59 protein-coding genes (2 of these 59 cut by a window edge) are annotated in these 55579 nt (G+C 63.2%); 24 read left to right on the top strand and 35 right to left on the bottom strand.

Annotated features, from left to right (window positions below):
* The 7 genes from NKK50_RS23305 to gcvA form a co-directional block, all read right to left on the bottom strand.
* Nucleotides 1–91: the 5' end (the start) of an ABC transporter ATP-binding protein gene (locus NKK50_RS23305; protein ID WP_023683563.1), read on the bottom strand. 635 nt of this gene lie to the left of the window's left edge; only the first 91 of its 726 coding nucleotides appear in the window; its start codon is at nucleotides 89–91; the stop codon falls past the left edge of the window.
* On the bottom strand, nucleotides 88–1050 hold the full coding sequence (locus NKK50_RS23300; protein WP_023683564.1) for a branched-chain amino acid ABC transporter permease: 963 nt from the start codon (nucleotides 1048–1050) through the stop codon (nucleotides 88–90). Before NKK50_RS23300 ends, NKK50_RS23305 begins: the two co-directional genes overlap by 4 nt.
* Nucleotides 1047–1928, bottom strand: a complete 882-nt coding sequence (locus NKK50_RS23295; protein WP_023683565.1) for a branched-chain amino acid ABC transporter permease — start codon at nucleotides 1926–1928, stop codon at nucleotides 1047–1049. The genes NKK50_RS23300 and NKK50_RS23295 overlap by 4 nt, the downstream gene beginning before the upstream one ends.
* A gap of 159 nt (nucleotides 1929–2087) precedes the next feature.
* Complete coding sequence (locus tag NKK50_RS23290) at nucleotides 2088–3392, bottom strand: ABC transporter substrate-binding protein (RefSeq protein WP_023683566.1); 1305 nt, start codon at nucleotides 3390–3392, stop codon at nucleotides 2088–2090.
* Between the two features lie 152 nt (nucleotides 3393–3544).
* Nucleotides 3545–4987 carry a hypothetical protein gene (locus tag NKK50_RS23285; RefSeq protein WP_023700438.1) on the bottom strand — a complete coding sequence of 481 codons (1443 nt, stop codon included), beginning with the start codon at nucleotides 4985–4987 and terminating at the stop codon, nucleotides 3545–3547.
* Between the two features lie 191 nt (nucleotides 4988–5178).
* Entirely contained in the window at nucleotides 5179–6483 is a 1305-nt protein-coding gene (pncB, locus tag NKK50_RS23280) for a nicotinate phosphoribosyltransferase (protein WP_023683568.1), read from the bottom strand.
* Nucleotides 6484–6652: 169 nt separating this feature from the next.
* Nucleotides 6653–7621 carry a transcriptional regulator GcvA gene (gene gcvA, locus NKK50_RS23275; protein WP_023671280.1) on the bottom strand — a complete coding sequence of 323 codons (969 nt, stop codon included), beginning with the start codon at nucleotides 7619–7621 and terminating at the stop codon, nucleotides 6653–6655.
* 212 nt (nucleotides 7622–7833) lie between these two features.
* On the opposite strand from gcvA, the gene speB reads away from it, so the two are divergent.
* The 8 genes from speB to NKK50_RS23235 all read left to right on the top strand — a co-directional run bounded on the left by speB (nucleotide 7834) and on the right by NKK50_RS23235 (nucleotide 14999).
* Nucleotides 7834–8895, top strand: a complete 1062-nt coding sequence (speB, locus tag NKK50_RS23270) for an agmatinase (RefSeq protein WP_023671279.1) — start codon at nucleotides 7834–7836, stop codon at nucleotides 8893–8895.
* An 83-nt stretch (nucleotides 8896–8978) separates the two neighbouring features.
* Nucleotides 8979–9773, top strand: a complete 795-nt coding sequence (locus tag NKK50_RS23265; protein WP_352543908.1) for a transporter substrate-binding domain-containing protein — start codon at nucleotides 8979–8981, stop codon at nucleotides 9771–9773.
* 6 nt (nucleotides 9774–9779) lie between these two features.
* Complete coding sequence (locus NKK50_RS23260) at nucleotides 9780–10436, top strand: amino acid ABC transporter permease (protein ID WP_023683571.1); 657 nt, start codon at nucleotides 9780–9782, stop codon at nucleotides 10434–10436.
* A complete protein-coding gene (locus NKK50_RS23255; RefSeq protein WP_023671276.1) occupies nucleotides 10433–11080 on the top strand; it encodes an amino acid ABC transporter permease in 648 nt (215 codons plus the stop codon). Before NKK50_RS23260 ends, NKK50_RS23255 begins: the two co-directional genes overlap by 4 nt.
* A gap of 64 nt (nucleotides 11081–11144) precedes the next feature.
* Entirely contained in the window at nucleotides 11145–12233 is a 1089-nt protein-coding gene (locus NKK50_RS23250) for an ABC transporter substrate-binding protein (protein ID WP_023671275.1), read from the top strand.
* Nucleotides 12234–12310: 77 nt separating this feature from the next.
* Nucleotides 12311–13348: an ABC transporter ATP-binding protein gene (locus NKK50_RS23245; RefSeq protein ID WP_023671274.1), complete on the top strand. Its 1038-nt coding sequence runs from the start codon at nucleotides 12311–12313 to the stop codon at nucleotides 13346–13348.
* Nucleotides 13345–14199, top strand: a complete 855-nt coding sequence (locus tag NKK50_RS23240) for an ABC transporter permease (RefSeq protein ID WP_023703699.1) — start codon at nucleotides 13345–13347, stop codon at nucleotides 14197–14199. The genes NKK50_RS23245 and NKK50_RS23240 overlap by 4 nt, the downstream gene beginning before the upstream one ends.
* Nucleotides 14196–14999, top strand: a complete 804-nt coding sequence (locus NKK50_RS23235) for an ABC transporter permease (protein WP_023671272.1) — start codon at nucleotides 14196–14198, stop codon at nucleotides 14997–14999. The genes NKK50_RS23240 and NKK50_RS23235 overlap by 4 nt, the downstream gene beginning before the upstream one ends.
* A 171-nt stretch (nucleotides 15000–15170) precedes the next feature.
* Here NKK50_RS23235 and NKK50_RS23230 read toward each other — a convergent pair whose 3' ends face one another.
* Nucleotides 15171–16169: a LacI family DNA-binding transcriptional regulator gene (locus tag NKK50_RS23230; RefSeq protein ID WP_023739701.1), complete on the bottom strand. Its 999-nt coding sequence runs from the start codon at nucleotides 16167–16169 to the stop codon at nucleotides 15171–15173.
* A gap of 195 nt (nucleotides 16170–16364) precedes the next feature.
* Between NKK50_RS23230 and NKK50_RS23225 the strand changes: the two genes are divergently transcribed.
* Genes NKK50_RS23225 through NKK50_RS23205 form a run of 5 tightly spaced genes read left to right on the top strand, consistent with a single transcriptional unit; the run spans nucleotide 16365 to nucleotide 21073 of the window.
* Entirely contained in the window at nucleotides 16365–17405 is a 1041-nt protein-coding gene (locus NKK50_RS23225) for an ABC transporter substrate-binding protein (protein ID WP_352543907.1), read from the top strand.
* 27 nt (nucleotides 17406–17432) lie between these two features.
* Entirely contained in the window at nucleotides 17433–18470 is a 1038-nt protein-coding gene (locus tag NKK50_RS23220) for an ABC transporter ATP-binding protein (RefSeq protein ID WP_023815997.1), read from the top strand.
* Entirely contained in the window at nucleotides 18467–19354 is an 888-nt protein-coding gene (locus NKK50_RS23215) for an ABC transporter permease (protein WP_023703702.1), read from the top strand. Before NKK50_RS23220 ends, NKK50_RS23215 begins: the two co-directional genes overlap by 4 nt.
* The gene (locus tag NKK50_RS23210) at nucleotides 19347–20138 is read left to right on the top strand and encodes an ABC transporter permease (protein ID WP_023700446.1); all 792 of its coding nucleotides are present in this window, start codon (nucleotides 19347–19349) and stop codon (nucleotides 20136–20138) included. The genes NKK50_RS23215 and NKK50_RS23210 overlap by 8 nt, the downstream gene beginning before the upstream one ends.
* A 14-nt stretch (nucleotides 20139–20152) precedes the next feature.
* A complete protein-coding gene (locus tag NKK50_RS23205; RefSeq protein WP_352463626.1) occupies nucleotides 20153–21073 on the top strand; it encodes a phosphorylase family protein in 921 nt (306 codons plus the stop codon).
* A gap of 174 nt (nucleotides 21074–21247) precedes the next feature.
* Here NKK50_RS23205 and NKK50_RS23200 read toward each other — a convergent pair whose 3' ends face one another.
* The 6 genes from NKK50_RS23200 to NKK50_RS23175 all read right to left on the bottom strand — a co-directional run bounded on the left by NKK50_RS23200 (nucleotide 21248) and on the right by NKK50_RS23175 (nucleotide 27647).
* Nucleotides 21248–22651 carry an MATE family efflux transporter gene (locus NKK50_RS23200; protein ID WP_352543906.1) on the bottom strand — a complete coding sequence of 468 codons (1404 nt, stop codon included), beginning with the start codon at nucleotides 22649–22651 and terminating at the stop codon, nucleotides 21248–21250.
* Between the two features lie 188 nt (nucleotides 22652–22839).
* On the bottom strand, nucleotides 22840–23601 hold the full coding sequence (locus NKK50_RS23195; RefSeq protein WP_352543905.1) for an SDR family NAD(P)-dependent oxidoreductase: 762 nt from the start codon (nucleotides 23599–23601) through the stop codon (nucleotides 22840–22842).
* Nucleotides 23602–23629: 28 nt separating this feature from the next.
* Nucleotides 23630–24442 (bottom strand): ABC transporter permease, encoded by an 813-nt coding sequence (locus NKK50_RS23190; protein WP_023671267.1) that lies wholly within the window; start codon nucleotides 24440–24442, stop codon nucleotides 23630–23632.
* Nucleotides 24442–25305: an ABC transporter permease gene (locus tag NKK50_RS23185; RefSeq protein WP_023693099.1), complete on the bottom strand. Its 864-nt coding sequence runs from the start codon at nucleotides 25303–25305 to the stop codon at nucleotides 24442–24444. The genes NKK50_RS23190 and NKK50_RS23185 overlap by 1 nt, the downstream gene beginning before the upstream one ends.
* A 61-nt stretch (nucleotides 25306–25366) precedes the next feature.
* On the bottom strand, nucleotides 25367–26530 hold the full coding sequence (locus NKK50_RS23180; RefSeq protein WP_023711362.1) for an ABC transporter substrate-binding protein: 1164 nt from the start codon (nucleotides 26528–26530) through the stop codon (nucleotides 25367–25369).
* On the bottom strand, nucleotides 26511–27647 hold the full coding sequence (locus NKK50_RS23175) for an ABC transporter ATP-binding protein (RefSeq protein WP_023745860.1): 1137 nt from the start codon (nucleotides 27645–27647) through the stop codon (nucleotides 26511–26513). Before NKK50_RS23175 ends, NKK50_RS23180 begins: the two co-directional genes overlap by 20 nt.
* Nucleotides 27648–27760: 113 nt before the next feature.
* Here NKK50_RS23175 and NKK50_RS23170 point away from each other — a divergent pair, with 113 nt between their 5' ends.
* The 7 genes from NKK50_RS23170 to NKK50_RS23140 all read left to right on the top strand — a co-directional run bounded on the left by NKK50_RS23170 (nucleotide 27761) and on the right by NKK50_RS23140 (nucleotide 35029).
* A complete protein-coding gene (locus NKK50_RS23170; RefSeq protein ID WP_023745861.1) occupies nucleotides 27761–28570 on the top strand; it encodes a helix-turn-helix transcriptional regulator in 810 nt (269 codons plus the stop codon).
* A gap of 94 nt (nucleotides 28571–28664) precedes the next feature.
* A complete protein-coding gene (locus NKK50_RS23165) occupies nucleotides 28665–29582 on the top strand; it encodes an AraC family transcriptional regulator (protein WP_023752497.1) in 918 nt (305 codons plus the stop codon).
* 229 nt (nucleotides 29583–29811) lie between these two features.
* Entirely contained in the window at nucleotides 29812–31083 is a 1272-nt protein-coding gene (locus tag NKK50_RS23160) for an ABC transporter substrate-binding protein (protein ID WP_023693095.1), read from the top strand.
* 96 nt (nucleotides 31084–31179) lie between these two features.
* Nucleotides 31180–32046: a carbohydrate ABC transporter permease gene (locus NKK50_RS23155; RefSeq protein WP_023683583.1), complete on the top strand. Its 867-nt coding sequence runs from the start codon at nucleotides 31180–31182 to the stop codon at nucleotides 32044–32046.
* 11 nt (nucleotides 32047–32057) lie between these two features.
* A complete protein-coding gene (locus NKK50_RS23150; protein ID WP_352543904.1) occupies nucleotides 32058–32870 on the top strand; it encodes a carbohydrate ABC transporter permease in 813 nt (270 codons plus the stop codon).
* 15 nt (nucleotides 32871–32885) lie between these two features.
* Nucleotides 32886–33932 (top strand): NAD(P)-dependent alcohol dehydrogenase, encoded by a 1047-nt coding sequence (locus NKK50_RS23145; protein ID WP_023700456.1) that lies wholly within the window; start codon nucleotides 32886–32888, stop codon nucleotides 33930–33932.
* A 2-nt stretch (nucleotides 33933–33934) separates the two neighbouring features.
* The gene (locus NKK50_RS23140; RefSeq protein ID WP_023700457.1) at nucleotides 33935–35029 is read left to right on the top strand and encodes an ABC transporter ATP-binding protein; all 1095 of its coding nucleotides are present in this window, start codon (nucleotides 33935–33937) and stop codon (nucleotides 35027–35029) included.
* A gap of 54 nt (nucleotides 35030–35083) precedes the next feature.
* On the opposite strand, the gene NKK50_RS23135 is transcribed toward NKK50_RS23140, so the two are convergent.
* From NKK50_RS23135 to NKK50_RS23090, 10 genes are all read right to left on the bottom strand, one after another.
* Nucleotides 35084–36670 carry an FGGY-family carbohydrate kinase gene (locus tag NKK50_RS23135; protein WP_023750399.1) on the bottom strand — a complete coding sequence of 529 codons (1587 nt, stop codon included), beginning with the start codon at nucleotides 36668–36670 and terminating at the stop codon, nucleotides 35084–35086.
* Nucleotides 36671–36804: 134 nt separating this feature from the next.
* A complete protein-coding gene (locus NKK50_RS23130; protein WP_023683588.1) occupies nucleotides 36805–37464 on the bottom strand; it encodes an HAD family hydrolase in 660 nt (219 codons plus the stop codon).
* A gap of 11 nt (nucleotides 37465–37475) precedes the next feature.
* On the bottom strand, nucleotides 37476–38954 hold the full coding sequence (locus NKK50_RS23125) for a mannitol dehydrogenase family protein (RefSeq protein ID WP_352543903.1): 1479 nt from the start codon (nucleotides 38952–38954) through the stop codon (nucleotides 37476–37478).
* Nucleotides 38955–39000: 46 nt separating this feature from the next.
* Nucleotides 39001–39771, bottom strand: coding sequence for an L-iditol 2-dehydrogenase (locus NKK50_RS23120; protein WP_352519361.1), 771 nt, complete (start codon nucleotides 39769–39771; stop codon nucleotides 39001–39003).
* Complete coding sequence (locus NKK50_RS23115; protein WP_352543902.1) at nucleotides 39768–40772, bottom strand: ABC transporter ATP-binding protein; 1005 nt, start codon at nucleotides 40770–40772, stop codon at nucleotides 39768–39770. Before NKK50_RS23115 ends, NKK50_RS23120 begins: the two co-directional genes overlap by 4 nt.
* A 50-nt stretch (nucleotides 40773–40822) precedes the next feature.
* Nucleotides 40823–41647, bottom strand: a complete 825-nt coding sequence (locus NKK50_RS23110) for a carbohydrate ABC transporter permease (protein ID WP_023671250.1) — start codon at nucleotides 41645–41647, stop codon at nucleotides 40823–40825.
* An 11-nt stretch (nucleotides 41648–41658) separates the two neighbouring features.
* Complete coding sequence (locus NKK50_RS23105; RefSeq protein ID WP_023671249.1) at nucleotides 41659–42531, bottom strand: carbohydrate ABC transporter permease; 873 nt, start codon at nucleotides 42529–42531, stop codon at nucleotides 41659–41661.
* 119 nt (nucleotides 42532–42650) lie between these two features.
* The gene (locus NKK50_RS23100; protein WP_023746514.1) at nucleotides 42651–43961 is read right to left on the bottom strand and encodes an ABC transporter substrate-binding protein; all 1311 of its coding nucleotides are present in this window, start codon (nucleotides 43959–43961) and stop codon (nucleotides 42651–42653) included.
* Between the two features lie 242 nt (nucleotides 43962–44203).
* Nucleotides 44204–44545, bottom strand: coding sequence for a hypothetical protein (locus NKK50_RS23095; RefSeq protein WP_352543901.1), 342 nt, complete (start codon nucleotides 44543–44545; stop codon nucleotides 44204–44206).
* Between the two features lie 112 nt (nucleotides 44546–44657).
* Nucleotides 44658–45566: a LysR substrate-binding domain-containing protein gene (locus NKK50_RS23090; RefSeq protein WP_023671245.1), complete on the bottom strand. Its 909-nt coding sequence runs from the start codon at nucleotides 45564–45566 to the stop codon at nucleotides 44658–44660.
* A 110-nt stretch (nucleotides 45567–45676) separates the two neighbouring features.
* Here NKK50_RS23090 and NKK50_RS23085 point away from each other — a divergent pair, with 110 nt between their 5' ends.
* Nucleotides 45677–45862, top strand: coding sequence for a hypothetical protein (locus tag NKK50_RS23085; RefSeq protein ID WP_023745868.1), 186 nt, complete (start codon nucleotides 45677–45679; stop codon nucleotides 45860–45862).
* A gap of 37 nt (nucleotides 45863–45899) precedes the next feature.
* On the opposite strand, the gene NKK50_RS23080 is transcribed toward NKK50_RS23085, so the two are convergent.
* Nucleotides 45900–46859: a sugar-binding transcriptional regulator gene (locus NKK50_RS23080; RefSeq protein WP_023689163.1), complete on the bottom strand. Its 960-nt coding sequence runs from the start codon at nucleotides 46857–46859 to the stop codon at nucleotides 45900–45902.
* Between the two features lie 220 nt (nucleotides 46860–47079).
* Here NKK50_RS23080 and NKK50_RS23075 point away from each other — a divergent pair, with 220 nt between their 5' ends.
* A complete protein-coding gene (locus NKK50_RS23075; protein ID WP_023745869.1) occupies nucleotides 47080–47712 on the top strand; it encodes an HAD family hydrolase in 633 nt (210 codons plus the stop codon).
* Nucleotides 47713–47793: 81 nt separating this feature from the next.
* On the opposite strand, the gene NKK50_RS23070 is transcribed toward NKK50_RS23075, so the two are convergent.
* The 8 genes from NKK50_RS23070 to ureC form a co-directional block, all read right to left on the bottom strand.
* Nucleotides 47794–48561 (bottom strand): class II aldolase and adducin N-terminal domain-containing protein, encoded by a 768-nt coding sequence (locus NKK50_RS23070; protein WP_023689162.1) that lies wholly within the window; start codon nucleotides 48559–48561, stop codon nucleotides 47794–47796.
* 66 nt (nucleotides 48562–48627) lie between these two features.
* A complete protein-coding gene (ureG, locus tag NKK50_RS23065) occupies nucleotides 48628–49260 on the bottom strand; it encodes an urease accessory protein UreG (protein ID WP_023689161.1) in 633 nt (210 codons plus the stop codon).
* Nucleotides 49257–49715 (bottom strand): DUF3995 domain-containing protein, encoded by a 459-nt coding sequence (locus NKK50_RS23060; RefSeq protein ID WP_023689160.1) that lies wholly within the window; start codon nucleotides 49713–49715, stop codon nucleotides 49257–49259. The genes ureG and NKK50_RS23060 overlap by 4 nt, the downstream gene beginning before the upstream one ends.
* Entirely contained in the window at nucleotides 49712–50383 is a 672-nt protein-coding gene (locus NKK50_RS23055) for an urease accessory protein UreF (protein ID WP_023742265.1), read from the bottom strand. The genes NKK50_RS23060 and NKK50_RS23055 overlap by 4 nt, the downstream gene beginning before the upstream one ends.
* Entirely contained in the window at nucleotides 50376–50978 is a 603-nt protein-coding gene (gene ureE, locus NKK50_RS23050; protein ID WP_352543900.1) for an urease accessory protein UreE, read from the bottom strand. Before ureE ends, NKK50_RS23055 begins: the two co-directional genes overlap by 8 nt.
* Nucleotides 50975–51580 carry a glutathione S-transferase family protein gene (locus NKK50_RS23045; protein WP_023683600.1) on the bottom strand — a complete coding sequence of 202 codons (606 nt, stop codon included), beginning with the start codon at nucleotides 51578–51580 and terminating at the stop codon, nucleotides 50975–50977. The genes ureE and NKK50_RS23045 overlap by 4 nt, the downstream gene beginning before the upstream one ends.
* A gap of 42 nt (nucleotides 51581–51622) precedes the next feature.
* A complete protein-coding gene (locus NKK50_RS23040) occupies nucleotides 51623–52216 on the bottom strand; it encodes a hypothetical protein (RefSeq protein WP_023683601.1) in 594 nt (197 codons plus the stop codon).
* Nucleotides 52217–52307: 91 nt separating this feature from the next.
* On the bottom strand, nucleotides 52308–54020 hold the full coding sequence (ureC, locus tag NKK50_RS23035) for an urease subunit alpha (RefSeq protein WP_031193890.1): 1713 nt from the start codon (nucleotides 54018–54020) through the stop codon (nucleotides 52308–52310).
* Between the two features lie 180 nt (nucleotides 54021–54200).
* Between ureC and NKK50_RS23030 the strand changes: the two genes are divergently transcribed.
* Complete coding sequence (locus NKK50_RS23030) at nucleotides 54201–54563, top strand: hypothetical protein (RefSeq protein WP_023671233.1); 363 nt, start codon at nucleotides 54201–54203, stop codon at nucleotides 54561–54563.
* Between the two features lie 123 nt (nucleotides 54564–54686).
* Entirely contained in the window at nucleotides 54687–55184 is a 498-nt protein-coding gene (locus tag NKK50_RS23025) for a hypothetical protein (protein ID WP_023671232.1), read from the top strand.
* A 26-nt stretch (nucleotides 55185–55210) separates the two neighbouring features.
* Here NKK50_RS23025 and NKK50_RS23020 read toward each other — a convergent pair whose 3' ends face one another.
* A complete protein-coding gene (locus NKK50_RS23020; protein WP_023671231.1) occupies nucleotides 55211–55516 on the bottom strand; it encodes an urease subunit beta in 306 nt (101 codons plus the stop codon).
* Between the two features lie 8 nt (nucleotides 55517–55524).
* Nucleotides 55525–55579, bottom strand: partial view of a HupE/UreJ family protein gene (locus tag NKK50_RS23015; protein ID WP_023671230.1) — the 3' portion only. It continues 539 nt past the right edge of the window; only the last 55 of its 594 coding nucleotides appear in the window; the start codon falls outside the window, past its right edge; it ends in the stop codon at nucleotides 55525–55527.

The raw sequence follows: 55579 nt of genomic DNA, 5'->3' as shown, positions 1-55579 counted from the left end.
CGCCCGGCATCAGCTGAAAATCGACACCGTCGACGGCGCGCAGGCCGCCGAAACTGCGCGCCAGGCCTTTGGTGGTCAGCAACGGCATCATGGCAGCCACCCGAGCCAGCGCTGGCGGATGGTGCCCAGAATGCCTTTGGGGAAAAACAGCACCAGCAGGATGAGCGCAATACCGACGATCAGGAGATAGGCGGAGGTGTAGCCGCTGGCGGTGTCGATGACATAGTACATGAACACCGTGCCGAGCAGCGCGCCCAGCGTCGTGGCGGCGCCGCCGAGCAGCACCCAGAGCAGCGGCAGGATGGAATACTGCACCGAGGCAAAGCTCGAGCCGACATAGCCGAACAGCAGCGCATAGGCCGCACCCGAGGCGGCGCAGATGGTGCCGGAGACGACGACGGCGATCAGCTTGTTGGAGAAGGTGTCGTAGCCCAGCATTTTCGTGCGCTCCTCGTTCTCGCGCACCGCGACCAGCACGCGGCCATAGCGGGAGCGGACGATGGCGAGGGTGATCAGCAGCACGACCGAGAACAGCGCCAGCGCGCTCATGTAGCGCACGGTCGGGTTGGTGAGGTCGAGCGATGTCGAGCCGAAGGCCAGAACCCGCGCCGGCTGCGGCACCACCAGACCCTGGTCGCCGCCGGTCCAGGCGGCGAAATAGAGGATGGTGAGGTAAAACACCTGCGCGAACATCATGGTGACGATCATGAAGGCGACGCCGGTGGTGCGCAGCGCCAGCAGGCCGATCACAAGTGCCAGCAGCGCGCCGCAGGCGATACCGGCGAGGAAAGCCAAAGGCACGCTCCAGCCGAGATGGATGACGGCGAGACCAGCGCCATAGAGCCCGGCGGCGAAGAACATGGCGTGGCCGAGGCTGAGCAGGCCGACATAGCCGAACAGCATGTTGTAGCCCATGGCGAACACCGCCAGCACCATGATGCGGGCGAGCAGGCCGTGATGATAATCCGGCAGGACGAAGCTCAGGGCGAACAGCAGCGCGATGGCGCCGATATGCAATGCATACGCTTTTGCCGGCGAAGCTTCGCTCATCGCGGCGCCTGCCCGAACAGGCCTTGCGGCCTGAACACCAGCACCATGGCCACCAGCAGCGTGGCTATGATCTTGGCCAAAGTCGGCGAGAAGAACACCGAGATGATGCCATCGGACAGGCCGATCAGCACGGCGGCAACGACGGTGCCGCGCAGCGAGCCGAGGCCGCCGATGATGACGACGATGAAGGACAACAGCAGCGGGTCCTGCCCCATCAGGTAGTGCGCCTGACTGATCGGCACGATCAGCACGGCGGCGATGGCCGCCAGCATGGCGCCGAGCGCGAAGACGCCGGCATAGACGCGGGCGACCGGAATGCCGAAGGCCTGCGCCGTCTCGCTGTCATATTGGGTGGCGCGCATGATGAGGCCGATCTTGGTGCGCGTCAGCACCAGCCAGGTGGCGATGAGCAGAAGGGCCGAAGCGGCAATGATCGACAGCTTGTAGCCGGAATAGCCGAACCAGGGCAAAAGGATGCGGTAGCTGAAGGGCGGCTCCACCGGGCGGGCTTCCGGGCCATAGAAGCTCAACGCCAGCTGCTGGATGATGTAGAGCATGCCGATCGTGGCGACGATGGTGGCTTCCGGATTGTAATTGAGCCGCCGCAGCACAAGCCGCTCGGCTACCAGCGCAATGGCGCCGACAATCAGCGGCGCAATCACCAGCGCCGCCAGGAAGCCGAGCGTGGGATGGCCGGGTATCGCCGTCGAGATCGCCCAGGCCAGCACCGCGCCCAGCATGAAGAACTCGCCATGGGCGACGTTGACGACGCGCATGACGCCGAACACCAGCGACAGCCCAAGCGCCGTCAGCGCCAGCACGGCTGAGGTGACAAGGCCTTCGAGGGCGGCGAGGAGGAGATGGGGTCCGAAATGCATTCAGGGCGCCCTTACCCTCCCCTTGTGGGGAGGGTGACCGCGCAGCGGTCGGGTGGGGGTTGGGCACGGGCCGTCGCGACCCCCACCCCGTCTCGCAAGCTTCGCAAAAGTGCGAAGCTTGCGTGCCGACCCTCCCCACAAGGGGGAGGGTAAGGCGCCTCACAGCGCCTGCGTCGTATAATCCCCTTCGGCCTCGTAAAGCCCGTCCTCGATCTTGGTCTTGTGGACGACATTCAGCTTGCCACCTTCGACCTTGGAGATGTTCTGGATGCCAAAACACTGGTGGATCTTGCCGTTGAAGGTCTTCGGCCCCTGCGGATGCTCCGGCCCTTCGGCGAATTCGGTCAGCGCCTCGGTCGCCTCGACCAGCTTGGCGCGGTCTTCCAGGCCCTTGTAGCCGGCGTCTTCCATCGCCTTCTTGACGACATAGAGCGTCTCCCAGCAGCCGAACATGTGGGCGGCGGTGGAGACGTCCTTGGGGTCGCCGACGGCAGCGCCATTTTCGTCGATGCCAACGGCGGCGCGGTAGGCTTTCTGCGCGGCCGAGTCATTGGCCTGGGCATAGCGCGGCGAGCCTTCCCAGAAATGGCTGCCGTCCAGGAATTCGAGGCCGGGGCTGTTGATGTCGGTGGCTTCGAGCGAATCGATGAAGCCGAACAGCTGCGGCCGGTTGGAGCCGTAGAACTCGCCGAGTTCCTTGACGAAGGTGAGCACGGCCGGGCCGACCATCACGTGGTAGATGACTTCGGTCTCGGCCGGTATCTGCGGGAAGTATTTCGTGAAAGACGACTCTGTCGGCGGGATGGCGATCTGGGCGATGACCTCGGCGCCTTGCGCCTTCAGCGCCGGCGGCAGGTAGTCGCGATGGTCGTAGCCGAAGGCGAAATCCGGGAAGATCTGCGTCACCTTCTTGCCGGCATTGGCCGCGATCCATGGCGCCATCGACTGGATCTGGCTCTTCACATCGGTGATGCCGGGCTGGAAGACGTAGCGGTTGAGCTTGGTCGAAGCGACATGGTGGCCTTCGCTGACGACGAAATAAGGGATCTTGTTTTCGCCGGCGGCCGGCGCCGAGCCGATCACGACATGCGAGAACAGCGTGCCGAAGACGATGTCGGTCTTGTGCTGGGTGGCGAACTTGCCGACCACTTCGGCGCCACGGCCGGGATCGGTGCCGTCATCCTCGATCACCAGTTCGACCGGCCGGCCGTTGATGCCGCCGGCATCGTTGATCGCCTTGACCGCGGCGGCACTGGTCTTTTCGTACCAGCGGCCATAGGCGGCGCCGATGCCGGTGCGGTGCGACTGGAAGCCGATCTTGATTGGCGCCGAACTCTGCGCCTGGCTGTAGCGGACGAAGCCGGGCGCGAGCGTCAGCCCGGCGCCGGCGGCGAGACCTTTCAGCGCGGTGCGGCGGCTAAGGGTGGATTTGGAGAGATCGAAAAACCCATTCTTGTCAGTCACGGCAGTTCCCCTGTTTTTGAGTTTTGACTGTCTGTAACGAGGCAAGGCCACTCCCTTGCAGGAGGGGCAGAAATTGCATGTGTACAAACTAAATCACCAAAGCACAGAGCTTGCAAGCGGGCTTTCCGCAAAGGCATGTTGATCAGCTTGTCTCATCCGGCCGTCGGCGTGGCAAGCAACCACAGGCCGAAGATCGTGTAGGCAATCATCAGCATGGTGAGCGGCAACTGGCTGAGGGCGGCGCGCGATGGCACCTGGTGCAGTCGCCAGGCCAGTCCATGGGCAACGAGCACCGCCAGCATATGGCCGGCGATGATGATGCCGGCCTGCAGGTTCCACAGCCACCAGGCGGAGTGGGCCCCGGCGACGATGCCGGCCTCGATCTGCATGTCGGCGGCGCCGAACAGGTTCCATCCCAGCGCGAACGGGTCGGACAGAGCGGCGATCGCATACTGGCCGTCGACCAGCAGCGCCGTCAGATAGTGCGCGACATGATAGGCGAGCGCGATCGGCACGATCGACCACACCAGCAGCCTGGCGGCCTCGCGGAGGGAATGTCGGCTGCCGGCGAGGCGCTGGCCGAGGATGACGGCCAGCAGGAATGCCGCCGCCAGCAGAACGAAGGTCAGCACGAGGCCGAAGCTGCTAATGCCGATGAGCGCGGTGCGGCCGGGATATTCCAGCGGGTTGATGCCGGACAGGCCGAGCCAGAAGAAGGTTTTCGACAGGCCGTCGAAGGACACCGATGACAGGCTGAGCAGCAGGAAAGCGATGCCGCTTGCCGGCAGGGGTGCCGCGCCGAGCAGTTTTGAGCCCGGCCAGCAGAGAGCGAGCCGCCCGTGTTCATTGCGCTCGACGATGGCGAAGCGCGCCACCATGGCGAAGAACACCGTCAGGAATTCGCCGCGCCGGCTCCAATCGCGGTAGCCGAAGGCGAGCATGGCGATGAAGGTAAGCAACCAGTAGAGGCCGGCGGCATAGGCCAGCCGCGCCGGGTCGTCGGGCGCCGGGTCGATCAGCTCGAACCAGGCAAAGGCGAAGAACAGGATAACGGCTGGCCAGCAGCCGAGCCATGAAGGCAAACGCAATTTCTGTCCCTCACCGCCACGAAGCTTGAACAGGCGGCTTACGATCCGCCACGGGCCATACCATGGATTCGGCCACGACCAGACATCGCCGAACAGGCCTTGCGCGATGGCAAGGCCGACCCAGAGCAGCGTCCAGATGGTCAGGGGCAGCGGATTGGAGAGCGGATCGCGGCTGCCGAACAGGCCGGCGGCGATGAGCGTTGCGAAACCGGCAAAGGAGATGAGGCTGATGATTGTGCGAGGGGTGTCGGCGAATGGGAAGAGCGGCAGGCGGCGGCGCCAGAAGCGGTCGAGGGTTGCGGGTGGCAGCAGGGCGAGGACGAGGAAGCTTACCGCGACGGCAAGCGCGCCGCCGGCGATGTAGTAGCCGGTCGGGAGGAGGAGGACGTGGCCGCGGTCGGAGGCGTGGGCGAAGGCAGGGGTGGGGAGGAGTGTGAGGGTGGGGGAGCAGGCGACATATGTCAGCCTGACGCGATCCTTCACACCCCCCTCTGGCCTGCCGGCCATCTCCCCCGCAAGGGGGGAGATTGGATGTCGCCGGGGCTTTCGCCAACTTTCAAGGGTAAAGAAAGAGGCGCGGTACTCGATGCTGCCAATCTCCCCCCTTGCGGGGGAGATGTCCGGCAGGACAGAGGGGGGTGGGCGGCAACTCACGCTATCGCGATTTCCATTTCGTCCAGCAAGGCACCCGCCGACCCTCAAACCTTGACCAGCTGCTCCACGCGGTCCTTCGCCCCAAAAATCCGGAGATAGCGCTCGATCTCCTTCTTGTCGCCCGTCGCTTTCGCCGGATTGTCCGACAGCTTCACCGCCGGCCGGCCATTGGCCTCCGTCACCTTGCAGACCAGCGATATCGCATCCAGGCTGTTGGTTTCGGTCGGCGCGCAGCCTTCGAAATCGTTGGTGAGGTTGGTGCCCCAGCCGAAGGACATGCGCACCTTGCCCTTGAAGTGCCTGTAGGTCTCCTCGATGGTTTCGACCTCGAGACCGTCGGAGAAGATCAGCAGCTTCTGCCTGGGGTCCTTGCCCTTCTCGCGCCACCAGTCGATGATTTTTTCGCCGCCTTCGATCGGCGGCGCGCTGTCGGGGCGGAAGCCGGTCCAGTCGGCGACCCAGTCCGGGGCGTCGCGCAGGAAGGATGCGGTGCCGAAAGCGTCGGGCAGCACGATCAGCAGGTTGCCGCCGTAATAGCGCTGCCAGTCCTGCAGCACCTTGTAGGGCGATTCCTTCAATTCCTTTTCCGACTTGGCAAGGGCGGCAAAAACCATCGGCAATTCATGCGCGTTGGTGCCGAGCGCTTCGAGGTCGTTGTCCATGGCCAGCAGCACGTTCGAGGTGCCGGTGAAGGCTTCGCCAATGCCTTCCTTGAGCGCCTCGACGCACCAGCGCTGCCACAGGAAGGAATGGCGGCGGCGGGTGCCGAAATCGGAGATGCGGATGCCGGGCAGCGCCTTCAAGCGTTCGGTCTTGGCCCACATCTTCCCCTTGGCGCGTGCATAGAGCACGTCAAGCGCGAAGGGACCGAAGGCGCGCATGGCGGCGCGGGAACGAAGCTCATTGATGATCGCCAGCGCCGGGATTTCCCACAGGGTGGTGTACATCCAGGGACCGCTGAAGGAGAGCTCGTACTGACCGTCGCGCTTGGACAGCTCGTAGTCGGGCAGCCGAAAACCTTCCAGCCAGGCGAGGAATTCCGGCTCGAAGATCTGCTTGCGGCCATAGAAATTGTTACCGCCAAGCCAGATCATCTCCTTCTTGGAGAAGCGCAGCGTGCGGGCATGGTCGAGCTGGTCGCGCAATTCGCCTTCGTCGATGTCGTCGGCCAGGCGCACCGAGGTGGTGCGGTTGATCAGCGAAAAGGTGGCGTCGACCTTGGGGTACATGCCCCAGATCATCTGCAGCATCAGAAGCTTGTAGAAATCGGTGTCGAGCAGGCTGCGGACGATCGGGTCCAGCTTCCAGGTGTGGTTGTAAACGCGCCGCGCTATATCGGTTCTTGCCATGTCCTGCCGTCGCCTTCGCTGCTCACGTCTGTCTTACGCAATTCCGGACGGAAAACCGCCGCACTCGTTTCCTGGAATTGCCTGGCAAGAGCTTAGTAGCATTGAATTTTTGAAAGCGCTTCCCGCTTTCCGGGCTGGCCCGACAAAAAGCAGTCGCTCCGGTCCAGCCTCAACTCTTGGCGCCCACCACCCGCAGCGCCGGACGCTTCCGGCGGCTGCCGATGCGGCCGGCCACCGGCGCGTCGGCCCGGCTGTCGGCCTGTTCCTTTTCGGCAAACAGCCAGTCGACGAACAATTGCACGATCGGCGCCGAACGCATCTCGTTGCGGCAGACGACGTAGAAATCGTCGACTGCCGGCACCGACAGGCTGAACGGCGCCACCAGCAGGCCCCTGGCGAGCAGCATGCTGGCGGTGACGGAATCGCCGAGCGCCACGCCATGTCCGTGCACCGCGGCTTCGATCGCCGTACGGGCGTCGCCGAGATGGTGGCGGCGGCCACGTTCGAGGTCGAGCCCATCGGCGGCGGCCAGCCAGGTGTGCCATTCGCGGCCATCATCGCCATGCAGGATGACATGGCCAGCAAGATCCCGGCAGATGCGGAGCGGCCGGTTGTTGATCAGCGTCGGACTGACCACCGGGAACAGTTCGAGGCCCGACCATTTGCGCATCCAGCAATCGGTCCAGCTGCCGTCGCCATAGAGCACGCAGACATCGACCTGTGGGGCGCGGATGTCCTTGGGGTCGTTGGACGGGATCAGCGTCAACCTGATATCAGGATATTGCGCCATGAAGCTGCCGAGCCGCGGCGTCATCCACAGAAGCAGCAGCGCCGGCACGCAGGAGACCGACAGCGTACCGGCGCTCGCTGGCCTGGTCATGCGCTGGGTGGCGGCGGCGATGCCGTCGAAGGCGGTCGAGACCGCCGGCAGCAATTCGGCGCCGTGCGGGGTGAGCTTTACCCGCTGTCCGGTGCGTTCGAACAGTTTTACGCCGAGTGATTGCTCGAGCGCCTTGATCTGGTGGCTGATTGCGCCGTGGGTGACGTTGAGCTCACTCGCCGCCTTGGTCAGCGAGGCATGCCGCGCCGTCGCCTCGAAGGCGCGCAAGGGATTCAAGGGGGGCAGACGCTTGGCCATGAGCAACCGGATACTCTGTGAGATTTTCTCACAATCAGCACCGTAACAATATCAATTGATTTTTCAATGCGGCTGCCGGACACTTTGGCAGGTCAACAGCATCAATGACGTGAAATCTACAGGCAGCCAGCGGGACAGCGACCCGGCCGGATGATGGTCAGTTCGCAGATGTCGCCACGGCCGCATGCATCAGCCCGCAGGAGGAGACCGACATGGGTTATGACAGAGGCAAGCTGGAAGCCTTGCGCCGCAAGTATGGCGAGAGCCATGGCGGCGAGATGTTCGACCCGAAGTTCCGCAAGGTCGCGGACAAGATCTTCTCCAAGAGCGGCACAAGGCTGGCGCCCTATGCCGGCATCCCCACCTTCCTCGCCGCGCCCTACCGTGAAATCGCTGCCGACAATCCGGATTTCGGCGATTTGCAGGTGGCGATCATCGGCGTGCCGATGGATCTCGGCGTCACCAACCGGCCCGGCTCGCGCTTCGGGCCAAGGGCGCTGCGCGCCATCGAGCGCATCGGCCCTTACAATCATGTGCTGGAATGCGCGCCGACGCATGAGCTGCGCGTCGCCGACATCGGCGATACGCCGTTCCGCAGCCGCTACCGGCTGGAGGTCAGCCACGAAGACATCGAGCGCCGCACCAACCAGATCGTCGATGCCGGCGTGCTGCCGCTTTCGGTCGGCGGCGACCACTCGATCAGCCATCCGATCCTGAAGGCGGTCGGCAAGAAGGCGCCGGTCGGCATGATCCATATCGACGCCCATTGCGACACAAGCGGGCTGTTCGACATGACCAAGTTCCATCATGGCGGACCGTTCCGCAACGCGGTGCTGGACGGCGTGCTCGACCCGACCCGCACTATCCAGATCGGCATCCGCGGCTCGGCGGAGTATCTGTGGGAGTTCACCTATGAATCCGGCATGACGGTCGTGCATGCCGAAGAGGTGACGGGTCTCGGCATCCCGGCCATCATCGAGAAGGCGCGCAGAATAGTCGGCGACGGCCCGACCTACATTTCCTTCGACGTCGACAGTGTCGATCCGGCCTTCGCGCCGGGTACCGGCACGCCGGAAATAGGCGGCCTGACGACGCGCGAGGTGCTCGAACTGCTGCGCGGCTTGAAAGGCCTCAACATCATCGGCGGCGACGTCGTCGAGGTGGCGCCGCAATATGACGCGACCACCAACACCGCCCATGTCGGCGCCCAGGTCCTGTTCGAGATCCTGAGCCTGATGGTGTTCAGCCCGGCGATCACCGGCAAGGGGGCCTGACGGATTTCACATGCAAAGGCGGCCGCCGCGCTGGAGCCGGCGGCCGTTTCCAAAACAAACAAGCTTCCAGAAGGGGAATACCAATGACAATCCAAATGAAATCAACCATCGCCGCCGCGCTGATGCTCGCCGGCCTCGGCTTCGCCTCCCAGGCCAATGCCGACGCCGTCGACGACATCACCAAGGCCGGCGCCATCAATGTCGGCATCTTCTCCGACTTTCCGCCCTTCTCCTCGGCCAGCGCCGATATGAGCATCAAGGGTTACGACGTCGACGTCGCGCAGGCGATCGCCGATTCACTCAAGGTGAAGCTCAATCTGGTCAGCGTCACCGGCCAGAACCGCATCCCGTATCTCACCGACAAGCGCGTCGATATCCTGATGAGCGTCGGCTATTCCAAGGAGCGCGAGGAGGTGATCGATTTCGCCGCCGCCTATGCGCCCTACTACATCGCCGTCATCGGTCCGGCAGCGCTTTCGATCAAAGGCAAGGAAGATCTCGCCGACAAGTCGATCGCCGTCAATCGCGGCACGCTCGAGGATACGTCGTTGACCGAAGCGGCGCCGTCATCGGCCGACATCAAGCGCTTCGACAACTACAATTCCGTCATCCAGGCCTTCATCTCCGGCCAGACCCAGCTGATGGTGGTCGGCAATGATGTCGGCGCCCAGGTGCTGGCCAAGCAGGACGCGCTGAAGCCGGAGCAGAAGTTCCAGCTTTTGACCTCGCCTTCGCATATCGGCCTCAACAAAAAAGAGGACCGGCTGAAGACGGCGGTCAATGATGCGGTTGCCAAGATGCTGGCCAACGGCAAGCTCGACGAGAGCTCGAAGGTCTGGCTGAAGACGCCGCTCAATCCCGACAACCTCAAGGATTGAGTTCTCGTGGCTTTTGCCTGGCTCCCAGGTGCTGTGGGCGACATCGCGCGCGGCGCGGCCACGACGATCCTGTTGATCGTCGTGACCACGCTCGTGGGCACGCTGCTCAGCATCCTGGGCGCTGCCGGCCGGCGCAACGGCCCGGTATTCGTGAAGCGCGCCATCGCGGTGTATGTCGAGGTGATGCGCAACACGCCGTTCCTGGTGCAGCTGTTCTTCATCTTCTTCGGACTGCCCAGCCTCGGCATAAGGCTCGATCCGATCCTGGCAGCCATGTTGGCAATGACGCTCAACATGGCGGCCTACACCATTGAAATCGTCGGCGCCGGTCTCGATGCCGTGCCCGGCGGACAGACGGAAGCCGCCTTGGCACTCGGGCTTCGGCCACGCCAGGTGTTTGTCAAGATCGTGCTGCCGCAGGCGCTCAAGGTGATCTATCCGGCGCTGACCAGCCAGATCGTCATCATGATGCTGGAATCGGCCGTGGTGTCGCAGATCGCCGTGCGCGAGCTGACCTATGAGGCCGACATGCTGCAAGCCCGCACCTTCCGCTCCTTCGAAACCTATTTCGTCGTGACCTTGGTCTACCTCGTCCTGTCCATGGCCTTGCGCCGGCTGCTGGTCACAGGCGGGCGCCGCGTATTGGGGGCAGGTGTCACATGATCGAATTCACCTTCTGGGACATCGTTCGCAATCTGCTGCTCGCCGCCCGCTGGACGGTGCTGTTGTCGCTGGCGGCCTTTGTCGGCGGGGCGGTGGTAGGGCTGATCGTGCTGTTCTTCCGCATCGCCGAAAATAAATGGAGCCGGCGCATCGCTTCCGGCTACATCGCCCTGTTCCAGGGAACGCCGCTGTTGATGCAGCTGTTCCTGATGTTCTTCGGCCTGCCGATGCTCGGCCTGCGCATCGAGCCATGGACGGCAGCGGTGCTCGGCCTGACCTTCTTCGCCAGCGCCTATCTGGCCGAGATCTGGCGCAGCGGCGTCGATGCGCTGCCGCGCGGGCAGTGGGACGCCGGCGCCAGCCTTGGGCTGCACCGTCTGCAGGAGCTCAGGCTGATCATCCTGCCGCAGGCGTTCTCGATCACAAGGGCGCCGATCGTCGGCTTCCTGGTGCAGTTGATCAAATCGACGGCGCTGACCTCGATCATCGGCTTCGAGGAGCTGGTCAGAACCTCCAACGCCATCAACAACGCCACCTTCGAACCGTTCAAGGTCTACGGGCTGGTGGCGCTGATCTTCTTCGTCATGTGCTTTCCACTGACGCAATACGCCCGTACGCTCGAACAACGAGCGGCGGCCCACTGACGCCAGGGGGCGACAGTGCGTGAAGGGAACCTGCCGGGAACGGCATCAACTGAGGAGAAACCAGATGAACAGACTGATCGGAAAATCCCTGACACGGCGCGGCGTGCTTGGTGCGGGCCTCGCTACAGCCGGCGTGCTCGCCATGCCGTCGATCCTGCGCGCGCAGGACAAGTCGCTGAAGGTCGGCGTCTATGGCGGCTATTTCAAGAAATCCTTTGACGAGCACGTCTTCCCCGATTTCACCAAGGCCACCGGCATTGCAGTGGAATCGGTCGCCGAGCCGACCGGCGAAGCCTGGCTGGTGCAGCTCGAACAAGCGTCCAAGGCCGGCCAGGCGCCGGCCGACCTTTCGATGATGTCGCAGACCTCGACGCTGAAGGGCCAGTCGACCGAATTATGGACGCCGCTCGATACGTCGAAGTTCAAGCACTACAACGACCTCTTGCCGCGCTTCGTCAACAAATATCCGGATGGCCGGGTCGCCGGCATCGGCGCCGTCGCCTGGTGGATCACGCTGGTCTCCAACACCGATGTCTACAAGGATGCGCCGACCTCATGGGAGACGCTGTGGGACAAGGCCAATGAGGACAAGCTTGGCCTTCTGGCACTTGCCTCGAACTCGTTCCTGCTCGAAGTGACAGCCAAGACCTTCATGGGCGGCACCAATGCGCTCGACACCGAGGACGGACTGAACAAGGCGTTCGAAAAGCTCGCCGAGCTCAAGCCGAATGTCCGGCTGTGGTATCGCGACGAGGCGCAGTTCGAGCAGGCGCTGAAGTCGGGCGAGATTCCGATGGGCCAGTATTATCACGACGTCACCGGCCTCGCGGTCGCCGACGGCTTCCATGTCCGCTCGACCTTCCCGAAGGAAGGCGGCATCCAGGATTCCGGCAATTGGGTGCTGTCGCGCGCCTCGACCAAGGTCGACGAGGCGCATGCCTTCATCGACTATATGAGCCAGCCGTCGATGCAGGGCCTGATGTCGCGCAAGGTCGGCACCACGCCGACGCTGAAGAAAGAGGTGCTCGACCTCAAGCCGGAAGAGTTCGCAGCCGTGTCGTCGGATATCGATCCGATCATCCCGCGCTACGACCTCTATACGTCGAAGGCCGACTGGATCAACCAGAAGTGGACCGAGCTGATCGTCGGCTGAGCCGTTCGATCCGTCTGAACCACAGCGGCCGCCGGCATAGTCCGGCGGCCCCTTAGCAAACCCTCCAAGGGATGAGCATGTCCGGACTAGACATCAACGCCGTCACCAAAAAATTCGGCAACTTCGCCGCCGTCGACAATGTCCAGCTCAACGTGCCGCATGGCACGTTCGTGTGCCTGCTCGGCCCGTCGGGCTGCGGCAAGACCACGCTGCTGCGCATGATCGCCGGGCTGGAGGAGCCGACCAGCGGCGCCATCGTGCTCGACGGCGAGGACATCACCCCGCTGCCGACGCACAAGCGCAATCTCGGCATGGTGTTCCAGTCGCTGGCGCTGTTTCCGCATCTCTCCGTCGGCGACAACATCGCCTATGCGCTGCGCATTCGCGGCGCCTCGAAGGAGGAGCAGAAGAAACGCGTCGACGAGTTGCTGGGCCTGATCCATCTGACCGGCTTTGCCGACCGTCCGGTGGCGAAACTGTCGGGCGGCCAGCGCCAGCGCGTGGCGATTGCCCGCGCGCTTGCGCTGTCACCAAAGCTGTTCCTGCTCGACGAGCCGCTGTCGGCGCTCGACGCCAAACTGCGCGAGGCCATGCAGGTGGAACTGCGCCAGTTGCAGCAGCGGTTGGGCATCACCACCATCGTCGTCACCCACGACCAGCGCGAAGCCATGACCATGGCCGACCTCGTCGTCGTCATGGGCCACGGCAGGATCCTGCAGGCGGCGCCGCCGATCGAGATCTACCGCAAGCCGGCCGACGCCTTCGTCGCCGACTTCATCGGCATCACCAATCTGCTGCCGGCCGAGATCGACAGCACCGGGCGCACCACCATTCTGGGCACAGCCATTCCAGGTCTTGCCATGCCGGCGGGTCAGACTAAAGCGTCTGTATCGGTCCGCCCCGAGGATGTGCATCTCGGCAGCCCCGGCGGCTCGGCCATCACCGGCGAGGTGAGTTTCGTGCGCGATCTCGGCGGCACCATCGAGACCTTCGTCGACGTCGGCGGCACCAGCATCATTGCGGTGACGACGCCGCGCGAGCGGCATGACGTGCCGGTCGGCGCCAAGGTCGGCGTCACACTGCCGCCGGCAAGCTGCGTGGTGCTCGGCGCATGAGACGCGAAGCCCCGAAGTCGATAGCCGACTACACGCCGCTGTTCTTTCCGGCGCTGATGCTGATCGTCTTCTTCGTCGTGCCGTTCTCGACGATGATCGCGGTGAGCTTCTTCAAGCGCAACCCGTCCGGTTTCTACACGCCGGATTTCGTGTTCGACAATTACGCCCGCTTCCTGTCGGTGTTCTTCGGCGGCGTGCTCGGCTTTTCGCTGCTGCTGGCGGTGCTGGTCGCCGTCTGCTGCGTGGCCATCGCCTTTCCCTTCACCTACCTTTTGACCCGTCGGCCGCGCCGTGTGCAGACGCTGTGGCTGGTCGGCCTGCTGTCGGTGCTGTCGCTGTCGGAAGTCATCATCGGCTTTGCCTGGTCGACGCTGTTTTCGCGCACCGCCGGCATCACCAATCTGTTCGTGGCGATCGGGCTGATGGACAAGCCGGTGGCACTGCTGCCGACCTTTGGCGCGGTGCTGACCGGCATGGTCTACCAGGCGCTGCCCTATACGATCCTGGTGCTGTACCCCGCCCTCGTGCGCCTCGACCCGACATTGCTCGAGGCAGCGCGCACGCTCGGCGCCTCGCCGATCCGCGCCTTCTTCAACGTCGTCGCGCCGGCGCTCAGAAACACCATCGTGGCGACGCTGATCATGGTTTTCGTATTCGCCCTCGGCTCGTATCTTTTGCCGCAGATTCTGGGACGGCCGCAGCACTGGACGCTGTCGGTGTTGATCACCGACCAGGCGATCTACCAGTCCAACATGCCGTTCGCGGCCGCAATGGCGGTGTTCCTGGTGCTGATCTCGCTGGCGCTGGTCGGACTGACGCTGCTCGTCGGACGCCGGGAGAACGCCCTATGACCGCGACCTTGCTGCGCCGTGTCTATTTCACCATCGTCGCGCTGTTCCTGGCGGCGCCGCTGATCGTCGTCGCCGGCGTGTCGGTGAATTCGCGGCAGGAGCTCTCCTTCCCGCCGGTCGGCTTCTCGCTCGCCTGGTACGCCCAGATCTTCACCGATCCGGAATGGCGCCTGGCGCTGATCCATTCGGTGACGCTGGCCGTCTGCTCGGCGGCGATTGCCGTGGCGGTGGCGCTGCCGCTGGCCTGGTTCCTGTGGCGGCGCATCGCGCCCTGGGCAAACATCTTTCAGGTGCTGGGGCTTGCCCCCTTCATCCTGCCGCCGGTCATCACCGCGCTCGGTTTCCTCTCCTTCTGGGCGACGGTCGGGCTGTTCGGCCAGTTCTTCACCGCCATAATCAGCCACGCCATCTTCTTCGTGACGCTGCCGCTGGTGACGCTGTCGCTCGGCTTTGCCTCGATCGACCGCTCGCTGGTCGAGGCCGCGGCGACCATGGGCGCCGATGACCGCACAGTGCTGAAAACCGTGGTGCTGCCGTTGATCCTGCCCTACCTCGTCTCGGGCTACGCCTTCGCCTTCGTCTTGTCGCTCAACGAATACATCGTCGCCTACATGACGATCGGCTTCACCACCGAGACGCTGCCCATCAAGATCTTCAACGCGCTGCGCTACGGCTACACACCGACCATGGCTTCGGTGTCGGTGTTCTTCGTCGCGGTGGCGGCACTGGTGTTCGGCTCGATCGCCAGGTTCGGCGATATACGCAGACTGCTCGGCGCGATGTCGTCGGACGGGAGCTGAGCGCAATCATTTGTAACAGCACCCCTCGATCGCTGCTCAGAACCACCAATGCCATCAAGGTGTCTGAGTGCACCCTATGCACTCGCGCAGGCGGCAGCTTCGCGCCTCATCTCGGACTCAGGGGTGAACCTAAGTGCTCCTCGAAAGCGGACAACTGACTTCTTCGCCCGACTATTCGCCAGGGTCGAACTCACCTTTGAACAAGACCGTCTCCACCGGCCCGAGGGGATTGACGATCCGGCTCTCCAGGACTTCGACAAGTTTGCGTCCGACACCCGCTATGTCCACGAAATGAACGCCGATCTTCGCAGGCAAGAAACGTGACAGCCGCGTGCTGTCCCGAGTGACAATGTGGATGTCACTCCCTGGCGCGAGACCTCTTCTGCCAAGAGCGTGTAGTGCCCCCAAAAGGCCCAGTTCGTTGGCGCAAGCCAAGCCCGTCGGCGGATCTGACCAGGCCAGCATGCGATCGAACCAGGCTGCGCTCGATTCCATGGTGAACATTCCATGACCGATCAGCGACTGGTCGATCGGAATACCAGCCTCGGCCATTGCCCTTCCATACCCGGAAAGACGCATGGCACTCGCCTGGTCGCCCGGAACGAGAAGTTGCAGCGCAATGCGTCGGCAGCCCTTGTCCACGAGCCGCCGGGTCGCCTCGTAGGCAATCTGTTCATTGTCGATGTCGACATAAGGATATGCTGTATCCAGGTCAGTTCTTCCAAACGCGACGAATGGCATGCCTCTATCCAGCAATAGCTTAACGCGTGGATCACCCGAGACCATGCGCGTGATAATCAGTCCGTCTGTGCTGCCCGCCTGAAGCTGTCGCTGCACACTCTCGATGGGGTCATCATCGGGCGTGGTGGAGTAGATGGATAGACTATAACCCGCTTGCCGCGCCGCCAGCGTCATGCCTTCGATTAACGGAAGCTTCAACAGATCGGACAGATGATCTTGTGTTTCCATCGGGTAGATTGCTGTCATCGTCAGCGTGCGGCCAGTTTTGAGCGCGAAGCCATGATGATTTGGCACATAGCCGACCCGCTGCGCCACTTCCTTGACGCGAGCGATGGTGGCGGGATGAACCTCCGGCCCATCCTTCAGCGCGCGGGATACCGTGGTCACCGAAAGGGAAAGTTCCGCCGCGATCTGTTTCAGGTTGGTCATGTCGCCCGACCTCATTTGCGAAAGCGCCGGCTGATTTGCTGACTTCCACTACGTGACCGAATTCCACCTCACGGTCAATCCAAGCTCTCGCTAAAGCAGCTTGACTCTCCTGCAATTGGATGCAATCGTAACGTTACGATTGGCAAGAATTGGCCATTTTTAGCGCGTCTCAACAAATTCTAGGGAGGAGAACCTATGTCTTGGTTACGCATTTCCTTGACGGCATTCGCATTCTCGGCCGCCGTGCCGGTCTATGCCCAATCAGTCACCATCACGACCGCGGGCGGCGATTATGGCAACGCCATGAAGGAAGCCATGTGGGGCCCCGCTGCAAAAGAGCTTGGCTATGATGTCGGCGAGGAGACCCTCAGCGACGGCTTGGCCGCCCTGAAGATGCAGGTTACCTCGGGCGCGGTCACAACCGACGTCATTCACCTGGGCTCACCGGAGGGCGCGCAGGCCGCCGCACAGTCGCTGCTGGAGCCGCTCGACTACACGATCATCGACCCAAAGGCCGTGCCGGACGGCGCAAAGTCCGACTACTGCTATCCATTCGACTCCTATGGCACCGTCTTGTCGTGGAACACCAAGACCTATGGCGAAAACCCGCCGAAGACATGGGCGGAGTTCTGGGACGTTGCCAAATTCCCCGGCCGTCGTGCGCTGCGTGCCAATGCCCAGGACTCGATCGAGATCGCGCTGCTCTCCGATGGCGTAGCACCGGCGGACGTCTATCCCGTTCTCAGCACGCCAGAGGGTCTGGATCGCGCTATCAAGCGGCTCGAAGCACTCAAGCCGAATGTCGCCGTTTGGTGGACCTCGGGAGCGCAGTCGGCGCAGTTGCTGAAAGATGGTGAGGCGGATTTGGTCGTTACCTGGAACGGGCGGGCCCAAACCGTAAAAGCAGATGGCGGCGCGGCCGACTACACGTTCAAGGGTTCCGTCATTGGCACCGACTGTCTTGCGGTGCCGAAAGGGGCGCCGAACAAGGAAGCAGCTATGAAGCTCATCGCAGCGATGACACAGCCCGCGCGCGTGGCGAAGCTGACCGACTTCATAGCCTATGGCCCGGTCAATCCTGCTGGCTATGAGGGTGGCCTTATCCCCGAGGACCGTCTCAAGACGCTGGCGACCGCGCCTGAAAATGCCGGCACTTCGGTGTTTTCGAATTCAGAATGGTGGGTCAGGAATGGCGAGGCTGCCCAAAAAGCCTTCGATGAGATGATGGCCCGCTGAGTCTCAGCTCTAAGGCTTGAGCACATGATGAAGTCGCTCCCGATCACCATCGACAGCGTGCGCAAGACCTATGGATCTTACGTCGCGCTGGACGATGTCTCGCTCGACATTCGGGCTGGCGAATTCCTCACGCTGCTGGGGCCATCGGGATCGGGCAAGACCACGCTGCTCATGGCTCTGGCCGGCTTTGTCCGGCCGGATTCCGGTAGACTTCTGTTGGGCGATCGCGACATTACCCGCCTGGCCCCGAACAGGCGCAACATCGGCATAGTCTTCCAGAACTACGCCCTGTTTCCCCACATGAACGTTCTGGCAAATGTTGAGTATCCGCTGGTGCTGCGCAAGGTACCGAAAGCCGAGGCCCGCCAGCGGGCGCTCGACACTTTGGACCGCGTGAAGCTCGAAGGTTTGGCGGAGCGCAACATTGCCGCATTGTCCGGCGGCCAGCGCCAGCGGGTTGCGTTGGCGCGGGCGATCGTCTTCGAGCCGCGCGTGATGCTGATGGACGAGCCGTTGTCGGCGCTCGACAAGAATTTGCGCGAAACCATGCAGTACGAGATCCGGCGTCTGCACGATGATCTGGGGATCACCACGATTTATGTGACGCATGACCAGCGCGAAGCACTGATCATGTCAGACCGGGTCGCGGTGATGAATTCCGGCCGTATTCAGCAGATCGACACGCCACAGCGGATTTATGATCATCCATCGACCCGCTTTGTCGCGGGGTTCATGGGTGAGGCCAACATTGTGGCCCCGGGCGCGGTGCGCAGAATAGACGGCGCCGATGCATCAAGCGAAGCTCTGATGATCCGCGCCGAAAGCTTCCATCTTGATGCGAAGCTCGTCGGGCGAGACGGGGTGGCGCTCGAGGGAACGCTGCGCGCCAAGGCGTTTCGCGGCGAGAACTGGCTTTTGACGCTGGCGCTTGACGGCGGGCAAGAGATTCTTGTCTGCGTTCCGGCGGCGATGGCCAGCGGCTGCGGCGAGCTTGCGACCGGTCAGCGAGTGACCGCATATGCACCGGCAGCGAAAGTTCACGCGATACCGGGAGCAGGAGCGTGACCGTCATCGCCGATCCTGCGCTCGCGGCAGACGCACGACGCGAGCGGCGGTTCTTCCTGTCGCTTTCAGTGCCCGCGCTTTTGATCGTTGGGCTGGCGGCGATCCTGCCCATCGTCTGGATTATCCGGCAATCCTTCCTCACCACAGCAGGTGAATACACCGTCGGCAACTACGAGAAAGTGCTTTCGAGCGGACTGACATGGTCGGCACTCGTCACCACCCTTGAGCTGTCCGTGGGCACGCTGGCGATCTGCATTCTACTCGGTACCCCCTTGGCGCTCGCCCTGGCCAGCACCAGACCAAGGGTGGCCAATTTGCTGATGGCCTTCGTCATGCTGCCGTTGTGGACCTCCATTCTGGTGCGCACCTATGGCTGGCTCGTTCTGTTGCGACGCGATGGCCTGATCAACGCGGCTTTGACCGGTTCAGGCCTGACAGCTGAGCCCTTGCCGCTGGTCTACAACTTAACGGGAACGCTCATCGGCATGGTTCACTACATGCTGCCGCTCTTCCTGCTGCCCGTTTATGCGGCGATGCGCGATATCGATGCAAACCTCGTTCGCGCGTCGGCGAGCATGGGCGCCACGCTCGGACAAACGATCCGCACGGTCATTCTGCCGCTTTCGGCCGGCGGCATCTTCTCGGGTTCGATCATCGTCTTCATTTACACCATAGGGTTCTTCATCACGCCCGCGGTGCTTGGCGGCGGCAAGGTAAACCCTCTTTCCACCCGGATCGAGCGCACGCTATCGACCTTCCAGGATTGGGGCTCGGCGAGCGTCCTGGGCATCCTGCTCCTCGTACTAATGGCGTTGGTGGGGGTGATGTTCCTGGCTGCGCGGCGGCTGATTGCCGGACGCAGCATCGGCACAGCCCATGCTTGAAGCCTATCCAGATAGCAGGCTGGCCCGCATCCTCCTGTGGAGCTTTTGCGCGGTCGTTATGGCGTTCCTGATGCTGCCGACGCTCGTCGTCGTGCCGCTCTCTTTTTCGGCGTCCAATCTTTTGGAGTTCCCGCCGCGCGCATACTCGTTGCGCTGGTACGAGGCTTTCTTCGGTTCGGCGGCATGGATGGCCGCACTCAGGACGAGCCTGATCCTTGGCACATTGACGGCGATGATCGCAGTGCCCCTGGGGCTGCTGGCCTGCATTTCGATAAATCGGCTCGGCGGAAAGGCCGCCATTGCCATTCAGGGTATTCTGCTAACCCCTTCTATCGTGCCGGGAATCCTGCTCGCGATTGGTCTCTTCTTTGTTCTGGCGGCCCAACGTCTGGTCGGAACGCTGTTCGGTGTCCTGGTCGGACATGTGGTGCTGGCCATTCCGGTCGCCTGCATTGTGTTGGTGCCCGCCTTGGCCCGCTTTGACTGGAACCAGGTTCAGGCGGCGCGCAGCCTGGGCGCAAACTGGGCAAGAGCCATTGGCGGAATAATTGTCCCCCAACTTCGGATAAGTCTGTTGTCGGCCACGCTGATGGCCTTCCTGACCTCGCTCGATGAATCCGTCATTTCGATCTTCGTCGCGAGTGGTCAAAACAGCACGCTGCCGAAGCTCATGTTCCTGTCGCTGCGCGATCAGATCGACCCGACCATTGCGGCGATTTCGACCTTGTGGACCGTCATCGTCGTGGTCGTTGTCCTCGTCGTGACCCTTCGCCAAAAATCCTGACCGAGATTGGAAACATGCCCAACAATCATCATGCAGCCGACGATCTGGCGGATCATTCAACGGACATACCCCAGGTGGGGTTGGCGATCATCACCGGCTCGGCGAATTGGGGTCTCGCCTTTCCGGAAGATGTCGAAGTCGATGGCGTCCGCACCTTGCAACGAGACATGAGTTTCGAAACCCCTTTCGGTCCCAGCGACAATTGGAAACTGCTCGAATTCGATGCATCTATTACCGTCGAGGGCAAAACGAAACGTGCCCTGTGCATGTATTCGCACGGCAATCCCCGAGACCATATCGACCATTCCTGTCATCGCCGCGCGTTCTGGGTCTTGATGAAAGCGGGTGTAAGGCAAGTGCTGGCCTGCTCGACCGTTGGCGCCGTCAACAAGGCGATCCAGCCCGGCGACATAGTCGTAAACGCCGATATCATCGAACTGTCGCAGACCCCGTTTTCACTTCTGCCTGGCCGCCAGAGCTTCGACTGCTCGGGCAAGCAGATCGTATGTCCAAGATGTGCGGCATTGTTGGCCGAGACCGCCCGGCGCCATTGGCCAGCCGGATGCCGCGTCCATGGCATCGAGCAGCAGCTGGTGGCTGCCCACTGCTACGGGCCGCGACTGACAACTCCCGCCGAAGCTCTGGCGTATCGAAACATGGGAGCGGACGTGCTCAACCACTCGATCGCCCCTGAGGCCACCTTATCGCGCGAGATCGGCGCCTGTTTCGTGCCCCTGGCGTTCGTCACGGCCGGCTTCAACGACTATATGGACCGCGAGCGCCAGAAATTGCTGCAGGAGCACGTGCTGCCGAGCCTCTCTATGACAGCCTCGCGGGTTGCGCTGGAGACCGCGGCGCGACTTCCGGCCAATCCGGAATGCTCTTGCCACGGCTTGAAGTCGCCCCAACCGGCAGAGCGTTCTACCCGGTTCTGAAAAGCAGCGAGAGTCTGGGATCGTTCACTCGCAACGATGCTCGCGTCGAACTGAGAGTCCGCTTTTGAAGATCCCACGCCCGAAGCGTTCGGCCGCTTCCGGTCCAAAAGGCGACGCCAGACATCTGCTCTACAGTGACTGCTTCGGGCAGTTGGCGGACCGCTTGGTGCGTCTTCAATGGCTGAAGACGAGCGGCGGTGCGATGCGGTCCCGCCGCAGCCAGCGCGCGAGCAGCAGCACCGCCACCACGGCCAGACCCGACGCCAGGCCGATCCAAATGCCGACGCCGTGCAGGCCGAAATGGAAGGCGAGCAGCACGCCGAGCGGCAGGCCGATGCCCCAATAGCCGATGGCGGCATAGATCATCGGCAGCTTGGTGTCGTGCAGGCCGCGCAGCATGCCGGCGGCAACGGCCTGCGCGCCGTCGAAGATCTGAAACAGCGCGGCAAAGGCCAGGAACGACACGGCCAGCGCGATCACCCTGGCGTTCGCCGGATCGGTCATGTCGATGAAGGCGCTGATCAACAGATGCGGCCACAGCACCATCACCAGCGCCATCAGCGCCATGGACGAGACGCCGATGACGAAGGCGGTCCAGCCGGCGCGCGAAACGCCTGCCGGATTGCCGGCGCCGTGGGCCAGCCCGACGCGCACGGTGACGGCCTGGTTGAGGCCGAGCGGCACCATGAAGGAGATCGAGGCGATCTGGATGGCGATAGCGTGCGCGGCAAGCGAATCCGCATCGATCAGGCCCATCAGCAGGGCTGCCGCGTTGAAGATCGTCACCTCGAAGGCGAGGATGCCGGCGATCGGCATGCCGAGCCGCAGCAGACCCTTGAAACGCGGCCAGTCGGAGCGCCAGAAGCGGCCGAACAGGCGGTAGCGGCGGAACTTCTTCTCCAGCATCACCACGGCTGCCAGGCCGCAGAACATCAGCGTGCTCGACAGCGTGGTCGCCAGCCCCGAACCGGCAATGCCCATCGAGGTGACGCCGAGATTGCCAAACATGAACACCCAGTTGAAGAAGGCGTTGCAGGCGACGGCGACGAAGACGATGATCAGCGCCCAGCCCGGCCGCTCCAGCGCCGAGATGAAGGAACGCAGCACGATATAGCCGTAGAAGGGCAGCACCGCCCATTCCAGCCAGCGCAGATAGATGCCGGCCTGATGTGCCAATGCCGGCTCCTGGCCCATGGCCAGCAGAATGGCCTCGCCATGCCACAGCACCATCCAGATCGGGATCGAGATCAGGATCGCCAGCCACAGGCCCTGGCGCACGGTACGGCGCAAATCGCGCACCGAATAGCGCCGGCGGCCAAGCTCGGTGGCGATCATCGGCGAGGTCGCCAGCATCAGGCCGAGGCCGAAGATCAGCGGCATGAAATAGAGGTTGGCGCCGAGCGCGCCGCTGGCCAGCGTGTCCGCGCCCAGACGCCCCATCATCATGACGTCGGTCGCGGTCATCGCGGTCTGGCCGAGATTGGTCAGCACCATTGGCCAGGCCAGCGCCAGTGTCGCCCTGATTTCCTGACGCCAAAGATTTTCCGGCGCACGAGCGCCGGCTTCGATCGCAGACATTGTCCTGCTCTTTTCCGGTTGCGGCGCGTCGGCAACGAGGCCGGAAGCCGCACTTCCAAACGGCAAAACCTTCGGTTTCGCGGCGTTTGTGTCGTTCTATTGGACGAAATGCGAGATGAAGGCAAGGGAGGACGGGCAGCCGGCGATTGAGCCAGAGGCGGGAACCCTCCTATCCGGCCGCCCTTGGATCAGCCGATGCTTTCGCCGCCGTCGATCACCAGCGCCTGGCCGGTCATGAAGGATGAGCGGTCGGAAACGAGGAACAGGATCGCTTCTGCGATCTCCTCGGCGCTCGCCCAGCGCCCCATCGGGATCTTGGTGCGGACATAGGTCTCGATCGCCTCGCGTCCGCCCATCTGGGCGATGAACGGCTCGTTGAAGGGCGTGTCGACCCAGCCCGGGCAGAGCGCGTTGACGCGCACATTGTGGCGGGCATAGTCGAGCGACATCTGCCTGGTCATCGCCACCACGGCATGTTTGGACGTGGCATAGGCGATCATCTCGCGATCGTAGAAGACGCCCGAATTCGAAGCCGTGTTGAGGATGACGCCGCCGCCTTGCGCGACCATTGCCGGCATGACCAGCCGCGCGGCCAGAAACTGCGCCCGTACATTGATGCGCCATGACGCATCCATACCATCGACCTCGACCTCGGTCAGCGTGCCGCCGACCTGGATGCCGGCGTGATTGTGCAGAATGTCGATGCGGCCATACTTGCCGAGCGTGCCTGTGATGAGCTGCCCGACCGCCGCGTCGTCAGAGACGTCGGTGACAATCGCCTCGGCCTGCCCGCCCACTGCCCGGATGTCCGCCGCTGTCGTCTCGCCGCTGGTCTTATCCCGGTCGGCGATGACCACCACAGCGCCTTCCCTGGCCATGATCATGGCGCCGGCTCGGCCGATGCCGGAACCGGCGCCCGTCACCACGGCGATGCGGTCTCTAAGGATCATGAATTTGTCTTTCAGCTGGATGGCTTGTTCAGTTTGACGGCTGGCGCTGGCGCAGCTGCCATTGGGCAAGCACCACCAGAAGAACCGAGGCGACGAGCACGATGGTGGCGATGGCGTTGATTTCCGGCGTCACGCCGCGCCGGATCGAGGCGAAGACATAGATCGGCAGCGTCGTCTGCGCGCCGGCGACGAAGAAGGCGACGATGAAATCGTCGAAGGAGAAGGTGAAGGCGAGCAGGAAGCCGGCGATCACCGCCGGCATGATCTGCGGCAGCACGATCGAGCGAAACGTCGTCAGCGGCGTGGCGTAGAGATCGCTCGAGGCCTCGACCAGGTTGCGGTCGAGGCTGGCGAGACGCGTGCCGACGATCATCGTCACCAACGCCATCGAAAACAGGCCGTGGGCGGCGATGATCGATCCATAGCCGAGCGACAGGCGCGGCGGCTGGTCGTTTGGCCAGATCGAGGCGAGGAACGGGTTGAGCACGCCAAACAGCTGGACCAGCGCGACAAGCGTCGAGATGCCGATGACGACGCCGGGAACGACGATCGCGGCACCCATCAGCGCGTCGAAGACGGCGCGGGTTCTGAGCCCGACCCGCGCCAGGCCGAGTGCCGCCGCCGTGCCGCACACCGCCGCCAGAAGGGCGCTGGTGGTGGCGATGAACAGGCTGTTCTTCAACGCCTCGACCAGGAACGGGTTCGACAGCGCCGTGCCGTACCACTGCACCGAAAAGCCGGTGAACTCGCTGGCATGGCGGCCGGCGTTGAAGGAAAACAGCACGACCAACGCGATCGGCAGATAGAGGAAGGCGAAGACGGCTGTGACGAAGGCGCGCATCAGATCAGATCCACCCTGCGGGCGCCCGACACCCGTGTCGAAATGCGGTTTGCCGCGATCAGCACCACCACCGAAACCGCCACCAGCGTGATGGCGATGGCCGATCCGAACGGCCAGTTGCGCGACTGCAGGAACAGGTCGACCAGCGCATTGCCGATGAAGAACACCTTGCCGCCGCCAAGCAGCGTCGGGATCAGGTATTCTCCGAGCAGCAGGATCATGACCAGCGAGAAGCCGGTCATGACGCCCGGCAGCGACAGCTTCAGCGTCACCCCCAGAAAGGTTGAGAGCGGGGTCGCGCCGAGATCGGCGGAGGCTTCCAGCAGCCTTCGGTCGAGCCGCTCGAGACTGACATAGATCGGCAGGATCATCAGCGGCAGATAGCCATAGACGATGCCGAGCAGCACGGCGCCCGGCGTGTTGATCAGCCTGACATCCTCGATGCCGACAAAGGCCAGCAGCGCGGGAATGCCGCGTCCGCCCAGAATGTACATCCAAGCATAGGTACGCATCAAAAGGCTGGTCCAGAACGGAATGACGACGAGCGCAAGCAGGATCAGCCGCCAGCGTTGCGGCGCCTTCAGGGCAAGGTAGTAGGCGACGGGGTAGGCGACGAGCAGGCAGGCAAGCGCGCCCACCGGCGCCAGCATCATGGTGTTCCAGAAGGCAGTCGCCCGCGCCGGGAGGTTGGCATATTGCGCCAGCGTGAAGGCGGCCTGGTAGCCGCCCTCCGGCGCCCGCTCGCCGACGCTGAACACGGCAATGGCGACGAACGGCAACACCAGAAACACCACCAGCCACGCTGTAGCCGGAGCGAGCAGCAGCGCTGTCAGGATGTTATACCGAAATCTGTTGCCGTGCATGGAAACCGCCCCGATGCCGGCGGACATAGGCCCACCGGTTTCCGTTTGCGTCAGGCCGGCCTCAAGCCGACTTGAAGCGCGCCATCAGCTCGGCGCGGCCGGGATCGGTCAGCGTCGCCGCCGCACCGAATTCCAGCGGTGTCAACAGGTCGGCCGCCGGATAGAGGATCGGATTGTCCAGCACTTCCTTGGGCAGCAGCTTGTTGACGCGTGCGTCGGTCGACGGCGCGCCGTTGGCCAGATGCTCCTTCACCGCGACCTCAGGGGTCATCAGATAGTTGAGCAAGGCATAGCCGGCCGGCTTGTTCGGCGCGTCCTTCGGGATGGCGTAGAAATCGGTCCAGATTTCGCCGCCCTCCTTGCCCAGCACATAGGCGATCTCCGGGATATCGCGATGCAGCTGTGCGCCGTCATTCGTCCAGCACATGGTCATCCAGGCGTCGCCCGCCCGCATGCCCGGCTGGTAGTCGGACGAGACCGCGAACAGATGCGGCTTGACCTTGAGCAGCAGCTCCTCGGCCTTGGCGAGTTCGTCCTGCTTCAGCGAGTTGAAGGAATAGCCGTGATATTTCAGCGCGTTGCCGATTGTGGTCAGCTGGTAGTCGTGGACCATGGTGCGGCCATCGCCCTCGGCCATGGCGACGTCCCAGAATTCCTTCCAGCTGGTCATCGGCTTGGCCAGCTTCTTGGTGTTGACGGCAAAGCCCGTGGTGCCCCAGTTCTTCGGCACCGCGTAGGTCGTGCCGTCGATCGTGCCTTCCGAGGTGAAGCGCGGGTCCTCCTGGGAGCTGTCGAAATTCGGCAGCTTGGCCATGTCGAGCGGATCGATGATGCCGAGTTTCTTGTAGGTCGAGATCGTGTAGTTGGTCGGCACGAACAGGCTCCAGCCCGAGGCGCCGGCCTGCAGCTTGGCCAGCATCTCCTCATTGGAGCCGAACACGTTGACCTCGACGGCGACGCCGGTGTCCTTCTTGAAATTCTCGAAGGTCTGCGGGTCGTGATAGTTCGGCCAGGTGGCGATCGACATGCGGTCGCCGAGGTTTTCGGCGGCGAAGGCCGGCGTCGGCATGATGCCGAGCTCGCGCGCCATCACCGCGGTTGCGATGCCAAGGCCGGTGAGGCGGAGGAAGTCGCGGCGGCCGATCGAGCCGCGCTTCAGGCGCATCAGCTGGTCGACGAAGTTCTCAGGGCTAATCGGCAGTCCGTCACGATATGATTTCGACATTTTTTGCTACCCTCTGGTTGGTCCCGTTGTTCTTGGTCTCCGGAAACGCCAGCGGCGTCCCGGAGGCAAAGCCGATGGCGACGGGTTCACCCGGCTTGAAGAGGTTGCCATGGCCGATCACATGGTCGGCCTTGGCCAGCAGCGTTCCGATGCCCTGCACCTCGATGGCGTATTCCGCCGTCGAGCCCAAGAAGATCCGGTTGCGCACGATGCCCTTGAAAGGGCTGCCTTTGGTGGCGCCGAGGCTTAGCGATTCAGGACGCAGGCTGACAGAAACGGTCTCGCCCTGCTGCAAGGCGGTTCGTTTGCGCGCGGCAATGACGGTTCCGTCCGCCAGCGCCACATTGACAAGATCGCCTGTATGCCCGGCAACCTTGCCGCTCAACAGATTGGTCTTTCCGACGAAGTCGGCGACGAACAGGTCGGCCGGCTCGTCATAGATCTCGCTCGGCTGGCCGAGCTGTACGATGCGGCCGCCATTCATGACGCAGACGAAGTCGCTCATCGACAGCGCTTCCTCCTGGTCGTGGGTGACCAGCACGAAGGTGATGCCGATCTCGCGCTGCAGGTTCTGCAACTCGATCTGCATATCGGTGCGCAGTTTCTTGTCGAGCGCCGCCAGCGGCTCGTCGAGCAACAGCACCGCCGGCTTGTTGACCAGTGCGCGCGCCAGCGCGACGCGCTGCTGCTGGCCGCCGGAGAGTTCGTGGATCTTGCGGCGGCCATAGCCGGCGAGCCGCACCATTTCGAGCGCCTCGCCGGCGCGCCGGCCGATTTCCTGCGACGACAGGCGTGGCTGTGCCTGGCGCAGCCCGTAGGACACATTGGCTTCCACATCGAGGTGCGGAAACAGCGCGTATTGCTGGAACACCATGTTGACCGGCCGACGATAGGGTGGCGTTCCGGCCATGTCCCGGCCACGGATGAACACCTGGCCTTCGCTCGGCTGCTCGAAGCCGCCGATCATGCGCAGGCATGTGGTCTTGCCACAGCCGGACGGTCCGAGAAGGGCGACAAAGGCGGAGGGCGGCACAGCCAGATCGATGCCGCTGACAGCGGTCACGGCGCCATAGCGCTTGGTGACGCCGCGAAACTCGATGTCGGGCACTGCGGTCAAAGTGCTGGCTCCAGCAACAGGGCTATTTCAGGACGCTACCAGAGCCAATGGCGGCTAGTATATACCTCGCTGGTGGTATATCTGATCTATTTTCTCGTTTAAGGGGGTATATTTTGAGCGCATCTCGCAGCGACGAATACAGCCGGCTCGCTGCCCTTGTCGCGGCAACGCGAGAGACCAGCGGCGACCTGTTCGGCCAGGCTATGGTCGATTGGTTGAGGCAGCATGTCAGCTTCGACCACTGCGTGATCTTCGGCTATCGCGGCGCTTCGCGGCCGCCGTTGCTGTTCGAAACCTTCTCGCCTGACGAGAGCCATGTCTTCGTCACGCTTTATCAGGAAGGGCCTTACCTGCTCGACCCGTTTCATCACGCGGCGGTGGAGCGCAAGGAGGGGTTCTGGCGCATGCGCGAACTGGCGCCCGACCGCTTCTATGCCAGCGAGTATTTTCGCACCTACTACAGTCAGACAAGGCTCGCCGAGGAGGTCGGCTTCTTCGTGCCATTGCCCGGCAAGGATGCGCTGGTGCTGTCGCTGATGCGATTGCAGGCCTCCGGCCCCTTCGGCACCGCCGATGCCAGGCTGCTGCGCGACATGGCGCCGGCGGTCATCAACTTCGCCCGGTTGCGCTGGCCCGCACTTGCGGCCGAGGAGCAGGACGAAGCGGAGCAGGGCGAGACGATCGCCGCCGTCAACGAGTTCGACCGCGCCCACATTTGGGAAAGCCTGTCGCTGACCCCGCGCGAAAAGCATGTCGTCGATCTGGTGCTGCAGGGGCATTCCACCGAGTCGATCGCGAGAGCCATGCGCATCGTGCCGGGAACGGTGAAGGTTCATCGCCGCAACATCCATCGCAAACTCGGCGTCAAATCCCAAGCCGGGCTGTTCGCCCGCTTCATCGAGATCATCGAGAGCCGGCGTTGAAATCGCTGAGGCAGACATCGTTCACTTGCGGGCAACAGACTGCTACGGATTACCCGAAACCAGTCGCTTCCTCATACGCCCCGGAGAGCAGACGATGGCATTCAGGCGCAGAAAGAACACGGCCGCGATCCCTCGCACGGTGCCGGCTTTCGAGCACATCGTCACCGAGGCGAGCGACAGTTTCCTGTGGCGGCTCGACGACTATCCCTGGGAGCGCAATGTCTGGAATTTTCATCCGGAATACGAGATCCATCTCCTGAGGAAGTCTTCCGGGGTCGCGCTGGTCGGCGATCACATCGGCGAATTCGGGCCGGGCTACCTGAGCATCGTCGGCGGCGGGCTGCCGCATGACTGGGTGACATCGGTGCAACCCGGCGAGCTGATCGAAGGACGCGACATCGTGCTGCAATTCGATCCGCAGCGGCTGCGCGGCTCGGCGGGACTGCTGCCGGAGCTGCGCGAACTGGAACCGTTCCTGGAGCGATCGCTGCGCGGCATCGTCTTCCATGGCCGCGCCGCGCTCGACGGCGCTGCGCTGATGGAAAGGATGGGCACCGTGCACGGGCTCGCCCGGTTTTGCCTCTTCCTCGAACTGGTCGATCTGCTGGCCAGGACAGACGAATACGAGCTTTTGTCCTCGCCGGATTTCTCACCCGCGCTCGACGCAACCTCGCTGGACATCATCCAGCGCACGCTGACCTATCTCTTCCAGCACTTCGCCGAGGACCTGAAGCTGCCGGAGGCGGCGGAGCTGGCGGGGATGAGCGAAAGCACGTTTTCGCGCTTCTTCCAGAAAAACACCGGCAACAGTTTCAGCGACCACATCGCCAAGCTCCGGCTCTGGCAAGCCTGCAAGCTGCTGGCGGACACCGATATTCCGATCACCGACATCTGCTTCCAGGTCGGCTACATGAACATCGCCAACTTCAACCGCGCCTTCCTGCGCAAGCACCGGATGACGCCGTCATCTTACCGCAAGCTGTCGAAGCAGCGGATGACGATGCGCGCCTGAAAACCGGCCTTCCTCACTCCATCGGTACTCATGTGACAGAGGCTGTGCAGGCGGGCCGGATTTTGCAGCGCACAATGCATAAAAGTACAGGTCTGCTGCAACGGGGCTTCTAGCGCGGCCTTTAGCAACTCCTCATTTTGGCGATGGGCGGCTTGTCGCTCGGGCGATGGCGAGGATCGCGCAACCGAAGACTTCCGCTTCCTGCGACTGTTCCTGGAGGAGTAAATCAATGAAACCAATTCGGCTCGCTGCGAGCATAAGCGCAGCTTTCATGCTTACCACGACCCTCTCGACCATGGCGCTGGCGGCGCCGGTCTGCTCGGCGCCGGTCAAGGTGCTGGCGCAACCGCGTGACGGGCTGACGCTGCTGGAAGCGTCCAAGGACGAGTTCCAGAAACTGGCCGGCGCCAGCTTCCAGATCGACTATCTCAACGAGAACGACCGCCGGGCAAAGTCGCGCGCCGATGCGTCCACGGTCGGCAACTACAACGTCTACTATGTCGACGAAGCCAATGTCGCGCTGTTCGCCTCGTCGAAATGGATCGTGCCGCTCACCGACTATTACCCGGCTGACTACGACTACGCCGATTTCGACCCGGGCCGGCAGAAGGTCGCCACCTATGACGGCAAGGTGTGGTTCGCGCCGCTGACCGGCGGCGGCGACCTGATGGTCTACCGCAAGGACATTCTGGAAGCCGCCGGCATCCAGCCGCCGAAGACGCTGGACGAGTTGATCGCCGACGTGCCGAAGCTGACCGATCCCGACAAGGGCATGTACGGCATCGCGCTGCGCGGCGCGCGTGGCTCGGGCGCCAATGTCTGGCGCTGGATGCCGTTCTTCAAGGCCTATGGCGGAAAATGGTTCGACGGTGACAAGCCGGCTTTCAACTCCGAGGCCGCGGTCAAAGCGACCGAGACCTATCTTAAACTGTTCAAGGATTCAGCGCCCGGCACGCAGACCGGCAGCTGGGATGAATCGACCGGCGCCTTCCTGTCGGGCCAGGTTGCCATCTTGGTCGAATCGACGCCGCTGTCGGGCATGGCGGTCGACCCGAAGACCTCGCAAGTGGTCGGCAAGATCGGCTTCCTGCCGCCGCCCTCGCCACTGACCGGCGGCGGCTACGGCCACGGCCTCGCCATCGCCGCCAAGGCCAATGCCGATGACGCCGCGAAGCAATGCGCCGGCCTGTTCATCGCCTGGGCGACGTCGAAAGAGAACGAGAAGCGCCGGCTCGACGCGCACCAATTCGGCGAGCTCAACCGCACCAGCGTGCTGTCCAGCAAGGAGTTCGCCGACATCTATGGCGCCGATCTCGGCCAGGCGCTTGCCGATACCGGCAAGGTGACGGCGGTGAACTTCTGGCAGGATCCGCGCTGGCCGGATCTCGGCGACCGCTGGGGCATCATCCTGGAAGAGCTGGTCACCGGCACGCGCACCGACGTCAAGGGCGGCCTCGACGAACTCGAGGCCTACGCCAACGAGCTGGTGAAGAAGAAGTAATCCTCCCGCCCGCGGCGCGCGGTCCACGGATTCGACCGGATGCCGGGACCTGTGCGCCGCGGGTTCTCCCCAAAAGGCACAGCCCGAGGATAGGCAATGCGCCGACGCTCTTCCCTGCCCGTGACGTTTCTGGTTCCGACGCTCGCCATTCTTCTGGTGCTGTCGATGGTGCCGACGCTGTACGCCATCGTCATTGCGCTGCAGAACCGCGAGCTGAGCTCGTCGGACTATTCCTGGGTCTGGCTGTCGAACTTCATCGACCTGTTCGCCGACCGGCGTTTCCTCAACGCGGTCTGGGTTTCGGTGAAGTGGGAAATCGTCACCGTGGTGGCGACGATGATGGTGGCGATCGGGCTCGGCGTGCTGATGTTCGAAGTAGCGTCGCCGCGGCTGCGCAACATCTACTGCCTGCTGTTCATCATCCCGGTGCTGTTGCCGCGTGTCTCGGCGGCCTTCGTGTGGAAGTTTGCCTATCATCCGCTCTACGGCATCGCCACCTATCCCTACAGGCTGATCACCGGCGGGCTGATCTTCGACCCGCTGTCGAAGCCGTCGACGGCCCTGTTTGCCGTCGCCTCGGTCGATGTCTGGCAGTGGGGACTGTTCTTCGCGGTCATCGTGCTGAAGCTTCTGGAGACCTTGCCGCCGCAGCCGATCGAAGCGGCGCGGCTCGACCACGCCAAACGCTGGCAGATCCATGCCTATGTGACCTTGCCTATGCTGAAGGCGCCGCTGATCAGCCTGATGTTCGTCAAGATGATCGAATCGCTGCGCTCCTTCGACCTGATTTATGTGATGACGCGCGGCGGGCCGGGCGTGGCGACCGAGACGCTCGACATGTACGCCTTCTCGCAAGGCTTCATCGAATCCGGCAAGGTGTCCTATGCCTCGGCCATGGCGGTGCTGATGATGATCGCGACTGTCATCACCTTCACCATGCTGTGGAAGCGGGTGCAGGCATGAGGCCGTATCGCATGAGACCGGGCCGCCTCATCGGCAAGATCATCCTGGCCTTCGCCGGCTTCATGGCGGTGTTTCCGCTCGCCTGGACGGCGGTCAATTCGCTGAAGAACAATGTCGACATCATCACCCGCGTGCCGCGCCTGGTGTTTACCCCGACCTTCGACAATATCAGCTACATCATCGGCCGCGACAGCGTAATGACCGGTCTCTATAACTCGGTCATTTCCTGCGGCGTCGCCGTGCTGATCGGCGTCATGCTCGGCCTTCCGGCAGCCTATGCGGTGGCGCGCTATCCCAATCGCTTCGCTGGCGACATCCAGTTCTTCGTGTTGTCGCTGCGCTTCCTGCCCCCGGTGGCAGTCGCCATTCCGCTGATGGTGATCTGGCTGCAGATCGGGCTCTACGACACCGTGCCGGCGCTGATCGTCACCTATTCGCTGCTCACCATCTCGGTGATCATGTGGCTCGCCATTCCCGCCTTCCAGGCCGTGCCGAAGGAAATCGAGGAAGCCGCTTTCGTCGACGGCTACGGCGCTTACTCGGTGTTCTGGCGCATTGCGCTGCCGGTAGCGGCGCGCTCGCTGATCGGCGCCGTCGCCTTCAGCTTCGTGCTGGTGTGGAACGAATTCCTGATCGCGCTGATGCTGTCCAGTTCCAACGCCAAGACATTGCCGATCGTCGCTTCCGAACTTTCACAGCAAGGCATGAACGTGCCGTGGGGAATCCTCAACGCCTCGGTCGTGCTGTTGTCGCTACCGCCGCTGCTGTTCCTCGGCGTGCTCAGCGGCTTCCTGAATTCCGTTTTCCGGCAAAGAAAGACTTGATGCGAGGACTTACCTATGCGGGCACTGGTGCTTGAGAAAAAAGGCGAACTGTCGCTGCGCGAGATCGCGCTGCCGCTCGACGTCGGACCGGGCGATGTCAAGATCGCCATCCACACGGTCGGCGTCTGCGGCAGCGACGTGCACTATTACACCCATGGCGCCATCGGCAGCTATGTCGTGCGGGCCCCGATGGTGCTCGGCCACGAAGCCGCGGGAACGATCGTCGAGATCGGCGCCAATGTCGGCACGCTGAAGGTCGGCGACCGCGTCTGCATGGAGCCGGGCGTGCCGAACCTGTCGTCGCGCGCGACCAGGCTCGGCATCTACAATGTCGACCCTGACGTCTCCTTCTGGGCGACGCCGCCTGTGCATGGCGTGCTGGCGCCCTATGCCGTGCACCCGGCCGCCTTCACCTACAGACTGCCGGACAATGTCACCTTCGCCGAAGGCGCGATGGTCGAACCCTTTGCCATCGGCATGCAGGCGGCGCGCCGCGCCCGCATCGTGCCTGGCGACGTCGCCGTCGTCGTCGGCTGCGGCCCGATCGGCATCATGATCGCGCTGGCGGCGCTGGCCGGCGGCTGCTCGAAGGTGCTGATCTCCGATTTTTCCGCACCCAAGCTCAAGATTGCCGCGCAATATCCCGGCATCGTGCCGGTCAATATAGGTGAGCAATCGCTGGTCGACGCAGTCTCCGCCGCGACCGACAATTGGGGCGCGGATATCGTGTTCGAGGCGAGCGGCAGCCCGAAGGCATTCTCCGACCTGTTCGATGTCGTGCGGCCGGGCGGCGCGGTGGTGCTGGTCGGACTGCCGGTCGAACCGGTCAGCCTCAACGTTCCGGCGGCGATCTCCAAGGAAGTGCGCATCGAGACGGTGTTCCGTTACGCCAACATCTTCGACCGCGCGCTGCAGCTGATCGCCTCGGGGAAGGTCGACCTCAAGCCGCTGATCACCGGCACTTATGATTTCTCGGACAGCATCGAGGCCTTCGAGCGGGCGGCGCAAGGCAAGCCGCAAGACGTCAAGCTGCAAATCCTTCTTACCGGCGAGAAGGGCTGACCATGTCCGCGATCGTTTGCTCCCATGTCGACAAGGCTTACGGCGCCACTACCGTCATCCGAGACCTCAATCTCTCGATCGAGGAGCACGAATTCGTCGTATTCCTCGGCCCGTCCGGCTGCGGCAAGTCGACCTTGCTCAGGATGCTGGCCGGACTGGAGGATATCAGCGGCGGGGAAGTGTCGATCGGCGGCAAAGTGGTCAACGATCTCGAGCCCGGCGAGCGCGGCATTGCCATGGTTTTCCAGAACTATGCGCTCTACCCGCATATGACGATCTTCGACAATATCGCCTTTGGGCTCAAGCGACAGAAAGTGCCCCCGGCCGAGATCCGGAAGCGGGTCGAGGCGGTGGCAACGACGCTCGGCCTCGAACCTTACCTCGCCCGCAAGCCGACCGAACTTTCCGGCGGCCAGCAGCAGCGCGTGGCGATTGCGCGCGCCATGATCAAGACGCCGAAAGTGTTCCTGTTCGACGAGCCGCTGTCGAATCTCGACGCCAAACTTCGCAACCATATGCGGGTCGAAATCGCCCGCCTGCACCAGTCGCTGAAGACCACTACCGTCTATGTCACCCACGACCAGCTCGAAGCGATGACGCTGGCCGACCGGATAGTGCTGCTCAGGGATGGCGTCATCGAACAGATCGGCTCGCCGGCCGAGATCTATCGCCAGCCGGGCAATCTGTTCGTCGCCGGCTTCATCGGTACGCCGAACATGAATTTCATCGACGTGGCCGTCGGGCGGAAGGACGAACGCTGGACGCTGACAGGCGGCGGCTCGACCTTCTTCATAGAAGGCCTGGGCTTCGATCTGCGCGGCGTCCATCGCGCCGTGCTTGGAATCCGACCGCCGGACCTGAAGACCGCCGGTGCTCAGAGCATCAATCTTCTGCAAGGCACCGCCGACCTCATCGAGTTCCACGGCAATGACGCGCTGGTGACGTTCGCCTGCGGCGGCAAGGAGGTCGGCGCGTTGGTATCGGCCCGCGAATGCCCGGCGTTGCGCGCGCCTGTGCGCTACACATTCGAGGAGGAGAGCGTGCATCTGTTCGACGCGGCGACCGGCGCATCCTTGCGCCGGCGAGAGGAGGCCTAGATTTGGTACGCAATTCCGGACGGAAAACCGTTTCACACTTTTCCTGCAATTGCTCTAGCTGATGGCGTCGAGCTCCTGCCGCTGGCGGTGCATTTCGAGGAAAATCCTGTAGTCGCGGTCGAAGCGGCCTGACGCGGCCGGGTTCGAGGTGCGCGCCCTGCCGCCTTGCTGCATGGCGACGCAAGCGGCATTCAGGTCCGGGAACAGACCGGCCGCGGTGGCGGCGACCATGCCGGTGCCGAGCAGAACGGCTTCGTCGGCCAGCGGCTCGATCACCGCGCAGCCGGTCGCGTCGGCATAAAGCTCCATCAGCAACGGGTTCTTGGTGTGGCCGCCGGTGACATGCAGCGTGTCGATGAGATAGCCGTTCTCGTTCAGCGCCTCCAGCACATGGCGCACGCCGAGTGCGATGCCGACGGCGGTGCGCCAATACAGCTTGCACAGACTGTCGAAGGAGGAATCCAGCGTCAGCCCGCTGACCACGCCGACGGCATGCGGGTCGGCAAGCGGCGAGCGGTTGCCGTGGAAATCCGGCAGTACATGCAACCTCGCCGCCAGCTTGTCGCCTTCGGTGCTGCGCAGTTCAGCGACGCGCCTGGCGATCTTGGCATGCATGGCCGCATCCGGCTCGCCGCCGGCGCCATGCCAGCGAATGATGTGGTCGAGCAAGGCACCAGTGGCCGACTGTCCGCCTTCCGACAGCCAGAGCTTTGGCAGTGCGGCGCCATAGTATGGACCCCAGACGCCGGCGAAAGGCTGCGGGTCGGGCGACATCGCCATGACGCAGGACGAGGTGCCGGCGATCAATGCCAGATGGCGGCCGATATTCTGCTCGTCGCCAGCAAAGCCGCCGAGCACGCCAAGCGCGCCGGCATAGGCATCGATGACGCCGGCGCCGACCCGACAGTTTTCGCTCAAGCCCAACTCCGCCGCCGCTTCAGGGGTGAGCGTGCCGATGTCTGCGCCGACAGCACTTGCCTTCTCCGGCAGGCTGCCGTGTTCGAACAGATCGCCAAGCCCGACCCTGTCGAAGAAGTCACGGCGCCAGCCGGTTTCCTCATGCGCCAGATAGGTCCATTTGGCGGTCAGCGTGCATTGCGAGCGCGCCAGCGACCCGGTCGCCTTCCAGGTCAGGAAATCGGTGAGGTCGAATAGGTAGCCGGCTTCATGCCAAGTTCCCGGCAGATTGCGCTTTAGCCACATCAGCTTCGGCGTCGCCATTTCCGGCGACATGACGCCACCGATATAGTCGAGTACGGCGTGGCCGCTATCGGTGCATTCATCTGCCTCGGCGATGGCGCGATGGTCGAGCCAGACGATGGTGTCCCAGCGCCGTTCGCCCGTCACCGAGACGCTGAGCTGGCCGGCATTCCTGTCCAGCACCACCAGCGAGCAGGTGGCGTCGAACGACATGCCGACAATATCGTCGGCTGACACACCGGCCTTTTCGCGCGCGGCACGCACCGCGATGCAGACCGCCGACCAGATATCCTGCGAATTGTGCTCGGCGTGATCGGCCTTCGGCTGGTTCATGACGATCGGATGCTCGGCGCGGCCGAGCAAGGTGCCTGACGTATCGAGAATGCCCGCGCGGGCGCTCCCGGTGCCGACATCGACCGCGCAAACGAAGCTCTTCGTCAAGATGCTTTTACTCTCGCTCCCTAGAGCCGTATGATTTCAGGTCTGTTCGACCTGAAATCTGAATCCGTCTCTAAATCAAAGAAGTAGAGCATGATGTCGTCCGAAAACCGCTTCACACTTTTCGGCATCATGCTCTAGCCTGCAATCAGATCGGGCAATTGCAGCATGTCCGCGAATATAAAGTCCGGTTCACTCGACGCAAGCCGCGCTTTCAAGGCCGGGTTGCCGGCGTGCGAACCGCCGGTGAAAGCAAAGACGCGCATACCGGCCGCACGCGCCGCCGCGATGCCGGCAGGGCTGTCCTCGATTACGATGCAATTACCGGGATGCGCGCGCATAGCAGCGGCGGCATGGAGAAAAAGATCCGGCGCCGGCTTGCCGCGCGCGACCATGGCAGCGCTGAACAGATGGGGCTCGAGCAGGCCGAGCAGGCCGGTAACGTCGAGCGCATAGCGAATGCGGTCGAGCGTGCCGGAGGAAGCGACGCAGCAGGGCACGCCCAGCCTCGGCAGGATGTCGCTGATGCCGGGAATCGGCTTCAGCTCCTCGCGGAATTTGCGCATCAGCTCGACGCGCATATCGGTCAGATGCACGTCGGTGATGTCGATGGTGAAATCGCGAAGAAGTATCTCGCGCACGCTCTTCATGCTCTTGCCGAGGAAATGCTCGTAGGCCGCATCCTCGCTGACCGAGCCCCCGGCGGCAGAGATCATGCCGAGCAGAGCCGAAACCGACAGCGCCTCGCTGTCGACCAGCACGCCGTCACAGTCGAAGATGACCAGTTCGGGCGTCATTGCGGCTGGCGTCAGAGCTTGCCGGAGATGTAGCGCGTCAGCGTCGCGCGCGTGCCATTCGCCCACAAGACGTTGAGCGCATGGGCAAAGACCTCGGCGAACGGCGCCGAGCGGCCGACACCGCCATAGATATCCTCCATCGCAAGCCAGGCACCGGGCTTATCCTTCGCCGCCTTCGCGCTTGCCTGCAGCCGGTCCCAGCTGGGATCGTTGGCTTCGATGTCGGCGCCGCTGTCGGTGGTGCCGAAACAGTAGCGGCACCACAGCGCGGACTCGAGCGCCAGACCCGCGACGCCTTTGCCGGCCTTCAGCCGGTCGGCAATGGTCGGGATGATGAATTTCGGCTGCCGGTTGGAACCGTCGAGGCAGAGCCGGCGGATGGTGTCGCCGATCTTGGGGTTGGAAAAGCGCTGCTCGATGAGCTGATAATAATCCTCCAGCACGGTGTCCGGCACCGGTGGCACGGTCGGGATGATCTCGTCATGCTCGAGCTTGGCGAGGAAGCCGCGCACCAGCGGCTCCTGCATCGCCTCATGGACGAAATGGATGTCCATCAACCCTGCGGGATAAGCGATCGTGGCATGACCGCCATTGAGGATGCGGATCTTCATCAGCTCATAGGGCGCGACATCCCTCACGAATTGCACACCGACCTTTTCCAGCGGTGGGCGGCCGTCGGTGAAACGGTCTTCCAGCACCCATTGCTTGAACGGCTCGCAGAACACCGGCCAGTTGTCCTCAAGGCCGAACTCCGAGGCGAGAATACCGCGCTCGCGGTCGGAGGTGGCGGGCGTGATGCGGTCGACCATGCCGTTGGGAAAGGCGACATTGTCGCTGACCCAGTTCGCCAGATCCTCGTCGATCAGCCGGGCCAGCCCAATGACGCCATCCGAGGTGACATGGCCATTATGAGGGATGTTGTCGCAGGACATGACGGTGAACGGCACGATGCCGTCGGCCCGGCGGCGCATCAGGCCCGCAAGGATGAGGCCGAACACCGTCTTCGGCGTCGTGCCTGCCTGTGCGTCGGCGACGATGTCGGGGTGGGTCGGGTTGAACTTGCCGGAGGCCGGATCGATGAAATAACCGCCTTCCGTGATGGTCAGCGAGACGATCTTGATCGCCGGATCGGCGAGCTGGTCGATGATCGCATCCGCATCGCCGGGCGTCAGGAAGTCGATCATGACGCCGGTGACGCGGGCGCTCATATGATCGGAATCCTGCTCGACCACGGTGGTCAGCCAGTCCTGCTCCTGCAGCTTGGAACGGCCGATTTTTTCGCCCTCGAAGACCCCGGCGCCGACCAGCGCCCAGTCATGGCCGATGCCTGCATTGAAGAGATCGTCGAGATAGACCGCCTGATGCGAGCGATGGAAATTGCCGACGCCGAAATGCACGATACCGGGTTTGAGCGCAGCGCGGTCGTATTTCGGACCGGCGACCTTGGCGGGGAGTTCCGAGAGGATCGAGGAGGAGAGTTTCACGGTCATTTTTCTACCCTTTTGGCCGGGCTGCGGCCTGCGTGATCCCGGCCCATCAACTCATCCATTGGCCGCCATCGACATTGTAGGTCTGGGCGACAATGTATTCGGCGTCGTCGCTGGCCAGGAACACCGCCATGCCGGTCAGGTCCTCCGGCTTGCCCATGCGGCCATAGGGCACGCCCTCGCCGACCAGCCGCTTCTTCTCGCCCTTCGCCCGGTTCTCATATTTGGCGAACAGCGCATCGACCTCATCCCACATATCGCTGTCGACGACGCCGGGCGCGATGCCATTGACGTTGATGCGGTGCTTGATCAGGTCGAGCCCGGCGGACTGGGTCAGCGAAATCACCGCGGCCTTGGTGGCGCAATAGACGGCGACCAGCGGCTCGCCGCGCCGTCCTGCCTGGCTGGCGATGTTGATGATCTTGCCGCCCTTGCCCCTTGCGATCATCGAACGCGCCGCTGCCTGCAGCATGAACAAAGTGCCGGCGACGTTGACGGAGAACAATTTGTCATAGCTCGCTTCGGTGATCTCGACGATCGGCGCCAAGTCGAACAAGGCAGCATTGTTAATCAGTATGTCGAGGCCGCCGGTCTTTGTTTCGACCGCCTTGACCGCCGCCTGGATCGAAGCAAGGTCGCTGACGTCGAGCCTGACCGGATAGGCGTTGGCGCCAATCTCGGCGGCCGTCTTTTCGGCAGCCGCCAGATTGATGTCGGCAATGGCCACCGTGGCACCCTCGCGCGTATAGGCTTCGGCAAAAGCCCTGCCGATGCCGCGCGCGGATCCGGTGATCAGCGCCGATTTGCCTTTCAGTCTCACTGCGTCAGCGCCTTTCCGTCGGGGCCGAAGCGATGCATGCGGACCTTGTCCGGCGTCAAATAGATGGTGTCGCCGTGGCGTACGGCCAGTTCGCCATCGGCGCGTACCGTCAGCGGACCGACGCCGTCGGCCTGGACATGCAGGAAGGTGTCGGAGCCCAGATGCTCGGCGACGCCGACAAGGGCTTTCCAGTCGCCCGCTGTGGTCGATATCCCCATATGCTCAGGACGAATGCCGATGGTCTTGGCGTTGTATTTGGCCGCCGGCGCACCTTCGATCAGGTTCATTTTCGGCGAACCGATGAAGCCCGCCACGAACAGGTTCTTCGGCGACTTGTAGAGTTCCATCGGCGAGCCGACCTGTTCGATGTTGCCGGCGTTGAGCACGACGATCTTGTCGGCCATGGTCATGGCTTCGATCTGGTCGTGGGTGACGTAGACCATCGTCGTCTTGAGCTGATGGTGCAGCTCGCTGATTTCGAGCCGCATGGTGCCGCGCAGTGCGGCGTCGAGATTGGACAGCGGCTCGTCGAACAGGAATGCCGAGGGCTGGCGCACGATGGCGCGGCCGATGGCGACGCGTTGCCGCTGGCCGCCAGAGAGCTGGCCGGGCCGGCGTTCGAGATAGTTGGTGAGGTTGAGGACCCGGGCTGCGTCCTTCACCTTCTTGTCGATCGTCGCCACATCCTCGCCCGCCATCTTCAGCGGGAAGCCGATGTTCTTGGCCACCGTCATATGCGGATAGAGCGCATAGGACTGGAATACCATGGCCAGCTTGCGCTTGGCCGGCGCCTCGCCGGTGACGTCACGGCCATCGATGTTGATGGTGCCCCCGCTGGTGTCCTCGAGCCCGGCGATGAGGCGCAGCAACGTGGACTTGCCGCAACCCGACGGCCCGACGAAGACGACGAACTTGCCATTCTCGATGACCAGGTCGAGGCCTGGAATGATGACCGTCGATCCGAAATGCTTGGAGACGTTCTTGAGCGTGATGTTTCCCATGGTTTCCTCCCCGAGGGGTTATTTGGCCGGATTGCTTCAGGCAACGTCCGTTATTTTACCGCACCGAAGGTCAGCCCGCGCACCAGCTGCTTCTGGCTGAACCAGCCCATGATCAGGATGGGCGCGATGGCCAGCGTCGATGCCGCCGAAAGCTTGGCCCAGAACAGGCCTTGCGGGCTTGAGAACGAACTGATGAAGGCCGTCAGCGGCGCCGCCTCGGTGGTGGTCAGGCGGATGGTCCAGAACGCTTCGTTCCACGCCAGGATGATGTTGAGCAGCATGGTCGAGGCGATGCCCGGCACGGCCATGGGGGTCAGCACATAGACGATCTCGCCCCACAGGGTGGCGCCGTCCATGCGTGCCGCTTCCAGGATCTCGCCGGGGATTTCGCGGAAGTAGGTGTAGAGCATCCAGATCACGATCGGCAGGTTGATCAGCATCAGCATGATCATCAGGCCGATGCGGCTGTCGAGCAGTCCGGCATCGCGGAAGATGAGGTAGATCGGGAACAGCACGGCAACGGCCGGCATCATCTTGGTCGAGAGCATCCACATCAGGATGTCCTTGGTCCACTTGCCCGGCGAGAAGGCCATCGACCAGGCGGCCGGAACCGCGACGATCAGGGCCAGGATGGTCGAGCCGACCGAGAGCAGCACCGAGTTGAAGAAGAACTTGAAGTAGCCGCTCTGCGCCTGGACCTCGGTATAGCTCTCGAACGTCCCCGACGGGATCAGCGCGAAGCCCTGGATGGCCTCCTGCTCCGACTTGAACGAGGTGATGATCGTGTAGAGGATCGGGAAGAAGATCAGCAGCGCGACGATCCAGGCGGCGCCTGTCGCAATGACCTTGTGTTGGGTGGTGACTGCGCGTGCCATCGTATCCTCCCTTACTTGTCCAGGTTCTTGCCGACCGCGCGCATGGCGAAGAAGGCGACGATGTTGGCGAGAATGACGGCGATGACACCGCCGGCCGATGCCTGGCCGATTTTGAACTCCAGCAATGCCTTCTGGTAGACGAGGAAGGGCAGGTTGGTGGAGGCATAGCCGGGTCCGCCATTGGTGGTGACCAGGATTTCGGCATAGACCGACAGCAGGAAGATGGTCTGGATCAGGATGACGACGGTGATGGCGCGCGACATGTGCGGCAGCGTCAGATAGATGAAGCGGCTGACGAAGCCGGCGCCGTCCATCTCGGCGGCTTCCTTCTGCTCGCCGTCGAGCGACTGCAATGCGGTCAGCAGGATCAGCGTTGCGAAGGGCAGCCATTGCCAGGCGACGATGATGATGATGGCAAGCATCGGATGCTGCCCGAACCAGTCGATCGGTTGAGCCCCGAAGAAGCGCGCAATGTCGGCAAAGACGCCGTATTGCGGGTGCATGATCATGTTCTTCCAGACAAGTGCAGCCACCGGCGGCATGACGAAGAACGGAGAGATGACGAGGATGCGGACGATCCCCTGTCCCCACATCGGCTGATCGATCAACAGCGCCAGCATGATGCCGCCGATGACGGTGATCAGCAGCACGCTGCCCACCAGGACCAGCGTGTTGAGGATCGACTGCAGGAATGCCGGGTTGGAATAGAACAGCGAGTAATTCGAGAACCAGACAAACCCGTCGCGGATCGGATTGAGCGGATTGTACTGCTGGAAGGAGAACCAGATCGTGAGTGCCAGCGGCACGATCATCCAGACGAACAGCAGCACCACGGATGGCGCCAACATAAAGCGGGCAAGCGAACGGGTCTGCTGAGTAGCCATGACGGTCACCCTTCAAGGTCAGCCAAATTTTCAGGTGTGTGAAAGGGGCCGCCCGAACTGGGATTCGGGCGGCCGTTGCCGGCCAAGGAGGCGACCGGCATTCGGCACCGGGAGGAGCCTTACTTGATATAACCGCCTTCGGTCATGGTCGCCGTGGCGGCGTCCTGCGCCTGCTTGAGCGCGTCGTCTACGCTGGTCTGGCCGGCGAGCGCCGCCGAGAACAGCTGGCCAACGGTTGTGCCGAGGCCCTGGAACTCAGGAATGGCGACGAACTGCACACCGACATAGGGCACCGGCTTGACCGTCGGATGCGCCGGATCGGCGGCATTGATCGAGTCCAGCGTCATCTTGGCGAACGGGGCCGCCTTCTGGTACTCGGGATTGGCGTAGAGCGAGGAACGCGTTCCCGGAGGAACGTTGGCCCAGCCTTCCTTGGAAGCGACCAGTTCGGCATAGTGCTTGCTGGTCGCCCATGAGACGAACTTCTGGGCGGATTCCGCCTTCTGCGTGCCTGCGGGGATCGCCAGCGACCATGCCCAGAGCCAGTTGGCGCGCTTGCCGAGGCCATTGTCCGGCGCCAAAGCATAACCGACCTTGTCGGCCACCTTCGAGGCCTTCGGATCCGAGACGAAGGACGCCGCCACGGTGGCGTCGATCCACATGCCGCACTTGCCTTGCTGGAACAGAGCCAGATTCTCGTTGAAGCCGTTGGACGAAGCGCCTTCCGGACCGTCGGCCTTCATCAGGTCGACATAGAACTGCAGTGTGTTCTTCCATTCCGGTTGGTCGAACTGCGGCTTCCAGTTCTCGTCGAACCAGCGGGCGCCAAACGAGTTGGACATGGCCGTCAGGAACGCCGTGTTCTCGCCCCAGCCGGCCTTGCCGCGCAGGCATACGCCGTTCACGCCATTGGCGCGGTCGGTCATCTTGTCGGCGGCCTGCTTGATGAAGTCCCACGTCGGGGCATCGGGCATGGTCAGCCCGGCCTTCTCGATCAGGTCCTTGCGGTACATGACGAAGGAGCTTTCGCCGTAGAAGGGCGCGGCATAGAGCTTGCCGTCGACCGAGAGGCCGCCGGCGATGGCCGGGATGATGTCCTTGGCGTCATAGTCGTCGCCGAGCTTGTCGAGCGGCAACAGCCAGCTCTGCTTGGCCCAGATCGGAACCTCGTAGGTGCCGATCGTCATCACGTCATACTGGCCGCCCTTGGTTGCGATGTCGGTGGTGACGCGCTCGCGCAGCACGTTCTCTTCGAGCGTGACCCAGTTCAGCTGGATGTCGGGGTTCGCCTTGGTGAAGTCGTCCGTCAGCTTTTGCATGCGGACCATGTCGCCATTGTTGACCGTGGCGATGGTGATGGATTCGGCGTGTGCGGCAAAAGCGAAAGCGCTGGCCGACAACAAGCCCAGGGTGAGCGTGCGCAGTTTCATCAAATTCCTCCCATGAACCAAGATGAGCATTTGCCTTGGTAATGGGCAATTACTCACTTGGCATAAATTATGTCAAGCCAGATTCGATGCTGCAGCGCAGCACGCAAGGCGGAGCGCGGCGTTGCGCGCGTAGAGGATATTGAACGGATTTGGGAAGCTGTTTGCACGGGATGTGAGAGCGGGTAGATGCCGACCCATCGCAACCCAATCATGGCGCCAAGGGAGCGATGGGGCCCAGCCCGTCAGCCGTGGGACGGGTAGCTTCCGACGGAATATTCGAAAACCCTGCCGTCGCGTGTTTGCTTGGCTCTGGTCAGCACTTCCGTCACCTGGATCCAGCTGGGCTCGTCCTTGCGCAGCCTAACTTCCCGGCCGATTGCCTTCACGGCAGCTTGAAACGGCGTAGATGCTTCGATCACCTGCGTCGTGCGCACGGTGTTGTTTTCGATTTCTTCGACGCGATAGACTTTCATCAGCCGGCTGATCGACCCTGTTTCAATCTGCAGACGATTGATCCTGCTCAATTGGGTCGTCACAAGCACAAGCCTATGCCGGGCGAGTGATATCGACAGCGTTTTTGTCAAGCTTGGTTAACCGGGTGGCCCGATCGCAGCTGTTTGTCCGCGAAAGCGAGCATTCGTCGCGGATCCATGGCTCGCTTTGCATCTCGGAAATCAATCCGCGAGTCGCTCGCCCTCAGGCGCAGGCGATCTCGGCCAGGATCCAGTCCCGGAAGGCTTTTATCTTCGGCACGTTGCGACGCGCCGTCGGGTAGACCAGCCAATAGGCGTGGCCGTCGTCGCCGACTAGGTCGAAGGGCTGGATCAGGCGGCCGGCGGCGAGCTCGGTCTTGAACAATGCGGTGGTCAGGATCGCCACACCATGGCCGGCGATGGCCGCGTTCGCCTCATAGGCCTGCGCGCCCATGCTGGTGCCGGTGCGCCTGGCAAGTTCGTCCGCCGGGACGCCGGCAAGGGCGAACCATTCCCGCCACCAGATGTCGCCGGGATCGAGAATGGGCAGCTTGAACAGGTCGGCGGGTTCGTGGACGCCACCTATGGTGGCAGCGAGTGCCGGGCTCAGCACCGGGGTGAAATCGGCCTTGAACAAAAGATGGGTCTCCACTCCAGGCCACTTGCCGCTGCCGGAGCGGATAGCGATGTCCATGTCCTCGCGGGCAAAATCGATCACCCTGTTCGAGGTATCGACGCGCACCGCCAGCGACGGATGCGCGACCTGGAAGGAGCCGAGATGCTGCGCCAGCCAGTTCGAGGCGAAGGTCAGCAGCGTCGAGACACACAGCACACCATCGGCGCCCCCACGCGCGGCGGAATAGGCGCTTGAGAGCAGGCTGAACGCCTCGCTGACGGCGGGCGCCAGGCGCTGGCCGGGTTCCGTCAGCACAATCTGTCGCGGCTGGCGCAGGAACAGCGGCGAACCGATGCGCTCTTCCAGAAGCTTGATCTGATAACTGGCGGCGGCCTGCGTCATGCCGAGTTCCTGCGCGGCCTTGGTGAAGGAGAGATGCCGCGCGACGGCTTCGAACACCCTGATGGCCTGCAGCGGCGGCAACTGGGCGAGCTGTGGTGCCTTGAGATCGGGCATAAGCCCTCCTTATGGGTCGTGATCGACGTTTGATTGGCGGCAAGAGGCAATCAGGCCGATATCTGGTGTCAACGATCAATCAAGTTCAAGCATAGCGGAGGCTGAAGATCATGACCACGGTACAGCAAAAGCTCCATTCGACCCCGGCGCAGAGCTGGTTTTCCCTGCTGGCGCATGAATTCTCCCTGCTTGTGCACCGCCGGCGCGGCTACATCGACGTCCGGGAGCTGTCGCCGCATTTGCAGCGCGACATGGGCTTCCTCGACGGCAACGACCCGTCCGGGCGCTGCAAATAACGTGTTGGATTTTATCGATGGGCTGCTTAATTGGTAATCAGGCACCGTCGAGCAGGGCCGTGGCGGTCCGCTCGTCGGTGATGAGGCCATTGACCAGCCGGCGGTTCACCGCGGCCAGGATGCCCGGCAATTTGCGCTCGCCCATGGCGAGCGCAATGACCAGCGACTTTTCGCGTGACGGCAAGGCTGCCGACGATACCCGGTCGTTGGTGATGCCCTCGATCATGCGGCCTTCCCGATCGAACACCCAGCCGACGATCTCGGCGACGCCGCCAGCCTTTTGCAACGCCTTCAACTCGCTTTCCGAGATAAAACCGTCCTCGTAGAGCGGCGCCTTCGGGCCGAGATCGCCGATGCCGACAAAGGTCACGTCGGCTTCCGCGGCCAGCGCCAGCGTCGGTTGGATCATCGGCTGGGCAAGCAGCATCTCGCGCTCTTCCGGCGACGAGGCGATGACCGGCAGCGGCATCGGGAACGAGCGCGCCTTGACCCGGTCGGCCATGGTGAAGATGACGTTGTAGAAGGCGGCCGAACCGTCGGGCGAGATGTTGCCGGTCAAGGACACAACCTTGTGCTGCGAGCATTCCATCGGCGGCAATTGCTCGATCGCCGCCTTCAGCGTGCGGCCGGTGCCGATGGCCAAGACGATGGGCGTCGGTGACCGCAGCCGCCGCTCGATCTCGGCCGCAGCCGCCTCGGCAATGCCGATCGTGGTCGAGGATGAGGTTGGATCGCTCGGCACCACTTCGACGAGGTCGAGCGCGAAGCGTGACTTCAGTCTAGCTGCGAGATCAAGGCAATTGGCGATCGGGTGATCGACGCGAACCTTGATCAGCCCCTCCGACACCGCCAGCGACACCAGCCGCTGCGCCGTCTGCCGGGAAATGCCGAGCGTGGCGGCGATCTGGTCCTGGGTGTTGCCGGCAACATAATAAAGCCAGCCGGCGCGCGCTGCCTCGTCCAGCCTGCTGCTGCCGCCGTCTTGCCGCGAATTCAAAATGTGCCTCCAGCCCTGCCCCTTTGCCCGCCCTTAGGCGAAGCGTCATAGTCTTGCAGGGAATGTGTCGGCGCGCAATTGTCTATCGGCAGGGCAATTGCTTGCTGCTTCGATCCGGCCGCCGCGCGGCAACCAACCAAGCGAAAATCGCCAGCGGACGGGCTCGGCGGTTTATCTCCTGATACAAACGCTTTAAGGGGATCGGCAAAAGGAGCCTCGCATGACGCCGAAAGCGGTTTTCTGGGATATGGACGGCACGCTGGTCGACAGCGAGCCGCTGCATGAGGCGGCCTTGGTGGCGGCGCTGCGCAGCGTCGGTATCACGCCGCCGGCCGACCTGCATGAGCGGGTGCTGGGCGTCGCCGCCGCGCCGGTCTACGAGATGCTGCGCAGCGAGTTCGGCCTCGACCTGCCCTTCGACGACTGGATCGTGCGCAAATACGATCACTACATGCCGATGGCAGAGACGCTGAAGCCGCGCCCCGGCGCGATCGAAGTGTATAACGAATTGCGCGCGCTCGGTGTGCAGCAGGCGGTGGTGTCCAATTCCGACCGGGTGATCGTCGATGCAAATCTGAGCGCCGTCGGGCTGATCTATCCCGGCATGCGCACGATCAGCCGAAACGACGTGCGCGAAGGCAAGCCGCATCCCGAACCGTTCCTGCGCGCCGCGTGGCTGGCCGGCGTCGATCCTTCAGACGCGGTGGCCGTCGACGACAGCGTTACCGGCGCCACATCAGGCCTGGCCGCGGGGATGCGGACGATCTTCTGGCCGGAAGCGCCGATGGCAGGACCGAAGGGCGCTGTCGTGATCAACAGTGCGGAAGAGTTGCGGGCTCAGTTGGGACTCTGAGTGAGCCTATGAACGTCGGCGCTGCCCCTCATCCCCCTGCCGGGACCTTCTCCCCGTGAACGGGGAGAAGGGTGAACTCATTCAGCTGCGGTACACCGGCTCCTCCTCGTCGAGGATCGCCTTCAGCTCGGCCAGGTGACGCTCCGCCTGGCCGGGATAGTCGTCCATTTCGCTGGCGGCCTTTTCGGCAATGGCGTCGGAGAGCGTGCGCAGCGGCCGGCCGGTCCACAGCGCCTTGATGTAGGTCTCGGCGGCGCGTTCGAAATAGAACATGCGGTTGAAGGCGTCGGCAACGGTGTCGCCGATGACCATGACGCCGTGATTGCCCATCACCATCACCTTGACCTTAGGGTCGGTGAGCAGTTGCGAGCAGCGCTCGCCCTCTTCCTCGAAGGCCAGCCCGCCATAATGGGCGTCGACGACGTGGCGGTTGAAGAACATGGCCGAGTTCTGGTCGATCGGCGGCAGAGTCGAGTCGGCCAGCGATGCAAGCACAGTGGCATGAATGGAATGCACATGCATGGCGCAGCGCGCATGCGGCACGTTGCGGTGAATGGCGCCGTGCAGACCCCAGGCAGTCGGGTCGGGCGCGTCGGGGCCGGTCAGCGTCTCGGGATCGTTGGCGTCGATCAGCAAAAGGTCGCTCGCCTTGATGCGCGAGAAATGCACCTGGTTGGGGTTCATCAGGAATTTGCTGCCGTCCTCGTTGACCGACAGCGAGAAGTGGTTGGCCACGGCTTCATGCATGTTGAGCCGCGCCGTCCAGCGGAAGGCGGCGGCGAGGTCGACGCGCTCCTCATAATAGGGCAGGTTGGTCAGCGGCTCTTTCTGCAAACGGGCGATGCTCATCAAAAAATCCTCCATTTCCCCAAGAATGCCGCGCCCAATGCCGACCAGCAACCGGTAAGTACTGGGTCAGGCCGCCGAGCGGGCCGACTGCAGCCCGCCATGTTCGACGATGAAGTCGATGACTTCCTGCAGTCCCTTGCCGCGCGACAGGTCGGTGAAGCCGAACGGGCGCTTGCCCCGCATTCGGGCGGCGTCGCTCTCCATGACATCGAGGTTGACGTTCACATAGGGCGCCAGATCGCTCTTGTTGATGACCAGGAAATCGGAACGGGTGATCGCCGGCCCGCCCTTCCTGGGGATTTCCTCGCCCTGGCAAACCGAGATGACATAGAGGGTCAGGTCGGCAAGGTCCGGCGAGAAGGTGGCGGCAAGATTGTCGCCGCCGGATTCGATGAAGACGATGTCGAGATCGGGGAATTTCCTGTTCAGCTCGGCGATCGCCTGCAAATTGATCGAGGCGTCCTCACGGATGGCGGTGTGCGGGCAGCCGCCGGTCTCCACGCCGACGATGCGGTCCTCAGGCAGCGCCTGCAGGCGAGCCAGCATCATGGCGTCTTCCTTGGTGTAGATGTCGTTGGTGACGACGGCGATGGAGAAATCGTCGCGCAGCGCCTTGCAGAGCTTTTCGGTTAGCGTCGTCTTGCCGGAGCCGACGGGACCGCCGATGCCGATGCGCAGGGGACCGTTGGCCTGAGTCATAGCGAAAAATCCGTCATGCCGAAAAACTCCGTGATGGCGAGGATGGCGAAGCTGAGCCCGATCAACAGGCAGAGCGGCGAATAGAAGCTGACATCGAGCCGCGCAAAAGGCTGTTCCGGCGCCAGACGGCGCCACCACGGCGTGAAGCCGGCAATGCCGCGGCCGAGGAAGACCAGCCCTATGAGCAGCGCTGTGGCGGCAAGGCCTTCCCTTGGAAAGGGGGTGGCGAAGACCCCGGTCAGCGCCAGCGGCCACAGGGTTGCGAGGCACAGGCACGCGGCAACGGCGAAACAGGCAAACGGCGTCGGCATCTCGTCGATGCCGCGAAAGCCGACGACGGCGTGGGCGCAGGAGACGCCGTCCCTGCCCGGCCAGATGCCGCCAAGGCCCCAATAGACATGCAGCGCGGTGATCAGCAGCAGGACGGCCGAGAGGGCGAAGGCGAGGACGATCATGAGCGGAACAGCCTGGAATACTGCGTCTCGTGCTTCATCGCCATGATGTCGGAGATGAAGGCGCAGCCGCCGAGATCGTCCAATGTCGAGCCGGCGGCGCACGCGGCCGTCGACAGCGCCAACGGCTCGAAGCCGGCGAGCAAGGCCATAGCGTCCGTCTGGCCGACGATTCCGAGTCGGATCGCCGCCTGGACGAGGTTGGAGAAGAAGGCCTGCAGGAAGGCCGACATCGCGTCCTGAAGCGCGATGCCGTTGCCGCCGGCAACGGCGCCGACGGCGACACAGTAGGCGCATTCGGCCGGCAGGCGGCCCAACACCGGATTCGCCCAAGCCGCTGCCGCTTTCAGGAAGGCGGCGCCTTGCAGCATGGTTTCGGTGTGACGCTCACGCGAGCCGGCCAGCGCTTCGGCGAGATCGGCAATTTCATGGAGATCGCCGCCGTCGCGGGCGCGGCGCCAGGCTTCCGTGAAGAGCACGGCGTCGTTCCAGCCCGAGCCCATCTCGACCAGCGTCTCCAGCCAGAAGGCGAGGCTGGCGGTATCGGCAACCAGCCCGTCTTGCCCGGCGCGTTCGAGACCATGGCTGTAGGCAAAGCCGCCGACCGGAAAGGCCGGCGACAGCCACGCCATGAGCCGCAGCAAAGCGATGCCGGATGGCTGGTCAGTCATGATCGTGATGATGCCCGTCATGGGAATGGCTGTGCGAATGCGACTCGCTGTGTGCGGGGGAACGTCCATCATGGGAATGCGCTTCGGCGTGCGCATGCGCATGGCCATGATCGTGACCATGCGCACCTTGGGCGGAATAGGCGCCGCGCACCGGCTTGAACGGTTCGGAGACTTCGCGGACCGTGGCGCCCAGCCCTTCCAGCATAGCCTTGATGACATGGTCGCGCAGGATCAGGATGCGGCCGGGCTCGATCGCTGCCGCCAGATGGCGGTTGCCGATATGCCAGGCAAGCTCCGTCAGATGCACCGCATCGCGGGCGCGGATATCATAGACCTCTTCGGGTGCCGCGGTGATCTCGACCTGGCCGCCATCCTCCAGCACCAGCCGGTCGCCATCGTTCAAGGTCACGGGCTCGGGCAGATCGACCAGCACCTTGCTGCCGTCGGCAAGCTCAATGGCGCGGCGGCGCAAATGACGCTCGTCATGGGGCAGGACGGCACGGCCGGATGGCGGCGTAGTTCCGGCAGTGCCGGCAGGCACCACCGAGACGGCCCGGGGGAACTTGGTGAAGTCGGTGTTCAGGTTGAGTTTCATCGCATGGCTCCACCGTTAGCCTGGGCTCTCGCACGGGCAGGCCGCGCCAGGACGCGGTCGAAATACGCGTTGACGCGCTCGGATTCGATCGGAAATTTTCCGGCGCGGGCCCAGCCGCCCATGTCGCCCAACAGCACGTCGACGGCGGAAAACCGGTCGCCCAGCGCAAACTCCCGATCCCCCAGCCGGCCGTCGAGCGCCTTGGCCTCCGAGGCGAAATCGTAGGCGGCGGCGGGGCCGACATCGACCCGCACGTCCTTCGGCAACAGGAAGCGGTGGCGCAGCTTGTTCCACAGCGGCGCTTCGAACTCGGACTGGGCAAAATGCATCCAGGAATCCATTTCGGCGCGTCCGGCCACACCTGGATTGGCGCCCATGCCTTTGTCGGCGTGCTTGTCGGCGAGATAGACGCAGATTGCCGCCGAATCAGTCACCGTCAGTTCGCCATCGATCAGGATCGGCACCTTGCCCGACGGGTTGAGCGCATAGGCTTCGGGCGAACGCAATTTGACCTCGACGAATTCATAGGGCTGCCCGAGTTCCTCGAGCATCCACAGAACGCGGCTGACGCGGGATCCACGCGATCCGATGGCCTTGTACATGGTTGAACCCTCTTTCCTGCGACCCTAAACCATAGCCACTGTTCAGACGATGGTGTCGAAGAGCCGCAGGATGAACGATATCTGATAGATCAGCGTGCCGGCGACGAATGCGATGTGGAAGCGGCGGTCACGCACCAGTATGGCGGCGATGCACAACACCACGAAAACCGGCGTTCGGAACAGATATTCATTGCCGTAGCGGGCGAAATGCTCGGGACCCTTCAGCAGCGTGTCGACGACGTCGAGCAGATAGGTCGTCGCCAGCAGGCCGAAGAACCAGCCACGGCGTGAATAGAAGAAATCCTCGTAGCTGGTGTAGTCGAGCATCGAATCCGGAAACAGCAGCGCGCACAGCAGGAACAGCGTGATGGCGTAGAAGATCAGGAACAGGTACTTGCCGAAAGTCCAGACCTCTATGGTGTAGAGGCCGAACTCCCACCACCAGAAATGCACCAGCAGCAACAGCATGGAGGCGACCCAGCCGAGGTGCACGGGATAGAGCCTGTACTGGCCGGGATGCTGGACGATTCGCGCCACCCCCGACAGCAGGCGAGCGACGCCAAGTCCGATCACCATGCCCATGACGATGCGGATATGCGGGAAGATGTCGTGGGCGGAGGCTATTTCGGTGACCATGACCTGCTACGCGGTTCTTTGAGCCGCATATTGCGGTGGGACCGACCGGGTCGCAACGGAATTTGCCGGGTCGATCAAATCGCCCCTCGCCTCAAAACAGGAAATACCGCTGCGCCATCGGTAGCACGCTTGCCGGCTCGCAGGTCAGTAGCTCGCCATCGGCGCGCACCTCGTAAGTCTCCGGGTCGACTTCGACATGCGGCGTAGCGTCGTTGAGCACCATCGAATGCTTGCCGATGCCGCCACGGGTGTTTTCCACGGCCACGAACTGCTTGTCGACGCCGAGCCGGCCATGCAGGCCTGAGTCCAGAGCCGCCTTGGAAACGAACGTCACCGACGAGTTGGTCCTGGCCTTGCCATAGGCGCCGAACATCGGGCGGTAGTGCATCGGCTGCGGTGTCGGGATAGAGGCGTTTGGGTCGCCCATCGGGGCTGCGGCTATCATGCCGCCGATCAGCACCATGTCCGGTTTGACGCCGAAGAAGGCTGGGTTCCACAGCACCAGATCGGCGCGCTTGCCGACCGCGATCGAACCGATGTCCCTGGACAGGCCATGCGCGATGGCCGGGTTGATGGTGTATTTGGCGATGTAGCGGCGGACACGGAAATTGTCGTTGTTGCCGGTCTCCTGCGGCAATGACCCGCGCTGGCGCTTCATCTTGTCGGCGGTCTGCCAGGTGCGGATCGCCACCTCGCCGACACGGCCCATGGCCTGCGAGTCCGACGAGATGATCGAGAAGGCGCCGATATCGTGCAGAATGTCTTCCGCCGCGATGGTCTCCTTGCGGATACGGCTTTCGGCAAAGGCGATGTCTTCAGGGATCGACGGCGACAGATGGTGGCAGACCATCAGCATGTCGAGATGCTCGGCCAGCGTGTTGACGGTGTAGGGCCGGGTCGGGTTGGTCGAAGACGGAATGACGTTGGGCAAGCCGCAGACCTTGATGATATCGGGCGCATGGCCGCCGCCGGCACCCTCGGTGTGGAAGGCGTGGATGGTGCGGCCCTTGATGGCGGCGACGGTGTTCTCGACAAAGCCGGATTCGTTCAGCGTATCGGTGTGGATCATCACCTGCACGTCGTAATCGTCGGCAACCGACAGGCAGCAGTCGATGGCCGCCGGCGTCGTGCCCCAGTCCTCGTGCAGCTTCAGCGAGCAGGCGCCGCCCAGCACCATTTCCTCCAGCGCTGCCGGCAGCGAGGCGTTGCCCTTGCCGGACAGGCCGATGTTCATCGGGAAAGCGTCGAAGGACTGGATCATGCGCGCCATGTGCCAGGGTCCAGGCGTGCAGGTGGTGGCCAGCGTGCCATGCGCCGGGCCGGTGCCGCCGCCGAGCATGGTGGTGATGCCCGACATCAGCGCTTCGTCGATCTGCTGCGGGCAGATGAAGTGGATGTGCGCGTCGAAGCCGCCGGCGGTCAGGATCTTGCCCTCGCCCGCGATGATCTCTGTACCGGGGCCGATGACGATGGTGACGCCGTCCTGCGTGTCGGGATTGCCGGCCTTGCCGATCGCCGCGATGCGGCCGTCCCTGAGACCGATGTCGGCCTTGAAGATGCCGGCCGTGGCATCGACCACCAGCGCGTTGGTGATGACCGTGTCGACCGCGCCGCCGGCGCGCGACACCTGGCTCTGGCCCATGCCGTCGCGGATGACCTTGCCGCCGCCGAATTTCACCTCCTCGCCATGGACGGTGAGGTCCTTTTCGACCTCGATAAACAGCTCGGTGTCGGCCAAGCGCACTCTGTCGCCGACCGTCGCGCCATACATCTGCGCGTAGGCGGCGCGGGTAATTCTAGCCATCAGTCAATGCTCCCCAAACGAGAGGCCGGCCGCAGCCGAACTCCACATCGTCGCCATCCAATGGTCATGCAATGACCCGCCCGGCGACACCTTCTGATCCCATTTGGCCGTTGAGGTGGCCGTGCCACCCCAAACCGCCCGTTTGCCAAACCCTTGGCCAAATCGATGAAAGGAAAATACATGCGCAAAATCATCGTTCTTGCAGCCGCCGCCACGCTGGCCTCCGCAACCGTAGCCGGCGCCCAGCAGCAGCCCACGCCGCAACCGAAGCCGGCAGCGCCCAGCGCTCAGCCGGCGGCGCCGGCGATCCAGAAGGTCAACATCGTCGATATCAGCGAATTGCCCAAAGCCACCCAGACGCAGGTCAATCAGGTGATCGCCCAGCGTGGCGATGCCGGGCTGCAGAAACTGCGCTCTTCGATCGACGCGACGCCGCAGATCAAGTCGGCGCTCGAAGCCAAGGGGCTCACCTCGGCACAGGTGGTCGCCGCCAGCATGACCACCGATGGCGCGCTGACCCTTGTCACCAAGAAGGCAAGCTGAAAGAAGCGCTTGGCGGGCCGGCACCCGGCCCGCCAGCCCACAGGGAACCTTCGCCCGACAGGAGGCGTTTCGTCCCTTTGGCGCCGAACGGCGTTGCACAGAAAAGTCCACCAGGAGCGAGCAATGCCTGTCTTTGCCGACACCAGATGGCTCCAGAGCCTTGCTGCCTGCGCATTTCTCGCAGCTTTCGGCCCGCAAGCCGCGCAAGGTCTTGAAAGCGCTGACGCCGTCAACCGGGCCGACACCGTCAACAGGATCGTCGGCTCCGATGTCCGGCAGGAGGAGGCGCGGACGGAACCACAGACCAACAAGATCATCACCGCGATCGAGCGGACGCGTGAGAACATCGGCGCCGTGCGCAAGACGTCCAAGCTCGATACAGTAGATATCGTCTTCCTCACCGACGCGGCGCGCAGCGAAGGCGGCCCGCCGCCGGCCGTCGAGAGCAAGGTCGAACAGCATCAGGACGACATTGCGGAACTGCGCAAGGAGATCGACGCCAACGCCTTGCTGTTCAACGCCATCGATTCGCGGCGCGTGCTTACGGAAGACGTCCTTGCGGTGGAATTCGACGGCTCGGCAAGAATCGTCATCTACGCGGCGGCCAGGCCGTCGAACTGACCTCAGGGCGCTCGACCCCGTCGATCTCACAGCCTGCCCATGATCTTCTGCTGAAAACCGTAGACCTCGCGTTTTCCTCCGAACGGCACCAGCGTGACGTCCCGCTCTTGTCCCGGTTCGAAGCGCATCGCGGTGCCGGCGGCAATGTCCAGACGCATGCCGCGCGCTTTGTCGCGGTCGAATTTCAACCCCTCATTGGTCTCGAAGAAATGGTAGTGGCTGCCGACCTGGATCGGCCGGTCGCCGCTGTTGGCGACCTTCAGCGTCACCGTCGGCAGCCCCTTGTTGAGCTCGATGTCGCCGCTTGCGGTGATGATTTCGCCGGGAATCATCGTTAGCCTCACAAAACGCCGAAGACCAGGCCGCCGCCGACTGCAGCACAAGCGGCGCCAGCG

It is taken from the genome of Mesorhizobium sp. M0001, from assembly GCF_040324255.1.
Classification (GTDB): Bacteria; Pseudomonadota; Alphaproteobacteria; order Rhizobiales; family Rhizobiaceae; genus Mesorhizobium.
Note: the sequence above shows the minus strand (reverse complement) of the source record. Positions and strands in the feature narration are given on the sequence as shown.

Excerpts from the sequence above, each read along its gene's own strand:
- NKK50_RS23205 (WP_352463626.1), top strand. The coding sequence starts at position 20,153 with ATGCCCAACAATCATCATGCAGCCGACGATCTGGCGGATCATTCAACG.
- NKK50_RS23285 (WP_023700438.1), bottom strand. The coding sequence starts at position 4,987 with ATGGCCGGCAGGCCAGAGGGGGGTGTGAAGGATCGCGTCAGGCTGACA.
- NKK50_RS23085 (WP_023745868.1), top strand. The coding sequence starts at position 45,677 with ATGACCACGGTACAGCAAAAGCTCCATTCGACCCCGGCGCAGAGCTGG.
- NKK50_RS23040 (WP_023683601.1), bottom strand. The coding sequence starts at position 52,216 with ATGGTCACCGAAATAGCCTCCGCCCACGACATCTTCCCGCATATCCGC.
- NKK50_RS23055 (WP_023742265.1), bottom strand. The coding sequence starts at position 50,383 with ATGACTGACCAGCCATCCGGCATCGCTTTGCTGCGGCTCATGGCGTGG.
- NKK50_RS23265 (WP_352543908.1), top strand. The coding sequence starts at position 8,979 with ATGACAATCCAAATGAAATCAACCATCGCCGCCGCGCTGATGCTCGCC.
- NKK50_RS23220 (WP_023815997.1), top strand. The coding sequence starts at position 17,433 with ATGAAGTCGCTCCCGATCACCATCGACAGCGTGCGCAAGACCTATGGA.
- NKK50_RS23245 (WP_023671274.1), top strand. The coding sequence starts at position 12,311 with ATGTCCGGACTAGACATCAACGCCGTCACCAAAAAATTCGGCAACTTC.
- NKK50_RS23130 (WP_023683588.1), bottom strand. The coding sequence starts at position 37,464 with ATGACGCCCGAACTGGTCATCTTCGACTGTGACGGCGTGCTGGTCGAC.
- NKK50_RS23060 (WP_023689160.1), bottom strand. The coding sequence starts at position 49,715 with ATGATCGTCCTCGCCTTCGCCCTCTCGGCCGTCCTGCTGCTGATCACC.
- NKK50_RS23145 (WP_023700456.1), top strand. The coding sequence starts at position 32,886 with ATGCGGGCACTGGTGCTTGAGAAAAAAGGCGAACTGTCGCTGCGCGAG.
- NKK50_RS23155 (WP_023683583.1), top strand. The coding sequence starts at position 31,180 with ATGCGCCGACGCTCTTCCCTGCCCGTGACGTTTCTGGTTCCGACGCTC.
- NKK50_RS23070 (WP_023689162.1), bottom strand. The coding sequence starts at position 48,561 with ATGAGCATCGCCCGTTTGCAGAAAGAGCCGCTGACCAACCTGCCCTAT.
- ureC (WP_031193890.1), bottom strand. The coding sequence starts at position 54,020 with ATGGCTAGAATTACCCGCGCCGCCTACGCGCAGATGTATGGCGCGACG.
- NKK50_RS23020 (WP_023671231.1), bottom strand. The coding sequence starts at position 55,516 with ATGATTCCCGGCGAAATCATCACCGCAAGCGGCGACATCGAGCTCAAC.
- NKK50_RS23255 (WP_023671276.1), top strand. The coding sequence starts at position 10,433 with ATGATCGAATTCACCTTCTGGGACATCGTTCGCAATCTGCTGCTCGCC.
- gcvA (WP_023671280.1), bottom strand. The coding sequence starts at position 7,621 with ATGGCCAAGCGTCTGCCCCCCTTGAATCCCTTGCGCGCCTTCGAGGCG.
- NKK50_RS23075 (WP_023745869.1), top strand. The coding sequence starts at position 47,080 with ATGACGCCGAAAGCGGTTTTCTGGGATATGGACGGCACGCTGGTCGAC.
- NKK50_RS23200 (WP_352543906.1), bottom strand. The coding sequence starts at position 22,651 with ATGTCTGCGATCGAAGCCGGCGCTCGTGCGCCGGAAAATCTTTGGCGT.
- NKK50_RS23225 (WP_352543907.1), top strand. The coding sequence starts at position 16,365 with ATGTCTTGGTTACGCATTTCCTTGACGGCATTCGCATTCTCGGCCGCC.
- NKK50_RS23105 (WP_023671249.1), bottom strand. The coding sequence starts at position 42,531 with ATGGCTACTCAGCAGACCCGTTCGCTTGCCCGCTTTATGTTGGCGCCA.
- NKK50_RS23125 (WP_352543903.1), bottom strand. The coding sequence starts at position 38,954 with ATGACCGTGAAACTCTCCTCCTCGATCCTCTCGGAACTCCCCGCCAAG.
- NKK50_RS23190 (WP_023671267.1), bottom strand. The coding sequence starts at position 24,442 with ATGCGCGCCTTCGTCACAGCCGTCTTCGCCTTCCTCTATCTGCCGATC.
- NKK50_RS23230 (WP_023739701.1), bottom strand. The coding sequence starts at position 16,169 with ATGACCAACCTGAAACAGATCGCGGCGGAACTTTCCCTTTCGGTGACC.
- NKK50_RS23180 (WP_023711362.1), bottom strand. The coding sequence starts at position 26,530 with ATGTCGAAATCATATCGTGACGGACTGCCGATTAGCCCTGAGAACTTC.
- pncB (WP_023683568.1), bottom strand. The coding sequence starts at position 6,483 with ATGGCAAGAACCGATATAGCGCGGCGCGTTTACAACCACACCTGGAAG.
- NKK50_RS23240 (WP_023703699.1), top strand. The coding sequence starts at position 13,345 with ATGAGACGCGAAGCCCCGAAGTCGATAGCCGACTACACGCCGCTGTTC.
- NKK50_RS23090 (WP_023671245.1), bottom strand. The coding sequence starts at position 45,566 with ATGCCCGATCTCAAGGCACCACAGCTCGCCCAGTTGCCGCCGCTGCAG.
- NKK50_RS23115 (WP_352543902.1), bottom strand. The coding sequence starts at position 40,772 with ATGGGAAACATCACGCTCAAGAACGTCTCCAAGCATTTCGGATCGACG.
- NKK50_RS23110 (WP_023671250.1), bottom strand. The coding sequence starts at position 41,647 with ATGGCACGCGCAGTCACCACCCAACACAAGGTCATTGCGACAGGCGCC.
- NKK50_RS23235 (WP_023671272.1), top strand. The coding sequence starts at position 14,196 with ATGACCGCGACCTTGCTGCGCCGTGTCTATTTCACCATCGTCGCGCTG.
- NKK50_RS23210 (WP_023700446.1), top strand. The coding sequence starts at position 19,347 with ATGCTTGAAGCCTATCCAGATAGCAGGCTGGCCCGCATCCTCCTGTGG.
- speB (WP_023671279.1), top strand. The coding sequence starts at position 7,834 with ATGGGTTATGACAGAGGCAAGCTGGAAGCCTTGCGCCGCAAGTATGGC.
- NKK50_RS23195 (WP_352543905.1), bottom strand. The coding sequence starts at position 23,601 with ATGATCCTTAGAGACCGCATCGCCGTGGTGACGGGCGCCGGTTCCGGC.
- NKK50_RS23025 (WP_023671232.1), top strand. The coding sequence starts at position 54,687 with ATGCCTGTCTTTGCCGACACCAGATGGCTCCAGAGCCTTGCTGCCTGC.
- NKK50_RS23045 (WP_023683600.1), bottom strand. The coding sequence starts at position 51,580 with ATGTACAAGGCCATCGGATCGCGTGGATCCCGCGTCAGCCGCGTTCTG.
- NKK50_RS23150 (WP_352543904.1), top strand. The coding sequence starts at position 32,058 with ATGAGACCGGGCCGCCTCATCGGCAAGATCATCCTGGCCTTCGCCGGC.
- NKK50_RS23140 (WP_023700457.1), top strand. The coding sequence starts at position 33,935 with ATGTCCGCGATCGTTTGCTCCCATGTCGACAAGGCTTACGGCGCCACT.
- NKK50_RS23030 (WP_023671233.1), top strand. The coding sequence starts at position 54,201 with ATGCGCAAAATCATCGTTCTTGCAGCCGCCGCCACGCTGGCCTCCGCA.
- NKK50_RS23185 (WP_023693099.1), bottom strand. The coding sequence starts at position 25,305 with ATGCACGGCAACAGATTTCGGTATAACATCCTGACAGCGCTGCTGCTC.
- NKK50_RS23300 (WP_023683564.1), bottom strand. The coding sequence starts at position 1,050 with ATGAGCGAAGCTTCGCCGGCAAAAGCGTATGCATTGCATATCGGCGCC.
- NKK50_RS23250 (WP_023671275.1), top strand. The coding sequence starts at position 11,145 with ATGAACAGACTGATCGGAAAATCCCTGACACGGCGCGGCGTGCTTGGT.
- NKK50_RS23165 (WP_023752497.1), top strand. The coding sequence starts at position 28,665 with ATGGCATTCAGGCGCAGAAAGAACACGGCCGCGATCCCTCGCACGGTG.
- NKK50_RS23295 (WP_023683565.1), bottom strand. The coding sequence starts at position 1,928 with ATGCATTTCGGACCCCATCTCCTCCTCGCCGCCCTCGAAGGCCTTGTC.
- NKK50_RS23160 (WP_023693095.1), top strand. The coding sequence starts at position 29,812 with ATGAAACCAATTCGGCTCGCTGCGAGCATAAGCGCAGCTTTCATGCTT.
- ureE (WP_352543900.1), bottom strand. The coding sequence starts at position 50,978 with ATGAAACTCAACCTGAACACCGACTTCACCAAGTTCCCCCGGGCCGTC.
- ureG (WP_023689161.1), bottom strand. The coding sequence starts at position 49,260 with ATGACTCAGGCCAACGGTCCCCTGCGCATCGGCATCGGCGGTCCCGTC.
- NKK50_RS23100 (WP_023746514.1), bottom strand. The coding sequence starts at position 43,961 with ATGAAACTGCGCACGCTCACCCTGGGCTTGTTGTCGGCCAGCGCTTTC.